The sequence below is a fragment of the Polaromonas sp. C04 genome, assembly GCF_002002705.1.
GTDB lineage: Bacteria > Pseudomonadota > Gammaproteobacteria > Burkholderiales > Burkholderiaceae_C > Rhodoferax_A.
In genome coordinates this window covers 1-55,750 of record NZ_MUNS01000033.1, presented here as the reverse complement: position 1 = coordinate 55,750, position 55,750 = coordinate 1, and the positions used below count along the sequence as shown (strand labels likewise).

Sequence of the window (55,750 nt, the reverse complement as noted above, 5' to 3'; positions counted from 1 at the left end):
GGTCAATTTGTCTTATATCTTATATAAGATATGATTGAGTCCTTCAAACGATCCGCCCCATGTCCCACTCTTCTGTCGATCCCGAAGCCTCCGACGCCGAGCCGGGCAGCTTTGGTGCAACCAGCCCGACACCCGCCTTCAGCCCGCTGTACCAGCAGATCAAGGGCCTGATCCTGCAAAGCCTGCAGTCGGGCGAATGGAAGCCCGGCGCGGCCATTCCGAGCGAGATGGATCTGGCGGTGCGCTACCGCGTGAGCCAGGGGACCGTGCGCAAGGCCATCGACGAACTGGCGGCCGACAACCTGGTGGTGCGGCGCCAGGGCAAGGGCACGTTTGTGGCCACGCATGCCGAACACCAGGTGCAGTACCGCTTCTTGAAACTGATTCCCGACAACGGCGACGTCAACAGCGAGGGGCCGGCCCAGCGCGAGATCATCGATTGCAAACGCCTGCGCGCCAGCGCCGACGTGGCCCGCGCGCTGGCGCTGCGCACGGGCGACGCGGTGCTGCAGGTGCGCCGCGTGCTGTCGTTCTCGGGGGTTCCGACCATTCTGGAGGATCTGTGGCTGCCCGGCGGCCCGTTCAAGGGACTGACCGCGGAGCGCCTGTCGGACTACCACGGCCCGATGTATGCGCTGTTCGAAGTCGAATTCGGGGTGCGCATGGTGCGGGCCGAAGAGCACATCCGCGCCGTGACGCCCGATGCCGCGCAATGCGCGCTGCTCAAGGTCAAGGCGGGCACGCCTTTGCTCAGTGTGGAGCGGATCGCCTGCACCTACAACGACGTCCCCATGGAGCTGCGCCGCGGCCTGTACCGCACGGATACGCACCACTACCGCAACGAGCTGAACTGACGCGCGGGCGATGGCAGAAATCGGGCCAAAATTGCGGTTGCCGCGTCGGCTTGCTGCGTTGCAATAGAATTTTGGGTCGCCAGCCGTTGCACAATTACATAGTCGTTACATTCACGAAAGCCATTTCATGTCCCAGCTAGCCCCCCCTGCACGACCCAAACGGCCCGAGTTCCGGAACATCAATGCCTTCACGGATCTGACCACCTACCGCATGCCGCTGGCCGCCCTGGTGTCGATTCTTCACCGGATCAGCGGCGCGATCATGTTCGTGCTGCTGCCATTCATCATCTGGATGTTCGACACCTCGGTCTCCTCGGAAATCTCGTTCGAGCGCTTCAAGTCGGCCTTCAATATCGGTATCGGCGTTGTACCTGGCTGGTTCATCAAACTCGTCGCCCTGCTGCTAATCTGGGCGTTCTTGCACCACTTCATCGCCGGCCTGCGCCACCTGTGGGCCGATATCCACCACGGCGCCGTGTCGAAAGAATTCGGCCGCAAGTCCGCCGCCAGCACGCTGGTGTTGAGCATCGCCCTGCTGCTGATCCTCGGCGCCAAGCTGTTCGGCCTTTACTAAACCTTTGCGGGCAGGTCCTCCAGGCTGCCCGCCATTGATCAGGAGCTTCCCATGTCTGTAAATTTCGGCACCAAACGTCTCGTAGTGGGTGCGCACTACGGTTTCCGGGACTGGTTGGCGCAGCGCGTCACGGCGGGTTTGATGGCGCTGTTCACGCTGCTGGTGCTGGCGCAAGTGGTTTTCACCCGCGGGCCGATCGGCTACGACACCTGGGCCGGCATCTTCGCGGCCCAGTGGATGAAGGTGCTGACCTTCGTCGTCATCGTCGCCCTGCTGTACCACGTGTGGGTCGGTGTGCGCGACATCTTCATGGACTACATCAAGCCGGTTGCGCTGCGCCTGGTTTTGCAAATCTTCTCCATCGTCTGGCTCGTGGGTTGCGCGGGCTGGGCCATCCAGGTTCTGTGGCGCCTTTGATGCCACGCCACTACCGAGGCTGAAATTCATGACTTATTCCGTTACCAAACGAAAATTCGACGTTGTCATCGTCGGGGCCGGCGGCTCCGGCATGCGCGCATCGCTGCAACTGGCGCGCGCCGGCCTGAACGTGGCCGTGCTCTCCAAGGTGTTTCCCACGCGCTCGCACACGGTGGCGGCGCAGGGCGGCATCGGCGCCTCGCTGGGCAACATGAACGAGGACAACTGGCACTACCACTTCTACGACACCGTCAAGGGTGGCGACTGGCTGGGTGACCAGGATGCGATCGAGTTCATGTGCCGCGAAGCGCCCAACGTGGTGTACGACCTGGAACACATGGGCATGCCGTTCGACCGCAACGCCGACGGCACCATTTACCAGCGCCCGTTTGGCGGCCACACCGCCAACTACGGCGAAAAAGCGGTGGAGCGCGCCTGCGCGGCCGCCGACCGCACCGGCCACGCCATGCTGCACACGCTGTACCAGCAAAACGTCAAGGCCAAGACCAGCTTTTTCGTCGAGTGGATGGCGCTGGACCTGATTCGCGATGCCGACGGCGACGTAATCGGCGTCACCGCGCTGGAGATGGAAACCGGCGACGTCCACATTCTGCAAGCCAAAAGCACCCTGCTGGCCACCGGCGGTGCCGGGCGCATCTTTGCGGCCTCCACCAACGCCTATATCAACACCGGCGACGGCCTGGGCATGGCGGCACGCGCCGGCCTCCCGCTGCAGGACATGGAGTTCTGGCAGTTCCACCCGACCGGTGTGGCCGGTGCCGGCGTGCTGCTCACCGAAGGCTGCCGCGGCGAGGGCGCGATCCTGATCAACGGCAATGGCGAACGCTTCATGGAGCGTTATGCGCCGACCCTGAAAGACCTGGCGCCGCGCGACTTCGTCTCGCGCTCGATGGACCAGGAGATCAAGGAAGGCCGCGGCTGCGGTCCGAACAAGGACTACCTGCTGCTCAAGCTGGACCACCTCGGTGCCGAGACCATCATGAAGCGCCTGCCCTCGGTGCTCGAAATCGGGCACAACTTTGCCAACGTCGACATCACCAAGGAGCCGATTCCGGTGGTGCCGACGATCCACTACCAGATGGGCGGCATCCCGACCAATATCCATGGCCAGGTGGTCACGCAAAACGCAGAGAACAAAAGCGAGGTCGTGAACGGCCTGTACGCGGTGGGCGAATGCTCCTGCGTGAGCGTGCACGGCGCGAACCGCCTGGGCACCAATTCGCTGCTGGACCTGCTGGTATTCGGCCGCGCGGCCGGCAACCACATCGTGGAGTTCAACCAGCAGAGCAAGGCGCACAAGCCGCTGCCCGCCGATGCGGCGGACCTGCCGCTGGCCCGGCTGGCGCGCCTGGACGGCGCCAGCAGCGGCGAATACGCGCAGGACGTGGCCAACGCCCTGCGTGCCTCCATGCAGCACCATGCGGGCGTGTTCCGCACGCAGGCCATCCTGGACGAAGGCGTGGTGCAGATTGCCGAGATGCGCAAACGTGTCGAAGCCATCAACCTCAAGGACAAGTCCAAGGTGTTCAATACCGCGCGCATCGAGGCGCTGGAAGTCGAGAACCTGATCGAGGTCGCGCAGGCCACCATCACCTCCGCCGCGGCACGCCACGAGAGCCGCGGCGCGCACAGCGTGGCCGAGTACGGCGATACACCCGAAAATCCGCTCGGGCGCAACGACACCGAGTGGCTGCGGCACACGCTGTGGCACAAGGAGGGCAGCCGCCTGAGCTACAAGCCGGTCCAGATGAAGCCGCTCACCGTTGACAGCATCCCGCTGAAAACCCGCACCTTCTGACCCGCGCGAACCCGCACCGACCAAGACACCGGAGAACAACCCCATGACCAAGCGCACTTTCCAGATTTACCGCTACGACCCGGACAAGGACGCCCGGCCCTACATGCAGACCCTGGAGGTCGAACTCGACGGCCACGAGCGCATGCTGCTGGACGCCCTGATGAAACTCAAGGCGCAGGATCCCGGCATCGCCTTTCGCCGCTCCTGCCGTGAAGGGGTGTGCGGCTCGGACGCCATGAACATCAATGGCAAGAACGGCCTGGCCTGCCTGACCAATATGCGCACCCTGAAGGACCCGATCGTGCTCAAACCGCTGCCGGGCCTGCCCGTCGTGCGCGACCTGATCGTGGACATGACGCAGTTCTTCAAGCAGTACGACTCGATCAAGCCCTACCTCATCAACGACACCGTGCCGCCCGAGAAGGAGCGCCTGCAAAGTCCCGAAGAGCGCGAAGAACTGAACGGCCTGTACGAGTGCATCCTGTGCGCCAGCTGTTCCACGGCCTGCCCCAGCTTCTGGTGGAATCCCGACAAGTTCGTCGGCCCCGCGGGCCTGCTGCAGGCCTACCGTTTCCTGGCCGACAGCCGTGACCAGGGCACGGAAGAGCGGCTGGACAACCTGGAAGACCCGTACCGCCTGTTCCGCTGCCGCACCATCATGAACTGCGTGGACGTATGTCCCAAGGGCCTGAACCCGTCTCTGGCGATCAACAAGATCAAGGAAATGATGGTCTCTCGGGCCACCTGAGCGGGGCCTGGAATGCAGATGGCGAACGAGCGCCTGGACGAGAGGGCCTTGAGCAAGCTCAAGTGGCGCTGCCGCCGCGGTTTGCTGGAAAATGACATCTTCATCGAACGGTTTTTCAACCGGTATGAGGAAAGCCTGACCATCCGGCAGGCCCAGGGGCTCGGTGCTCTAATGGACCTCAGTGACAACGACCTGCTGGACCTGCACCTGTCGCGCAAAACCCTGGCCCAGGTGAGCCCGGAACTGGATCGCGCCGACGTGCTCGAAGTATTGAATCAATTGCGAGATAACCGCTGAAAGGGTAAAAAATGAAACTAGCTGACAACAAAGCCACCCTGTCGTTTAGCAACGGCAGCCCGAGCGTCGAGTTACCGGTGTACCAGGGCAGCGTGGGGCCGGACGTGGTTGATATCCGCAAGCTGTATGCCCAGACCGGCATGTTTACCTACGATCCGGGCTTTCTGTCCACGGCGGCCTGCCAGTCGGCCATTACCTACATCGATGGCGACAAGGGCGAGTTGCTGTACCGCGGCTACCCGATCGAGCAGCTGGCCGTCAACTGCGATTACATGGAAACCTGCCACCTGCTGCTGTACGGGGAGCTGCCCACCGCCGCCGGCAAGAAGGACTTCTCGCGCCTCGTGACCATGCACACCATGGTCAACGAGCAGATGCAGCTGTTCATGCGCGGCTTCTTCCGCAGCGCCCACCCCATGGCCATCATGACCGGCCTGGTCGGCGCGCTGTCGGCCTTCTACCACGACAGCACGGACATCAACAATCCCCAGCACCGCGAGATCTCCGCGATCCGCCTGATCGCCAAGATGCCCACCCTGGTAGCCATGGCGCACAAGTACACCGTGGGCCAGCCCTACATGTACCCGCGCAACGACCTGAGCTACTCCGCCAACTTCCTGCACATGATGTTTGCCACGCCGTGCGAGGAATACAAGGTCAGCCCGGTGCTCGAGCGCGCCATGGACCGCATCTTCACGCTGCATGCCGATCACGAACAGAACGCCTCCACCTCCACCGTGCGCCTGTGCGGCTCGTCGGGCACCAATCCGTTCGCCGCGATCGCGGCTGGTGTGGCCTGCCTGTGGGGCCCCGCTCACGGCGGCGCCAATGAGGCCGCCCTCAATATGCTGGAAAACATCCAGAAAAACGGCGGCGTCGAGAAAATCGGCGACTTCATCAAGCAGGTCAAGGACAAGGACTCCGGTGTCAAGCTAATGGGTTTTGGCCATCGCGTGTACAAAAACTACGACCCGCGCGCCAAGCTGATGCAGGAAACCTGCAAGGAAGTGCTGAAGGAAATGGGGCTGGAGAACGACCCCCTGTTCAAGCTGGCGATGGCGCTCGAAAAAATCGCCCTGGAAGACGACTATTTCGTCTCGCGCAAGCTCTACCCCAATGTCGACTTCTACTCGGGCATCGTACAGCGCGCCATCGGCATTCCGGTGTCGCTGTTCACCGCGGTCTTCGCACTGGCCCGCACCGTGGGCTGGATTGCCCAGCTCAACGAGATGATCGGCGACCCCGAGTACAAGATTGGCCGCCCGCGCCAGCTGTTTACCGGCTCGGTCAGGCGCGATGTGCAGCCGATTGCCAAGCGCTGAGCCCCCCCGCGCCTGAGCCGGCCGGCACGCATAGCCGGCCGCCCGATTCACCGGCTTGGAGCCCGCTTCGTGCGGGCTTTTTCATGCCTGCCTCTTCAAGCAGGCAGGCATCGCGAATTGCGACGGCAAATCAGCCTGTAAAGGGTGAAAATACAGATCCATCGCCAACCACGATGACAAAGGGCCGAAATCCACCTTCCGGCGCTTATTCATGAAGCCCACCGAACGCAACTTTGCCCGCCGCATTGACCTGACCTCGCTGCAACTCTTTGTGGCGGTGTGCGAGCTCGGCAGCATCGGCCGGGCCGCCGAGCGCGAGTTCATCGCCACCTCGGCCGTGAGCAAGCGGCTCAGCGACCTCGAGGCCACGCTGGATACGCCGCTCCTGTACCGCCACACGCGCGGCGTCGACCTGACCCCGGCCGGCGAGAGCCTGCTGCACCACGCCCGCTCGGTGCTGTTCAGCCTGGAAAAGATGCAGGGCGAACTCAGCGAGTACGCCGACGGCGTGCGCGGCCACGTGCGCGTGCACGCCAATATTTCCGCCATCGTGCAGTTCCTGCCCGAAGACCTGGGTACCTTCGTGCGCGAGCACGAGCAGGTCAAGATCGACCTGGAAGAGCATCTCAGCATGGACGTGATCCGCGCCGTGCAGGAAGGCGCCGCCGATCTGGGCATCTGCAACACCGCCGTGCTGGGTGCCAGCGGCCCGGGCGAGCTGCAAACGCGGCCCTACCGGCACGACCGTTTGGTGCTTATTGTGCCCAAAGCCCATGTGCTGTCTGCACTTTCAGCTATCAATTTTATAGAAACACTGGATTTTGACCATGTCGGCCTGCACGCCACCAGCTCGATCTACCTCGCCATGCGGCAGGCCGCGGCGCAGGCCGGGCGCACCATCCGGCTGCGCATCCGCGTGACCGGGCTGGACGCCATGTGCCGCATGATCCACAACGGCCTGGGCGTCGGCGTGATTCCACGGCGCGCCTTCGAGTTGATGCAGGGCGTCGGCGATCTGGCCTGCGTGCCCTTGAACGACGACTGGGCGCTGCGCCAGATCGACCTGGTGGCGCGCGACTTCGCCACCTTGCCCATCACCGCACGCCTGCTGGTCGAGCACCTCGGCGCACGCGCCGCGCCGCAGCCATAAAATTACTTCAGCCACAAGGAAACCACCTCATGGGACGCACTCTCTACGACAAAATCTGGGACGAACACGTCGTTCACACCGAGGAAGACGGCACCGCCATCCTCTACATCGACCGGCATCTGGTGCACGAAGTCACCAGCCCGCAGGCCTTCGAAGGCCTGCGCCAGGCAGGCCGCAAGGTCTGGCGCGTCAGCTCCATCGTCGCGACGGCCGACCACAACACGCCCACCACCGGCTGGGAACTGGGCTACGACGGCATTACCGACCCGATCAGCCGCGAGCAGGTCACCACGCTGGACCACAACATCGCCGAATCGGGCGCAGCCGCCTACTTTCCCTTCCTCTCCAAACGCCAGGGCATCGTGCATGTGATCGGCCCGGAGAACGGTGCCACCCTGCCCGGCATGACGGTGGTCTGCGGCGACTCGCACACCTCGACCCACGGCGCGTTCGGCGCGCTGGCACACGGCATCGGCACCAGCGAGGTCGAGCACGTGCTGGCCACGCAAACCCTGCTGGCGAAAAAGGCCAAAAATATGCTGGTCAGGGTGAACGGCACGCTGGCGCGCGGCATCACCGCGAAGGACATCGTGCTGGCCATCATCGGCAAGATCGGCACCGCTGGCGGCACCGGCTACACCATCGAATTCGGCGGCGCGGCGATCCGCGCGCTCAGCATGGAAGGCCGCATGACGGTCTGCAACATGGCGATCGAAGCCGGCGCGCGCGCCGGGCTGGTGGCCGTGGACGAAAAAACCATCGCCTACCTGAAGGGCCGCCTGCTCGCGCCCACCGGTGTGGAGTGGGACCAGGCCTGCGCCTACTGGGCGACGCTGCAGTCCGATGCCGACGCCCGCTTCGACATGGTGGTCGAGCTCGACGCCGCCGACGTCGTCCCGCAGGTGACCTGGGGCACCTCGCCCGAAATGGTGCTGGGTATCGACGGCCGCGTGCCCGACCCGGACAAGGAAAAAGACGCCAACAAGCGCGGCGCGATCGAACGCGCGCTGACCTACATGGGCCTGGCACCCAACAAGGCCATCGGCGACGTCTACATCGACAAGGTCTTCATCGGCTCGTGCACCAATTCGCGCATCGAAGACATGCGCGAGGCCGCGGCGATGGTGAAAAAACTGGGGCAAAAGGTAGCAAAAAACGTCAAGCTCGCCATGGTGGTGCCGGGCTCCGGCCTGGTCAAGGAACAGGCCGAGCGCGAGGGGCTCGATGCCATTTTCAAGGCCGCCGGCTTCGAATGGCGCGAACCGGGCTGTTCCATGTGCCTGGCCATGAACGCCGACCGGCTCGAGCCCGGCGAGCGTTGCGCCTCCACCAGCAACCGCAATTTCGAGGGTCGCCAGGGCACCGGCGGGCGCACCCACCTGGTCAGCCCCGCGATGGCCGCTGCCGCCGCGGTGCACGGCCATTTTGTCGACATCCGCCGGTTTTCCTGAAGCTTTGCGGGGCAGACCAAGAATTGCGGAGCAATTTTGCTCTGTCCTCAACTGACTAGAGATAGACAAACATCATGCAAAAATTTATCGTACACAAGGGCCTGGTGGCGCCGATGGATCGCGAAAACGTCGATACCGACGCGATCATCCCCAAGCAGTTCCTCAAATCCATCCGCAAGACCGGCTTCGGCCCGAATCTGTTCGACGCCTGGCGCTACCTGGACCCCGGCTTTCCCGGCCAGGACCCGGCCACACGCCGGCCGAACCCCGACTTTGTGCTGAACCAGCCACGCTACCAGGGCGCGTCCATCCTGCTGGCGCGCAAGAATTTCGGCTGCGGCTCCTCGCGCGAACACGCGCCCTGGGCGCTGGATCAGTACGGCTTTCGCGCCATCATCGCGCCCTCTTACGCCGACATCTTTTTTAACAATTGCTTCAAGAACGGCCTGCTGCCCATCGTGTTGAGCGAGGCGCAGGTCGGCCAGCTGTTCGACGAAGCCGCGGCCTTCCCCGGCTACGCGCTGACGGTGGACCTGGCGCGTCAGGTCGTCATCAAGCCGCAGGGCGAAGAGCTGCCGTTCGACGTGCAGCCGTTTCGCAAGCATTGCCTGCTGGGCGGCCTTGACGACATTGGCCTGACGCTGCTGCAGTCCGACAAGATCCGGTCCTTCGAAGCCCAGCGTTTGGCACAGAAACCATGGCTAGCCCATACCACGCTTGCACAGTAAGCTACCAATTTAATAGTAATCAAAGAAAAACCGGATAAAACCATGAAAATTGCAGTACTGCCGGGTGACGGCATCGGGGTTGAGATCGTGGCCGAAGCCGTCAAGGTGCTGGAAGTCCTCGATCTCCCGTTCGAGATGGAATCCGCACTGGTCGGCGGCGCCGCCTACGAAGCCCATGGCCACCCGCTGCCAGAGTCCACGCTCCGGCTGGCCAAGGCCGCCGACGCGATACTGTTCGGCGCCGTGGGCGACTGGAAATTCGACAAGCTGGAGCGTGCGCTGCGCCCCGAGCAGGCGATTTTGGGCCTGCGCAAAAATCTGGGCCTGTTTGCCAATTTCCGCCCGGCCATTTGCTACGAGCAGTTGGTCGGCGCATCGAGCCTGAAGCCCGAATTGATCGCCGGGCTGGACATCCTGATCATCCGCGAACTGACGGGCGATATTTATTTTGGCCAGCCCCGTGGTCGCCGCACCGCCGTCGATGGCCACTTCCCCGGTACCGAGGAAGCCTTCGACACCATGCGCTATTCGCGCCCGGAAATCGAACGCATCGCGCACGTCGCGTTCCAGGCGGCGCGCAAACGCAGCAAACGCGTCACCAGCGTGGACAAGGCCAATGTGCTGGAAACCTTCCAGTTCTGGAAGGACGTGGTCACCGAGGTTGGCAAGGAATACCCCGACGTGGCGCTCGACCACATGTACGTGGACAACGCGGCCATGCAACTGGTCAAGGCGCCCAAGAAGTTCGACGTGGTGGTCACCGGCAACATGTTCGGCGACATTCTGTCCGACGAGGCGGCGATGCTGACCGGCTCGATCGGCATGCTGCCCTCGGCCTCGCTCAACGCCAGCAATCAGGGCCTGTACGAGCCCAGCCACGGCAGCGCGCCCGACATTGCCGGCCAAGGCATCGCCAATCCATTGGCTACAATATTGTCTGCTGCCATGATGCTCCGCTTTTCACTCAACCAGCCCCAGGCTGCCGACCGTATCGAGTCGGCCGTGAAGGACGTGCTCGCCTCGGGCTTGCGCACGGCGGACATTTATTCCGATGGCACCACCAAGGTGGGAACCCGTGAAATGGGTGACGCGGTAGTGGTTGCCATTACCAAGAAGACAACCAAAGGCTGACTCGGCCCGGTTCGTCACGCCTTCCCGGCTCGACGAGCCGGGCGACCAAAACCGTTGGGAACCCGGCCTGCCGCAAATGGCCGCCGTGAATCCCAAAGTGATTTGAAACGAAAGGGCGATGTGATGAAGGTTGGTAATCTCGTAGGGTTGGTGGGCTGGCGCGGCATGGTCGGCTCCGTGCTGCTGGACCGCATGCAGGCGGAAGGCGACTTCGGTCTGATCGAGCCGGTGTTTTTCTCGACCTCCAACGCGGGCGGCAAGGCCCCGGCACAGGCGAAGAACGAGTCCACATTGAAGGACGCCCACGACATTGCCGCGCTCAAGAAGTGCGACATCATCATCACCGCCCAGGGCGGTGACTACACCACCGAGATTTTCCCCAGGCTACGCGCGGCGGGCTGGAACGGCCACTGGATCGACGCCGCCTCCACCCTGCGCATGAAGGATGACGCCATCATCATCCTGGATCCGGTGAACCTGCCGGTCATCAAGAACGCGCTGGCCAAGGGCGGCCAGAACTGGATCGGCGGCAACTGCACCGTGAGCTGCATGCTGATGGGTGTGGGCGCGCTGTACAAGGCCGGCCTGGTCGAGTGGATGACCGCCATGACCTATCAGGCCGCATCCGGCGGTGGCGCCCAGCACATGCGCGAGCTGCTGACCCAGTTCGGCACGCTGAACCACGAAGTGCGCGCCCTGCTGGACGATCCCAAGTCGGCCATTCTGGAGATCGACCGCAAGATCCTGGCCCGCCAGCAGTCGCTGTCTGCCGCCGAGACCGCCCACTTCGGTGTGCCGCTGGCCGGTTCGCTGATTCCCTGGATCGACAAGGATCTGGGTATCGGGAAAAACTCGGACGATGCCGAGTGGGGCGTGAGCAAGGAAGAATGGAAGGCCGGCGCCGAGACCAACAAGATTCTGGGCCAGGGCGCCGCGTTCGGAACACCGCACACCCCCGTCGACGGCTTTTGCGTGCGCATCGGCGCGATGCGCTGCCACAGCCAGGCGCTGACCTTCAAACTCAGGAAAAACGTCCCGACCGCCGACATCGAGGCCCTGATCGCCGCCGACAACGCCTGGGTCAAGGTGGTGCCGAACACGCGCGAAGCGACCATTCACGACCTGACGCCGGTGGCGGTGACGGGCACGCTGGGCATCCCGGTCGGGCGTATTCGCAAGCTTGCGATGGGCCCCGAGTATCTGGGCGCTTTCACCGTCGGCGACCAGTTGCTCTGGGGCGCCGCCGAGCCGCTGCGGCGCATGCTGCGCATCCTGCTGGACGCCTGAGTCGGGACCGGCCACCGGCAGTAGGCGCGGAGCCCTAACGGCAGCCGTTGTCGTTTGGCAACAACCTCGTGCACGTAAGTGGCGACTAGTTGCGTACGCGCAGAGCTAAAAACCGGTCTCGCCTTGTCAGGCTAAGACATTGATGTTACTGTCAAATTTCAGTATTAAGTACTTAGGCGTTCCTCCCAATGATGCGAAAAAAATTGTCTGCCAGCCCAGCCTTTGTTGCTCAGAAATCAGTGAAAAAACCACGTGGCTGGCAGGCGGGCGCCGTCGCGGCCGCCATCGCCGTGTCTTTTGGTCTTGCCGGCGCCGACGCCCACGCGCTGGCACTGGGCCGCCTGACGGTCCAGTCGGCCCTGGGTGAGCCGCTGCGCGCCGAAATCGACATTCCGGACATCAACGCCGAAGAAGCCGCCAGCCTGCGCGCCACCGTGGCCTCTCCCGACGCCTTCAAGGCGGCCGGCCTCGAATACAACCCCGCCGTTTCCCGTTTGCAGATCAGCCTGCAGCGACGCCCCGATGGACGCTCCTACTTGAGTCTGCGCAGCGATCGCGCCGTCAACGACCCGTTCATCGACGTCATCCTCGAAGCCAACTGGTCGACCGGGCGCATCGTGCGCGACTACACGATGCTGTTCGACCCGAACATGACGCGGCAGCTGGCTCCGGTTCAGCCAACGGCGCCCCAGACTTCTGCCGCAGCTGCCATGCCACCAGCACCTGCCATGGCGGCACCGTCAGCGCGCCGCGCGCCGACCCGCCCCGCGCCGGCGCCAGCGCCGCGCGCTGCGAGTCCGGCGCCGTCGGGTGCCGGCAACCAGGTGACGGTGAACCGGGGCGACACGGCCGGCAGAATTGCGGCCGCCAACAAGCCGGACAATGTGTCGCTGGACCAGATGCTGGTCGCCCTTTTGCGGACCAATCCCCAGGCCTTCATCGACGGCAACGTGAACCGGATCAAGGCCGGTGCGGTGCTAACGCTGCCCGATGCGCAGCAGGCTGGCGCCACGCCGGCGGGTGAGGCGAAAAAGACCATCATCGCGCAGAGCCGGGATTTCAACGAATTCCGCCACAAGCTGGCCGAGAGTGCACCCACCACGCAGATGGCGGCAGCAGACCGCAAGGCCGGTGGGCAGCTGCAGGCCAATGTCGAAGAGAAGGCCCCTGCCGCCACTTCACCGGACAAGCTGACGCTCTCCAAGGGAGCGGTGCAGGGCAAGGCGGCCGAAGAAAGCACGCTCGCCGCCCGCAAGGCCAAGGATGCCGACGCGCGCGTGGCCGAACTGTCAAAAAACATCACCGAGCTGAGCAAGCTGGAAGCAGCCTCGACCGCCGCTGGCTCGGCACCCGCCCTGGCCGCCAGTGCCGCAACGGGTGGTGTGGCGGTCGCCGCCGGCGGGGCCAGCCCGGCCGCTTCGGCCGCAGCAGCCGCGACGGCGGCCTCCGAGGCCGTGGCACCCGTGGCCGCAGCCGCCAGCGCTGCGGTAGCGCCGGCGCCTGCCGTGGTCGCGTCGGCTCCGGCCCCCGCCAAGGTGGCGCCCACACCGGCGCCCGAGACCAGTTTCATGAGCGAACTGCTCGACAACCCCCTGGTTCCAGTGGCGGCCGGCGGCCTGATCGCCCTGTTGGCAGGCTTTGGCTTTTACCGGGCACGCCAGCGCAAGAAGGCGGGCCAGGTGGACAGCTCCTTTCTGGAGAGCCGCCTGCAGCCCGACTCGTTCTTCGGCTCCAGCGGTGGCCAGAGCGTTGACACCACCAAGGCGGCAGTCCCCAGCTCGTCCATGGTGTACTCCGCCAGCCAGCTCGATGCCGCGGGCGACGTCGACCCCGTGGCCGAGGCCGATGTGTACCTGGCCTATGGCCGTGACCTGCAGGCCGAGGAAATCCTCAAGGAAGCCATCCGCACCAATCCGTCGCGCGTCGCGATTCATGTCAAATTGCTGGAAATCTACGCCAAGCGGCGTGATGTCAAGACCTTCGAGGTGGTCGCCACCGAAGCCTACAACCTGACGGCGGGCGAGGGCCCCGAGTGGGAGCAGATCTGCAAACTTGGGCAGGATCTCGACCCGGCGAACCCCCTGTACCAGCCCGGCGGCCATCCGTCCGCGCAAGACGGCGCACCGGCTTTCGGCAAGACGCCTGTCGACGACATGGTCAGCACCATGCCGCGCACCCTGCAGCCCGCGCTGTCCCAGTCACCGGTACCCCTCGATCTTGACCTCGACTTCTCGGCCGACGATGCGCCAGCGCCGCCCACGGCAAGCCGGCCGGGCGTCGGCATGGACGACGTGGCGCCGCACATGCAACCCGCAGAGCCCACGGTCACCATCAATGCCCCCACCTCGGCGGCAGTACCGCTGGACATGGATTTCAGCGCCGCCACGTCCGGCTTTCAGCACTCGGTCGCCGCCGCCGATGCTGCGCCGGTACATAACTCCGGCATGATCGAGTTCGACATGAATTCGCTGTCGCTGGATCTGGACACCGCGCCGACCGATGCAGCCCCGCTCGCATCCCCTGAGTCCGCCCATGAATCCGTCCACGACCCGCTGGTCACCAAACTGGCGCTGGCCGAAGAGTTCCGCGCCATTGGCGATTCGGACGGCGCACGCGCGCTGGCCGAAGAAGTCATCGCCCAGGCATCGGGTAGCCTGAGGGCTAGAGCCCAGCAGTTGATTGCCGAGCTCCGCTGATCGTGGACGCGCCCGCTCTTCTTTCAGCCCCGTCGTGGTGAGGCTGGCGCTAGGCATCAGCTACAACGGACAGGCCTACGAGGGCTGGCAAAGCCAGCTCTCGGGCCGTACGGTTCAGGACAAGCTCGAGACGGCTCTCGCTCGCTTCACCCGGACGCCCGTCTCCACACTCTGCGCGGGGCGCACCGATGCCGGTGTGCACGGTCTGATGCAGGTGGTGCATTTCGACACCACACTGCGGCGCGAACCCTTCTCGTGGGTGCGCGGCACCAACACTTACCTGCCCCCCGACATTGCGGTGCAATGGGCACACAAGGTGCCCGACGCGTTTCATTGCCGCGCCAGCGCGATCGCCCGGCGCTACGCTTACGTGCTGCTTGAGTCGCCGGTTCGGCCCAGCGTGGAGGCGGGACGCGTGGGCTGGACCATGTATCCGCTCGACGGGGATGCGATGCGTCTGGCGGCCCGGCATCTGGTGGGCGAGCATGACTTCACGTCGTTCCGGGCCTCGGCCTGCCAGGCCAGATCGCCCGTTAAAATCATGAACAGCATCGAGATTCAGCGGCGCGGCACGACTCAAGCCGGGTACTGGCGCTTTGAATTCGAAGCCAATGCGTTCTTGCACCACATGATCCGCAACATCATGGGCTGCCTGGTCGCGATCGGCCAGGGCCGCCAGCCACCCGACTGGATACAGACCGTGCTGGCCGCGCGCGACCGCGATGCCGCCGCCCCCACCTTCTCGCCCGACGGTTTGTACTTTCTGGGGCCGGTGTACGAAGACCGCTGGGGCCTGCCGGCCCGTGCGGCTGCGTATGATTGGCTTCCATGACCACCCAGCAGCAAAGGACCAGGATCAAGATCTGCGGCCTGACGCGCGAGCAGGACGTGGATGCGGCCGTGGCCGCCGGGGCCGACGCCGTGGGCTTTGTGCTGTACCCGCCCAGCCCGCGTTATGTCACGCCCGCGCGCGCGCTGGAACTGTCCCGGCGCCTGCCGCCGTTTGTCACGCCCGTGCTGCTGTTCGTCAACGAGGACGCTACTAAAATAATAGCTGCCTGCCAAGACATTCCGGGGGCTACAGTTCAATTTCATGGTGAAGAGACGCCCGGGGACTGCGACCGCATCGCGCGCCCCTACCTCCGTGCCGCGCGGATTCCGCTGGACGCGGCGGCGGCAGGCTTTGACCTCGTAAAATACGCCCAGGACTACTCAAACGCCCAGGCCATCCTGCTCGACGCCCATGTCGACGGCTATGGCGGCGGCGGCAAGGCATTCAATTGGTCACTTCTACCTCCAAGCGTCGACGCTCACCTCGTCTTGAGTGGTGGGTTGAATGCTGCCAACGTGATCGATGGCATCTTGCAGGTCAGGCCGCGTTGCAGGACGCTGGCCGTTGATGTGAGTTCCGGCGTCGAGATCCGCAAGGGGATCAAGAGCGCGGAGAAGATCAACCAGTTCGTTGCCGCCGTGCGCGCGGCCGACGAACAATTTGCAAAGTCAAACCATGTTCCAGTACCAGCAACCTGATCCGACGGGCCACTTCGGGATTTACGGCGGCAGTTTCGTCAGCGAGACACTGACCCACGCCATCAACGAGCTGAAAGACGCCTACGCGAAGTACCAGCACGACCCCGCCTTCATTGACGAATTCAAATACGAGCTCGCGCACTACGTTGGCCGGCCCTCGCCGATTTACCACGCCGCGCGCACCAGCCGCGAGACGGGCGGTGCGCAGATTTATCTCAAGCGCGAGGATCTGAACCACACCGGCGCGCACAAGATCAACAATGTGATCGGGCAGGCCATGCTGGCGCGGCGCATGGGCAAGCCGCGCATCATTGCCGAGACCGGTGCCGGCCAGCACGGCGTGGCCACCGCCACCATCTGCGCGCGCTATGGGCTCGAATGCGTGGTCTACATGGGCTCCGAAGACGTCAAGCGCCAGAGCCCGAACGTGTACCGCATGAACCTGCTGGGCGCTACCGTGGTACCGGTCGAATCGGGCAGCAAAACGCTGAAAGACGCGCTGAACGAAGCCATGCGCGACTGGGTCGCGAACGTGGACAACACCTTCTACATCATCGGCACGGTGGCCGGGCCGCACCCCTACCCGACCATGGTGCGCGACTTCCAGAGCGTGATCGGCGAGGAATGCCTGACGCAGATGCCCGAGATGACGGGCGGCAGGCAGCCCGATGTGGTGGTTGCCTGCGTGGGCGGTGGAAGCAATGCGATGGGCATCTTCTACCCCTATATTGCGCACGAAGCCACGCGCCTGATCGGCGTCGAGGCCGCCGGCGAAGGGCTGGACAGCGGCCGCCATTCGGCCTCGATCCTGCGCGGCAGCCCCGGCGTGCTGCACGGCAACCGCACCTACCTGCTGCAGAACGAGGACGGCCAGGTGACCGAAACGCACAGCATCAGCGCCGGCCTGGACTACCCCGGCGTCGGCCCCGAACATGCCTACCTGGCCGACATCGGGCGTGCCGAGTACGTCGGCATCACCGACGCCGAAGCGCTGGCAGCCTTCCACTACCTGTGCCGCACCGAAGGCATCATCCCGGCCCTCGAATCGAGCCACGCCGTGGCTTACGCCATGAAACTCGCGAAAACCATGACCCCGGACCAGACCATCCTGGTCAACCTCTCGGGTCGCGGCGACAAGGACATCGGCACGGTGGCCGACCTGGCGGGGGTGGACTTCTACGACCGGCCGTCGATGCGCGGCCTGCAAGTGAAAGGAGGCAGGGCATGAACAGCCCCCACGTTCATCACTTCGTGTATTCACTGCCCCCCGAGGGGGCGCGCGCCGCCCTTGAGACGGCTCGTCGGGAGGCGCCATGAGCCGCATTGCCGCCACCTTCGCAGCCCTCCAGAAGGACGGGCGCCGCGCGCTCATTCCCTACGTCACGGCCGGTTTCCCCTATGCCGACATCACGCCGCAGCTGATGCACGGCATGGTGGCCGCCGGCGCCGACGTGATCGAGCTGGGGGTGCCCTTCTCCGACCCGATGGCCGACGGCCCGGTGATCCAGAAAGCCGGCGAAGCGGCACTCGCGTCTGGCGTCGGCATGAAGCAGGTGCTGGCCATGGTCGGCACCTTTCGCGAGAAGGACACCACCACGCCCGTGGTGCTGATGGGCTACGCCAATTCGGTCGAGCACTACGGTCTGGTGCACGGCCCCGATGCCTTCATCCGTGATGCTGCGGCCGCGGGCGTCGATGGCTTGCTGGTCGTCGACTACCCGCCCGAGGAGTGTGAGGACTTCGCGGCCCGGCTGCGCGGCGCCGGCATCGACCTGATCTTCCTGCTGGCACCGACCTCTACCTCCGAGCGCATGGCGCAGGTCGCGCGCATCGCCAGCGGCTACGTCTACTATGTCTCGCTCAAGGGTGTGACGGGCGCCGGCCACCTCGACACCGAAGCGGTCGGCCGCATGATCCCGCGCATCCGCGAGCATGTGGGCATTCCGGTGGGCGTGGGCTTCGGCATCCGCGACGCGCGCACGGCGCAAGCCATCGGCTCGGCCGCCGATGCGGTGGTGATCGGCACGAAGATCATCCAGTTGATCGACGGCCAGCCGCGCGAGCAGGTCGTGCCCGTGGCGCGCGCGTTCCTGGCCGGCATCCGCGAGGCGCTCGATGCCCTGCCCGCCGCCACGGCCAAGAATGCCGCTGGCCGATAATCCCATCCACAGGAGCATTGAACCCATGAGTTGGCTAGAAAAACTTCTTCCCCCCAAAATCCAGCAAACCGACCCGGCGGACCGCCGTAGCGTGCCCGAAGGCCTGTGGATCAAGTGCCCAAGCTGCGAAACGGTGCTCTACAAGACCGATCTGGAGCAGAACCAGAACGTGTGCCCGAGCTGCGGCCACCACCACCGCATCGGTGCGCGCGCGCGGCTCAATGTGTTCCTCGATCCGGAAGGCCGCTACGAGATCGGCCAGGAGGTCCTGCCAGTGGACGCGCTCAAGTTCAAGGACAGCCGCAAATACCCCGAGCGCCTGAAAGAAGCGCTGGAAAACACCGGCGAGACCGATGCGCTGGTGGTCATGGGCGGCGCGGTGCACAGCATCAGCGTGGTGGTGGCGTGCTTCGAGTTTGACTTCATGGGCGGCAGCATGGGCAGCGTGGTGGGCGAGCGCTTTGTGCGCGGCGTGCACGCGGCGATCGAGCAAAAGGTGCCCTTCATCTGCTTTACCGCCACCGGCGGCGCGCGCATGCAGGAAGGCCTGCTGAGCCTGATGCAGATGGCCAAGACGAATGCCTCCTTGACCCGGCTGGCCAAGAAAGGCCTGCCCTACATCAGCGTGCTGACCGACCCGACCATGGGCGGCGTCAGCGCCGGCTTTGCCTTCGTGGGCGACGTGGTGATGGCCGAGCCCAAGGCGCTGATCGGTTTTGCCGGCCCGCGCGTGATCGAGTCCACGGTGCGCGTGACCCTGCCCGAAGGCTTTCAGCGCGCCGAATTCCTGCAGCAAAAAGGCGCGATCGACCTCATTTGCGACCGCCGCGAGCTGCGCAAGACCATCGCCAGCACGCTGGCCATGCTGCTGCGCCAGTCGGCGGACGCGGTGGCTTGACGGCGGCGCCGTTTGTGAGCCCCCACGCTTGCCACTGCGTGTACTGCGCCGGGCTCGCGTAGCGTCCGTGCGCGCAGCTGTACAGTGGAGCGAGCCCATGCCGGGCCTACGCTATGCACGTGCCGAGGCATGACGCTTCGGCCCGGCCCCGAGGGGGCCGAACTTGCTCGGGGCGACCCTTCGCGGCGTTCGGCGTTCCCGGCTCAGTGCAGCACGGCCGCCTGGATAGTCCACCACACCATCGACGCCACCTGCAGCAACACCAGCAGCACCAGCGGTGACAGGTCGATTCCCCCGACCAGCGGAACGATGCGCCGGATCGGGCGCAATAGCGGCTCGCACAAACGCTCGATCACATGGAACAGCGGTGAGCCGCCGGTTTGCACCCAGGACATCACGGCATACACGATCAACAGGCCCGTCAGCCCCGAAATCACCAGCCGTACCAGGCCAAAGGCGGCCAGTACCGGCAGAAAAATCAGCGCACTCTCGGCGCCAGCCAGCAGCCACAGCACGATGTACTGTGCCAGCACCAGCAGGAAAGCGCCCGCCAGGCTCGCCAGATCCCAGCGCCCCGGCGCAGGCACGACGCGCCGCAGCGGCAGCACCAGCCAGTCGGTCAGCGCAAACACAAAGCGCCCCACCGGATTGCCAAAGGGCACGCGCTGGTACTGCATGTACAGGCGCAGCAGGCAGGCGCCGCCCAGCAGGCCGATGGTCACGTCGAGCAGGAAGGAGATGATTTGGTAAGGCATGGGTGCAAGTCGATCAGGTCATGGGATGATAGCGGCCAGAAGTGACTTATCGATGTAGCGATGCCCCCTGCGCTCACCCTCTCCTCTCTGCCGCTGTTTCCGCTGGGCACCGTTCTTTTCCCCGGCGGGGTGCTGCCACTGCGCATTTTCGAGGTGCGCTATCTCGACATGATCGGCAAATGCCACCGGGCCGGCGCCCCGTTTGGCATCGTCAGCCTGACGCAGGGCCCGGAAGTGCGGGTGCCGGGCGTCCAGGAGGCCTTCTGCGACGTGGGCACCCTGGCCACCATCACCGAGCTGGCGACACCGCAAGCGGGGTTGCTGCAAATCCGCTGCACCGGCGCCCAGCGCTTTCGAATCAGCCGCCGCGAGCGGCTCAAACACGGATTGTGGGTCGCCGAAGTGCAGCGAATCGACGACGACATGACGGTACCCATACCCGATGATCTTCAGGGTACAGCCGACGCGCTGCGCCAGCTGATCCAGGCGCTGCAGCTGCGCGAGCCCGCGCCGGCACCAATGCCGCTGCAGGAACCATGGCAGCTCGACAACTGCGGCTGGGTCGCCAATCGCTGGTGCGAACTGCTGCCGCTGCCGTTAGAACTCAGGCAACGCCTGATGGCGCTGGAGAACCCGCTGGTGCGGCTGGAACTGGTGAGCGACCTGCTGACGCGGGCCGGTATCCCGCACTGATTCCAGGCCGCGCACGCCAAAAACCTAAAATAGGCAGTTTTGGCGAAAATTTCTTCGCAAACGCAGCCTTTACTGCGGCATTTCCATAGCGGCCTTCATTCATGTCTGACCACCAAACCCCTTCGGCGCCCGTCGCCGCGCCTGACGAAAACCTGCTGATCCTGGAGCGGCGCGAAAAACTCAAGGCCATCCGCCAGCGCCAGCGCGAGGGCAGGGGCGTCGCCTTCCCCAACGACTTCAAGCCGACCGACCATGCCGCCGCGTTATTCGCCGCGCACGACGGTAAAAGCACGGAAGAACTGGCGGCACTGGGCATCCCCGCCAAGATCGCCGGGCGCATGATGCTCAAGCGCGTCATGGGCAAGGCCAGCTTCGCGACGCTGCAGGACAGCACCGGGCGCATCCAGATCTACGTCACGCGCGATGCCGTCGGCGAAGATCTGTACGCGCGCTTCAAGCATTGGGATCTGGGCGATATCGTGGCCGCCGAGGGCCAGGTCTTCAAGACCAAGACCGGCGAGCTATCGATCCACGCCAGCAACGTGCGACTGCTGACCAAAAGCCTGCGCCCCATGCCCGACAAGTTCCACGGCATGGCCGACCAGGAAACCAAGTACCGCCAGCGCTACGTGGACCTGATGACCGACGAGTCGGCGCGCGAGCGCTTCAAGGCACGCAGCCGGGCCGTCAGCGCGATCCGCGACTTTATGGTGGCGAACGACTTTCTGGAGGTCGAGACGCCCATGCTGCACCCCATTCCCGGGGGCGCCAACGCCAAGCCGTTCAAGACGCACCACAACGCGCTGGATCAGGAAATGTTCCTGCGCATCGCGCCCGAGCTGTACCTCAAGCGCCTGATCGTGGGCGGCTTCGAGCGCGTGTTCGAAATCAACCGCAGCTACCGCAACGAAGGTATCTCGGTGCGCCACAACCCCGAGTTCACCATGATGGAGTTCTACGCGGCGTACTGGAACTACCTGGACTTGATGAGCTTCACCGAAGCCATCATCCGCAATGTGGCGCAGAAAACCCTGGGCACGCTGCAGCTCCAGTACGGCGGCAAGCCGGTGGACCTGTCGCAGCCATTCGAGCGGCTCACCATCGTCGAAGCCATTCTCAAACACACCGACGCCGGCGCCCACGTGAACGATGCCGCCTGGCTGACCAACGCGCTCAAAAAGCTGGGGCTGTCAGAGGCGAAAAACAAACTCTCGAGCCGCTCGCTGCCCAGCCTGCAGGTGCTGTACTTCGAAGAGGCCGTGGAAGAAAAGCTCTGGCAGCCGACCTTCATCATGGAGCACCCGACCGAGATTTCACCGCTGGCGCGCGCCAACGACGAACGCCCCGAAGTCACCGAGCGCTTCGAGCTCTACATCACCGGGCGCGAATTCGGCAATGGCTTTTCCGAGCTCAACGACGCCGAAGACCAGGCGGCGCGCTTTCAGGCGCAGGTGGCGGCCAAGGACAGCGGCGACGACGAAGCCATGTTCTACGACCACGACTTCGTGCGTGCCCTCGAGTACGGCATGCCGCCCACCGGCGGCTGCGGCATCGGCATCGACCGCCTGATGATGCTGCTGACCGACAGCCCCAGCATCCGCGACGTGATTTTGTTCCCTGCCTTGCGACGGGAATCATGAGACCAGTGAATTTGCCAGATCAGCCGGGCGTCGCAGGCGAGGCGCCATTTCTGGCCTCCTGCACCGGCATCCGAAGGTCATCCAGATAGTCGCGCGCGATATTCACGGTGTCCGCCACCCCGAACGACTTGTAGTGCTTGCCCAGCCACTGTTGGGTGCACTGGATGCCGAGGTCGCGCAGGGCAAGGATCAGCTTGCCGTCGGTCGATGACTTGGTGGATGCGTGGTACTCCTCCAGCACCTCGCCGCCGTCGATGCGGTGCATCAGCACATTCTTGTAGCGCGCGGGATCGAGCTTGCCATCGGCCAGCAGGCGCTTGACGAAGGCGATGGCGCGCATCTCGGCGATCAGGGCGCCGTTGAAGGTGATCTCGCTGGTCCGGTCCATGATTTCGGCGGCGGTGGTGGGCAGCTTGTCGCGCTTGATCGGGTTGAGCTGCACCAGCAATACATCGCGGCTCTCGCATTGGTAGATCAGGGGGTGGATCGCGGGGTTGCCCGAGTAGCCGCCGTCCCAGTAGTGGTGGCCCTCGATCTCGACCGCCCGGAACACCATGGGCAGGCAGGCCGAGGCCATGACCGCGCTGGCGGTCAGCCGCTTGCCCGAAAACACCTCGGCCTTGCCGGTCTGCACGCAAGTGGCCACCACGAACACCCGGGTGCCCTTGTGCGCCGCCAGCCGCTCGAAATCGATCTGGCTCTCCAGGAATTTCATCAGGGGATTGATATCGAACGGATTGCTCTGGTAAGGCGACACCGAGCCCGCCCAGAAGCTGGTCATGGCATCGGTCCAGAGTTGGGCGGGGGAGCTGCCGCCGCTCAAGCTGCCCAGCCCGCCAAATAGCAGATCGAACGGCGCACGCTGCGCTTGCGAAATGGACGACGACACGGCGCCCATGTCGACGATGCCGTTCCAGAAGTGGGCCAGCGCGGCACGCGCGGCCTCACGCGGGTCGGCACCGGGCTTGTCGGCGGCCTGGGCCAGGCCATGTGCCAGTGCCACCGCATTCATGGCGCCTGCGCTGGTGCCGCTGATGCCTTCAATGTCGATGCGGCCATCTTCCAGCAGCGCGTCCAGCACGCCCCAGGTGAAGGCGCCGTGGGAGCCGCCGCCCTGCAGGGCCAGGTTGATGCGGCGGGAGTCGGATGTATGGGTCGGGTTCATGCTGCAAGGGTAGCAAGATTCGAAGACGGTGGCAGCGACGCACGTGACGGACAATAGGCGCCTTCACCCCATGCACACCCTGAAATACCTGTCGGGCTACCCGGACGACGTGAAAGCGCAGGTGCACCGGCTCGTCCAGCAAAGCCGCCTGGGCGAGCTCCTGCTCAAAAAATACCGCACGGCCGCGCATGGCATCCGCACCGACCGGGCGCTGTACGACTATGTGATGGCGCTCAAGAACGACTTCCTGCGCAGTTCCGAGCCCCTGAGCAAGGTCGCCTTCGACAGCAAGCTGCACGTCATCCAGCACGCCCTGGGCACGCACAGCACGGTGTCACGGGTGCAGGGCGGCAAGCTCAAGTCCAAGCGCGAAATCCGTGTCGCGACCCTGTTCAGGGACGCGCCGGCCGGGTTCCTGAAGATGATCGCGGTGCACGAGTTGGCGCACCTCAAGGAAAAGCAGCACGACAAGGCCTTCTACCAGCTCTGCACTCACATGGAACCCGACTACCACCAGTTGGAGTTCGACCTGCGCCTGTACCTGACGCACCTCGATCTGGTGGGCACGCTGGCGTGGCCCGGGGCGGCCGGCGCCGAGGCGTCAGGGCAGTAAATCCAGCGCGTGCATGTAGGCCGGCTGCACCATCAGCGCGTCCCAGGCCAGCGGTGGTGCGAGCGGCAGCAGCGCGCGCCGGCGCTCTTCGCTGGCCTCCATCGGATGCCACTGCCCGCGCAGCTGCGCCACGACCAGGCCGTCCAGCAGGCCGTCCACCTCTTTGCCGTCGCCCATGCTCTGGTTGCACAGCAACACCAAATCGCAGCCCGCGGCGAGTGCCGCCACGGCCGCCTCCGTGTAGCTCACGGGCCGGCCATCGAGCAGACGCGCCCCGGCCATGCTGAGGTCGTCGCTGAAAATCGCGCCGCCAAAGCCCAGGCGGCCGCGCAGAATGTCGCCCAGCCATTTGGACGAAAAACCGGCCGGCCGGGCATCGACCTTGGGGTAGATCACGTGGGCCGGCATGACGCTGGACAGCGTGCTACTGAGCCACTGGTACGGCGCCGCATCGTCGGCCAGGATGGCCTTCAGGCTGCGCCGGTCCACGGGCACGTCGGTGTGCGAGTCGGCCCGCACGAAGCCATGGCCCGGGAAGTGTTTGCCGCAGTTGGCCATGCCGCTTTGCAAGAGGCCGTGCATCAGGCTCTTGGCCAGCAACGCCACCACGCGCGGATCGCGCCCAAAGGCACGGTCGCCGATGACGCTGCTCGCGCCAAAGTCCAGATCCAGTACCGGGGTAAAGCTGAAGTCCACGCCGCAGGCGCGCAGCTCGGCGCCGAGCACGTAGCCGCAGGCGGTGGCCGCGTTGGTGGCTTCCATTGGCTGCGTCAGCCACAGCTCGCCCAGCGCACGCATGGGCGGCAGATGGGTGAAGCCGTCGGTCCTGAAGCGCTGCACGCGGCCGCCCTCGTGGTCCACGCAGATCAGCAGGTCCTGGCGGATCTTCTTGATGTCGCGGCACAAGGCCGTGAGCTGCGCGCGGTCTTGCCAGTTGCGCGCGAACAGGATGATGCCGCCGGTCAAGGGATGCTTGAGGCGGCGGCGGTCGGCCTTGCTCAGCGTCAGGCCGGCGATGTCGATGATGAGGGGGGCGTGCTGGGACATGGGGCGTGTTCTGGTAAAAGAGAGATTGCTACTATTTTAATAGCTATATGCGAAGTGCCCATATGGGCTACAGGCACATTTTCTATATTTTTTCAATCACGCAGAAGCTCGCCGCGTAATCGGTCTCGTCGGTCACGCTGACGTGCGCGCTCAGGCCCTGTGCTTCAAACCAGGTTTTCAGGCCGCCGTGCAGCACGATGCAGGGCTTGCCGCTGGCGAGTTTGTCCACCTCGCACAGACGCCAGCTCATCGGCAGGCGCATGCCCAGACCAATCGCCTTACTGAAGGCTTCCTTGGCCGAAAAGCGGGTCGCCAGGTAGCGGATGCCGCGCTCGGGCCAGCGTGCGCTGCGCGCTTGCCAGGTGGCGAACTCGACGTCGCTGAGGATTTTGTGCGCAAAGCGCTCGCCGTGGCGCTCCACGCTGGCGCGGATGCGGCGCACGTCGCAGATGTCGGTACCGATGCCGTAGATCACGCGCGCCTCACGCGAAGGCCTGGGCTATGCAGCGCAGGTACTCCTTCACCGTGGCGGCATAGCCCAGCTCCAGCGCGTCGGCCATCAGCGCATGGCCAATCGAGACTTCGCGCACGCCGTGTACCTGCTTCAAAAAGGCGGTGAGGTTGTCGCGGTTCAGGTCGTGGCCGGCGTTGACCTCCAGACCCGCGTCAAGCGCGGCCTGCGCCGCGCGGGCGAACCGCTCCAGCTGCGCGGCTTGCCCGGGCGTGCCCCACGCCGCGGCATAGGGCTCGGTGTACAGCTCGACTCGGTCGGCGCCCACGGCCCGGGCGGCGGCCATGGCTTGCGGCTCGGCGTCCATGAACAGGCTGACGCGCACGCCCAGCGCATGGGCCTCGGCAATCAGCGGGTGCAGCCGCTCGCCGTCGCGCGCCAGATCCCAGCCGTGGTCGCTGGTGGGCTGGTCCTCGGAATCCGGGACCAAGGTGCACTGCTGCGGCCGCTGCGCGCGCACGAAGCCCATCAGGTTCTGGAACGGGTTGCCTTCGATGTTGAATTCGCGATCCGGCCAGGCTTTCAGCAGCTCGGCCAGCTCCCGCACGTCGTGCGGCCGGATATGCCGCTCATCGGGCCGCGGATGCACCGTGATGCCCTGCGCCCCGGCCTGCAGGCACAGCTGGGCCGCGCGCGTGACGCTGGGAAAGCCCAGGTTGCGCCGGTTGCGCACCTGCGCCACGAGGTTGACATTGACTGACAGCGCCGTTTTTTTCATAGCGATTGGATATCCAGCATCATCTGCCGCGTCTTGAGGGTGGCGACACCGCAATGGTAGTGCAGCAGCGTGCGCAATTGGGGTTTGAGCTCCGCCATCACCTCGGCACAGGCGCGCAGCGTGGCGGTAAACGGCGCCTCGTTGTCCAGCGAATGCTGCAGCGCGGCCCACTGCGCACCGCTCAGGCTGGCCCGATCCTGCGCGTTGCTCTGGCGCAGGCCGCCCTCCGGCACCAGAACATAGCGCGTGTCCGCCTCAAGCGCGCCCAGCGTCATGGTCTGCGCATCGAGCAGCGGCAGCAGGCCGATCTCGCGCAGCAGCAGCAGCTCGAAGGCGCGCAGCGCGGGTTGCAGCGCCTCGCCATGCTCGGACGCCAGCACCTGCACCACGGCGCCATAGCTGTCGAACAGCCTCTGGTGCGGGTCGTCGCGGGCCAGCAGGCGCAGCAGCAGCTCGTTGAGGTAGTAGCCCGACAGAAGCGCGTCGCCGGTGGGCATCACATGGCCGCCGACCCATTCCGCGCCCTTGAGGGTGTGAATTTCGGCGTCGCCGCCTGCGCCAAGCGAATACGTGACGCGCAGCGGCTGCAGCGGCAGCAGCACCGGTCGAAAGCTGGAACTGGGCCGCTTGGCCCCCTTGGCCACCAGCGCGACCCGGCCCTGCTGGCGCGTGAACACTTCGAGAATCAGGCTCGACTCGCTCCAGTCGTAGCGGTGCAGCACATAGGCCGGCTCGTCGGAGATGCGCTTCGCCGCGACCATTCACCCACCCTTTCCAGCGAACGCCGCGGAACCGGCTTTGCCGGGCCGCTGGCGTTGCCCCCTGCAAGGGGGGGGGAGGCTACGCGAAGCGAGCAAGCCTGGGGGTGTGCTCATTCATACCCAAAAGAGCGTACGCGCGCCTCGTCATCGGCCCAGCCCGAGCGCACCTTGACCCAGAGTTCGAGAAACACCTTGGCTTCCATCAGTTTTTCGAGCTCCTGGCGCGCCTCGGTGCCGATGCGCTTGAGGCGCTCGCCCTTCTCGCCAATCACCATGGCCTTGTGGCCTTCGCGCTCGACCACGATGGTGGCCGCGATCTTCACCAGCCGGCTGTGGTTCTTGCCCATTTCCTCTTCGAACTTGTCGATGATGACCGTGGAGGTGTAGGGCAGCTCGTCGCCGGTGAAACGGAACAGCTTCTCGCGCACGGTCTCGGAGGCCAGGAACTTCTCGCTGCGGTCGGTCAGCTCGTCCTCGGCGTACATCCAGGCTTGCTCGGGCAGGTATTTCTCGCAGATGCCGAACAGCCGCTCGACATCCTTGGCGCTCTTGGCCGACATCGGCACGAACTCGGTGAACGGATGGCGCTCCTGCATGCTCTTGAGCCAGGGCGCGATTTCGGCGCGCCGGTGAATGTTGTCGAGCTTGTTGGCGATCAAGAGGGTCGGGATGTCCTGTTTGAGCAGCGACAGCACCTTGGCATCGGCCAGCGTGAAGCTGCCGGCCTCGACCACGAACAAAATCAGATCGACATCGCTGACCGCGCCCAGCACGGTCTTGTTGAGCGACTTGTTCAGCGCCGTGTTGTGCCGCGTCTGGAAACCCGGCGTATCGGCGAACACGAACTGCGTGGCGCCGCGTGTGCGGATGCCCGTGATGCGGTGGCGCGTGGTTTGCGCCTTGTTCGAGGTGATGCTGATCTTCTGGCCCACCAGCGCGTTGAGCAGCGTGGATTTGCCCACATTGGGCTTGCCCACGATGGCGATCAGGCCGCAGTGCTGGCCCGCCGCGCCGGCACTGGCCACCCCCAGATTTTTAGCGTCAATCGAGCTCGTAGCCCTTGTGGAGTCTTCACTGGAAGCTACAGTTTTCGTAGCATTTTTCATTTGATCTTCGCTTTCAGGTGGGCCAGCATCGCCGCTGCGGCGGCCTGTTCACCGGCGCGCCGCGAGCCGCCAATGCCGCGCTCGGTGGCGCCCAGTTCGGTGATTTCGCATTCCACGTCAAAGGTCTGCTTGTGGGCCGCGCCCAAGGTACCCACCACGCGGTAGCTTGGCAGCTTCATCTTGCGCCCCTGCAGCCATTCCTGCAACTCGGTCTTGGGGTCCTTGCCGATGGCCTGCATCGTGGGGTTGATCTCGACCGCCTGGAACAGGCGGTGTACCAGTGCCTCGGCCGTGCCGTAGCCCGCATCCAGGTAAACGGCCCCGATCAGGGCCTCGAGCACATCGGCCAGGATCGAGGGGCGCTTTTGGCCGCCGGAGCGGGCCTCACCCTCCCCGAGACGGATCACACTGGACAGGCCCAGTTCCAGCGCCAGCCGGTGCAAGGTGTCCTGCTTGACCAGGTTGGCGCGGATGCGCGACAGATCGCCCTCGGGCAGGTCGCGCAGCCTGTCGTACAGCAGGCTGGAAACCGCCAGGCTCAGAACGGAGTCGCCCAGAAATTCGAGACGCTCGTTATGGTCGGAAGAAAAGCTGCGGTGCGTGACGGCACGCTCAAGCAAGCGGGAATCGGAAAAGCTGTGCTGCAAGCGTGCTTGCAGGCTGGCGAGGCCGCCCGTCACGCTTACTTGGAGCGCCCGCTGTATTTCAGCAGCAGGTACGCGGGGCCGACCATGTGGATTTCCTTGTTGTAGGCAAAGTTGACGACCACCTTGTCGCCGTCCTTGGTAACGTCCAGGTCTTTTCCAGTGATGGCGGTGATGTAGTCAATGTCGGCGGCCTTGTCAAAAATCGTGCGCACTTCGACGACTGAATTGCCCTCGCGGGCCGCCTTGTCGACGGCTTTGGAGATCGACTGGTATTCGATGACGGTGGGCGCGACCTGTGCCAGCATCACGCCGATACAGGCCAGGATGCCGCCGAAGAAAATCAGCCCGATGAAGGAAAGACCGCGCTGCCTCGATTTGAATTGACGTTGCATACCCTGCCTTTTAAACCACTATTAATTGAACGAGCCAATGCGCTTGAGGTCGCTGAAGTTCATCCAGACGAAGAACGCCTTGCCGACAATGTTGTTATCGGGCACGAACCCCCAGTAGCGCGAATCGAGTGAATTATCGCGGTTGTCACCCATCATGAAATACTGGCCCGGCGGCACCTTGCAAACGACGCCCTCGATACTGTAGCGGCAATTCTGGCGGTTGGGGAAATCCTCCACACCAGGCACAAAGGCGGGCCGGTCGTCATCATTGAGCAGCCGGTGCGTATGCGTGCCCAGCACTTCCTGGTACTGCTTGTAATAGCGCATCGTATCGTCGTCGAAAAATTCGGGCAGGGGCGTGGTGACCACTGGCTTGCCGTTGATGGTGAGCCGCTTGTTGAGATAGGCCACCTCGTCGCCCGGCAGACCCACCACGCGCTTGATGTAGTCCAGGCTCGGCTGCGGCGGGTAGCGAAACACCATCACGTCGCCGCGCTGGGGAGGACTGCCTTCGGTAATTTTGGTGTTGAGCACCGGCAGGCGAATGCCGTAGATGAATTTGTTGACCAGGATCAGGTCGCCCACCCGCAGCGTGGGGATCATCGAGCCTGACGGGATCTTGAACGGCTCGAACAGAAACGAGCGCAGCAGGAACACGGCGGCGATCACCGGGAACAAACCCGCGGTCCAGTCCAGCCACCAGGGCTGCATGATGATCCGGCTCCTGGCCTGGGCGATGTCGCCATCGACCTTGTCGATGCCCATTTTGGCGAGTTCGCTGCGGCGCTGGGTCGCCTGCAGCTCGAGCGCGGCAGCGGCCTTTTTGCGCTGGGGCAGGAAGTAGAACCGCTCCGCCAGCCAGTACAGGCCGGTCACCACGGTGGCCATGAACAGCAGCAAGGCAAAGTTGCCCTCGAACGCGCCGAAGTACCAGGCACCGGCATAGGCGGCAAAGGCCGCCAGAATCAGGGAGGTCAGAATTTGCATCATTGAGCCCCCACGCTCGTCACTGCGCGTATTTCGCTGCCCCCCAGGGGGGCCTTCGCGCCTTCGGGGGGCCGTGCGGCGCTCATCAATCCTCCACCTGCAAAATGGCCAGAAAGGCCTCCTGGGGGACTTCGACCGATCCAATCTGCTTCATGCGCTTCTTGCCTGCTTTTTGTTTTTCAAGGAGTTTGCGTTTGCGCGAAATATCGCCGCCATAACACTTGGCGAGCACGTTCTTGCGCAGCGCCTTGATTGTCTCACGCGCAATGATGTTGGCCCCGATGGCCGCCTGGATCGCGACGTCGTACATCTGGCGCGAGATGATCTCGCGCATCTTGGCCACCACGGCGCGGCCACGGTATTGCGACTGCGAGCGGTGCACGATGATGGACAGCGCATCGACCTTCTCGCCGTTGAGCAAGATATCGACCTTGACCACGTCCGCCGCGCGGTACTCCTTGAACTCGTAGTCCATCGAGGCGTAGCCCCGGCTCACCGATTTGAGCTTGTCGAAGAAGTCGAGCACGATCTCGCCCAGCGGCAGCTCGTAGGTCAGCATCACCTGGCGCCCGTGGTAGGCCATGTTCATCTGCACGCCGCGCTTCTGGTTGGCCAGCGTCATGACTGCGCCCACATATTCCTGCGGCATGTATAGGTGCACCGTGACAATCGGCTCGCGGATTTCTTCCATGCGCCCCTGGTCCGGCATCTTGGCCGGGTTCTCCACCATCACGACTTCGCCGTCCGCCTTGACCACCTGGTACACCACGCTCGGGGCCGTGGTGATCAGGTCCTGGTCGAACTCGCGCTCGAGCCGCTCCTGCACGATCTCCATGTGCAGCAGGCCCAGAAAGCCGCAGCGAAAACCAAAGCCCAGCGCCTGCGAGACCTCGGGCTCGTAGTACAGCGAGGAGTCGTTCAGCTTGAGTTTTTCCAGGCTGTCGCGCAATCCTTCGTACTGGTTTGCCTCGGTTGGATACAGCCCGGCAAACACCTGCGGCTGGATTTCCTTGAAGCCCGGCAGTGCCTCGGTCGCGGTGAAGGCCGCGCCGCCGGTGCCGGGCCGGATCAAGGTGATGGTGTCACCCACCTTGGCGGCCTGCAATTCGCGAATGCCGGCGATGATGTAGCCGACCTCGCCCGCCTCCAGCGCCGCGCGCGCCTCGTTGGCGGGGGTGAAGACACCCAGGTTGTCGGCGTTGTACATGGCCCCGGTGGCCATCATCTTGATACGCTCGCCGCGCGCCAGCCGGCCATCGACCACGCGCACCAGCATCACCACGCCGACGTAGCTGTCGAACCAGCTGTCGATGATCATGGCGCGCAGCGGGCCCGCCGGATTGCCTCTGGGCGGCGGAATTCTGGCCACCACGGCCTCGAGGATTTCGTCGATGCCCATGCCGGTCTTGGCCGAACACGGAATCGCGTCGGTCGCGTCGATGCCGATCACGTCCTCTATCTCTGCGCGGGCGTTGTCGGGATCGGCGTTCGGCAGGTCCATCTTGTTGAGCACCGGCACGACTTCAACACCGAGGTCGAGTGCGGTGTAGCAGTTGGCCACCGTCTGCGCCTCGACACCTTGTGATGCATCGACCACCAGCAACGCACCTTCGCAGGCGGAGAGCGAGCGGCTCACTTCATAAGAGAAGTCCACGTGGCCCGGTGTGTCGATCAAATTGAGGTTGTAGATCTGTCCATCGAGTGCCTTGTAATGCAGCGCAGCGGTCTGCGCCTTGATGGTTATCCCACGCTCTTTTTCGATGTCCATCGAGTCGAGCACCTGCGCCTGCATCTCGCGATCGGCAAGGCCACCACAGCGCTGGATCAAGCGATCCGCGAGCGTCGACTTGCCGTGATCAATGTGCGCAATGATCGAGAAATTTCTGATGTGATTCATCAACGAAGAGCTTCAAGTGATTGAATTGAATGGGGTACGGAAATAAAAAAGGGCGCGTCGAGTTGTGACGCGCCCTAAACCAACAATCTATGGCAACTGCGATTAGTTGGAGCTTCATTGTAGGCAAAAAGTCCGGCGCGTACAGGCCCGACACCCGCCAAATCGGGTCGTTGCAACCTAACAACAAGAATTTTATTCACAGCTTATCAACAATTACCGTGGGTAAGACTCTGGACAACTTGTGGGTGATCTGTGGACCGACGGTGCACAGCCTGATTTCATCCCGCATCGTGGGTTTAGGCATTTTCAATATGCCGCTAATCACTGCTTTAGGCTGCAGATTCTATCCAAATTTGTAATTAACCCTCAGAAAAGTTAGTGGTTACAAACAAAAATCGACCTCTCAGCTTCAAAAAAATATTTTTTGCAGGCAGTCGTTTTAAGTCCACCACCCCCAAAAAACCCCAAACCCGAGTCCGGGCTGGGGCTTTCCGAGCCCCCACATTTGCCACTGCGTGTGCTGCATTGCCCCCCAAGGGGGCCAACTTGCTCGGGGTGGCCCCTCACCGCGTTTGGAGATGGCCCGGCCCGATCAACGCGCCTGCCGGATCAGGGCGTATTGCGCCCAGTCACCACGGCGGAACAGCACATTCACCGGCTTGCTCTTGTCGGCCTTGGAGAGAGCCTCGTCGAATTCCTTGACGTTGCTGACCGGCGTGTTGGCAACCGCCATGATCACATCGCCTTCACGCAGGCCCGCGCGCTGTGCCGCGTCGGTCACTGCATCGACCTTCACGCCGCCCTTGAGCTTGAGCTCTTTTTTCTGATCCGCCGACAGGTCACTGACCGACAGGCCCAGCGACTGGGCTGCGCTGGCGGCCTTGGGTTTTTCATTGCGGGCGGTGGTCTTGACGGTCTTGTCGGGTTCGATCTCCGCGACGGTGATACCCAGATCCTTGGAGGCGCCGCGGCGGAATACGGTAAGCAGGCTGCGCGTGCCGGGCTTGGTGTTGCCCACCAGGCGCGGCAGGTCACTCGCCTTGTCGATCGCCTTGCCGTCGAAGCGCGTGATGACGTCGCCCGGCTGCACGCCCGCCTTGTCGGCCGGCGAGCCGCTCTCGACGCCGCGCACCAGCGCGCCCACCGGCTTACCCAAGCCGATCGAGTCGGCCACGTCTTTCGTGACCTCGTCGATCTGCACGCCGATGCGCCCGCGCGATACGCGCCCGGTAGCACGCAACTGGTCGCTCACGCGAATGGCCTCGTCCACGGGGATCGCAAACGAAATCCCCATGAAGCCGCCCGAGCGCGAGTAAATCTGGCTGTTGATGCCCACCACTTCGCCGCGCATATTGATCAGGGGGCCGCCCGAGTTGCCCGGGTTGATGGCCACATCGGTCTGGATGAACGGCAGATAGTCGCCGGTGTCGCGCTGCTTGGCGCTCACGATGCCGGCGGTCACGGTGTTTTCCAGGCCGAACGGCGAGCCGATCGCCATCACCCACTCGCCGACCTTGAGTTTGCCCACGTCGCCGATTTTCACGGCCGGCAGGCCGGTGGCGTCAATTTTCACCACGGCGATATCGCTGCGCTTGTCGGCACCGATGATTTTGGCCTTGAACTCGCGCTTGTCGGTCAGCGTCACCATGACTTCGTCGGCGCCGTCGACCACGTGCGCATTGGTCATGATGTAGCCGTCCGGGGTGAGGATGAAGCCGGAACCGACGCCGCGCGGCTGCTCTTCTTGCGGCTGAGACCGGCTCGAGGGCGGCGCCTGGCGCGGCGTGCCGGGCAGCGGCACGCCGAAAAAGCGCCGGAAGAATTCCTGCATGTCGGCGTCCGGATTGCTGCCCGCGTCGGCGTCGGCCGGCGCTTTCTCCAGCGTGCGGATATTCACCACTGACGGCCCCACCTGCTCCACCAGATCGGTAAAGTCGGGCAGCGTGCGCGTTTGCGCCGCCACGGGCCCGGTCGGCACCAGGGTCGCCGTGCCGGCCACCAGCGCAAGCGCGCCGGCGGCCGCGAACGAGCCGGCCCTGACACGCATTTTTTTCCAGTCGATATGAAGCATTACCGGCCTTTCATTGAAATAAGTCCATCGAGTCGGGGGTCTATTTTGTACGCTCAAGATTCTGCGCGAACACCTTGAGCGTGGGCAGCGGCACTTCGCCCACCACCGTGATCCACCAGTCACCCGACGGGTCGCTCAAATGCCGTGTCAGCATCTGGGTGGCGCCCATGGTCAGATGAACTTCCTGCGTATGACGTTTGGGGTCATAGGCTTCGACAAAGACGGAAACCGACGCCAGCCCATCCGAAAACACCCACTGCAGGGTATTGTCGGAGGCATCGTGGGCGCCGCCCTCGGCCGCCATCGGGCGCTTGTAGCAGTTCATCGGCTTGAATCCGGCCACCGGGCTTTTCAGGGCCCAGCCCTCGGCCGCCGCGGTGGTCTTGACCAGCTCGGTCGCGATGACCTTGTAGCCCGCGGTATCACCCATCATCTGGGCCAGCGCGCTCATCTTGACCGGTGCATCAATTTGCAGATCGGAAAAGGCGGCCTGTTCGAGCACCCGGCCATCGGTGTCGAGCGTTTGCAGCTTGACCACCAGGCCGGACTTTTTTTCGCTCCAGATGCGATAGCCAAAGCGCAGTTTGTCTTTCGGTTTGAGTTGCACCACGCTGGCGTCGAAACCGGCCACGCGGCCACTGCCGGCCTGCTGCGCGGCGTAAAACTCGTCAATCGCCGAGTTGCTGGACTTGAGCAGGTTGGGAAACAGCCCGAGTGACTCGCGCCGTTCGGTCTTGACGACCCGCGCCTGCGGGAAAAACGTGACAACCTGGTCGTTGCGCCGGAAGGTGGAGCGCGGCACGCCGGTCAACGCCTCGACGCGCTCCATCTGCTGATCGCCTTCGCACACATGCCAGATGCGTGCACTGGACAGGTTGCCCGACGAAGAAGACACCACGAACGTGCCGGTGTAGGCGCGCTTGCGCGAAGCCTCGTGCATGCGCATCAGCCAATCGCCCACGCTGCGATCGGCCAATGGGCTGTCAGGCTGGGCCGCAGGCGCGACGGTCGCAGGTGTCTGCGCGGCTACAAGATTCATAGCGCCCAGTGCAGACAGCACAAGGGCGTAACGCCAAAAAGGCTTGAAAATCATGACAAAGGCTTTCTCACGCAGGCACCGACGCCCCTAACGGGCCTGCCCCTCGAAAGTGGCATTGCGCAGAAATCCGGCCGGCATCTGCAGCGCCGAGGTCCCGCCAAACTGCTCATGGGCCGCCAGAAAGGCATCCAGGCGCGGGTCGCGGATCATGACAGGCGAGTCGCTGTCGGCAACGGCCACGGCAGGCTGCGCTGCCTGCGGCTGCACGGGCACCACCGCCTGAGCCAGTTGGGGCTGGCCGGCGGGTTGACCCGATCCGGCGAGCCCGTTCCAGCCGATCGCCGCCACGGCGGCCAGCGAGGCAAAGCCAGCGACCAGCTTCCAGCGCAAGCTCGACTCGTTGGCCGCCCGCCTTTTTTCACCGCTTTGGCCGCCCGTTCCCGCGGAATAGGCACTGGCTGCCATAGGCCCCATGGCGCTCCTGGACGGCACCTGGATCTGCTCCTGCTGCAGGCGGGTCTTCAGGCGCGCGATGAAGGCGACGTCCTGGCGGCAGGCGGCCAGCTCGCCGGAGCGCAGCACATCGCCCACCACGTGGTAGGCGTGCCAGGTGGCCAGCGCCTGCGCGTTGGCGCTGACGGCTTCCACCGCGCGCGCGAATTCTTCGCCACGCAGCTGCCCATCCGCGAGGGCGGAAATCACTTCGTGTTCATTCACCATGTCATTCATGTTTGTCACCTGCCAGCCTGTCACCATCCACCATGAAAGGGATCACCACCGCTTGCCTGTCTGGTTTTCCAGCAGGGGCCGGACCTTGGCCGATATTGCCTCGCGGGCCCGGAAAATACGCGAGCGCACGGTGCCGATCGGGCAATTCATCGCGTCAGCAATCTCTTCGTAACTCAGCCCTTCAATCTCGCGCAGCGTCACGGCCTGGCGCAAATCCTCGGGCAACGCCTGCATGGCGGCGTTCACAACGGCCGCAATCTCTTTGGCGGCCAGTACGGTTTCCGGTGTTTCTTGGGTAGTTAGTTCGTGCCCGGCCTGGGAAGTTTCATCGTCCTCGTCGGGCGCCCTGAAGGCGTTCTCGGAGATCACCGGGTTGCGCTTCATGTCGAGCAGGGACTTCTTGGCAGTGTTCACCGCGATGCGGTACAGCCAGGTGTAGAACTGCGCCTCGCCCCGGAACTGGTGCAGGGCGCGGTAGGCCCGGATGAAGGTTTCCTGCGCAATGTCCTCCACCAGGTCGACGTCGCGCACCATGCGCCCGATCAGGCGCTCGATGCGGCGCTGGTACTTGATCACCAGCAGCTCGAACGCCCGCTGGTCACCGGCCACGGTGCGTTCGACCAGCAGCAGATCGCTGTCGGCGGGCGCCGGCGCTGCGGCAGGCAGGATCGGCGCAGGGGTGGAAGGTGGAATCTTGGCGCTCATCGGTTCACGGTCTCAGCCGGGCAACGGCGCTCGCGCCTCGTCGGGCGCGGCTCTGGCGCGCGAATATACCGCACGGCGCAGGTCGTCCCAGCGCGCCGGCTGACGACGCTGCTCCAGCCACAGCCAGCGCCGCCCACCGCCAGCGCCGCACAGACGTATCAGCAGGCACTGCTGCAAGTCCAGATGCACCGTCAACAATCCCGCGACCTGTTCGCCGGCGGCCCCTCGCGCCAGCCAGCACCAGCCCACGCCATCCCATTGCAATTCGCCAAGAGGCGACGCCAGCCAGCCCGCCAGCGCGACACCGGCGCCGGCCAGCACGCAGGCCACGGCCAGCCACTGGCGCCAACCCACGCTGTCCGCCTGGGCACACCACGCGCCCGTGAGGAGCGCCCCCCCCAGCCAGGCCAGGCCCAGGGCCAGAGCCCAGACGCGCGAACGCCCCACCGGATAGGAGACCGATGGGGCGCTGTGCATCAGGTGATTCTGGAAAATTCAGAGAAGCTTGAGCGTCAGGGGGCGCGTTTGAAGACGAGCGTCCCGTTCGTGCCGCCAAAGCCGAAATTGTTCTTCACCGCCACGTCGATCTTCATGTCCCGCGCCGTGTTGGCGCAGAAGTCCAGATCGCATTCGGGGTCCTGGTTGAAGATATTCGTGGTCGGCGGGCTTATTTGATGGTGCAGGGCGAGCACGGTGAACACGCTCTCGATGCCGCCGGCGCCGCCCAGCAGATGGCCGGTCATGGACTTGGTGGAGTTGACCACCATTTTCTTCGCATGGTCTCCGAGCGCGGCCTTGATGGCGTTGCACTCGTTGATGTCGCCCAGCGGCGTGGAGGTGCCGTGCGCATTCAGGTAGTTCACCTGGTCGGCGTTGACACCCGCGTTGCGCAGCGCGTTGAGCATGGCGCGGCGCGGGCCGTCCATGTTCGGCGCCGTCATGTGGCCGGCGTCGGCGCTCATGCCAAAGCCCGCCAGTTCGGCGTAGATTTTGGCGCCACGCGCCTTGGCATGCTCGTATTCTTCAAGCACCAGCATGCCCGCACCCTCGCCCAGCACAAAGCCGTCGCGGTCCTTGTCCCAGGGGCGCGATGCCGTCTTGGGGTCGTCGTTACGCGTGGACAGCGCCCGCATGGCGGCAAACCCGCCCACGCCGAGCGGTGAGATGGTGGCTTCCGAGCCACCCGCCACGATGATGTCGGCATCGCCGTATTCGATCATGCGGCCGGCCTCGCCAATGCAGTGCAGGCCCGTGGTGCAGGCCGTGGCGATCGCAATGTTGGGCCCCTTGAAGCCAAAGCGTATCGACACATGGCCCGCCACCATATTGACGATGGACGCCGGCACAAAGAACGGGGTGATGCGGCGCGGGCCGCGGTTGGTCAGTTCTGTGTGGGTGGCCTCGATCATCGGCAGGCCGCCGATGCCCGAGCCGATCACGCAGCCGATGCGCGTCGCCAGTTCTTCGCTCAGGGCGCTTCCGGTCGGCAGGCCCGCATCGGCCACGGCCTGGGCCGCAGCCGCAATCCCGAAATGGATGAAAGCGTCCATCCCGCGCGCATCCTTGACGCTGAGATAAGCCTCCAGATCAAGTCCCTTGACCTCGCCCGCGATCTTGCAGGCGAAGTTCGAGGCATCGAACTTCGTGATGAGGTCGATGCCGGACTGTCCGGCGAGCAGGTTGGCCCAGGCCTCGGCCACCGTGTTGCCCACGGGGCTGATGCAACCCAGGCCGGTCACGACGACGCGGCGACGGCTCATGCGCTTGAATCCTGTGGAAGTTAAGCTTTCTGGTGGCTGGTGGCGTAATCAATCGCGTTTTGAACGGTGGTGATCTTCTCGGCGTCTTCGTCCGGAATTTCAATGCCGAACTCGTCTTCCAGTGCCATCACCAGTTCCACCGTGTCCAGGGAGTCGGCGCCGAGGTCGGCCACAAAGGCTTTTTCGCTGACGACTTGAGATTCTTCCACGCCAAGTTGCTCGGCGATGATTTTTTTGACACGTGCTTCGATATCGCTCATGGGTTCCCTCTTAGGGTTGTAAATAATCCGTGATTCTAGCCGGGCCACAGGCAATTCCCTGGCCCGGCTGCCGAACGGATGAACGGCTGGTTTTCGCTGCTGTTTCAGTTCATGTACATGCCGCCGTTGACGTGCAGTTCCTGTCCCGTCACATAGGCGGCTTGCGGCGACGCGAGATAGGCCACGGCGTGCGCGATGTCCGACGGCTGGCCCAGGTGGCCCAGCGGAATCTGGCCCAGCAGCGCCTGGTGCTGCTCGGGTGGCAGGCCGGCCGTCATGTCGGTCTCGATAAAGCCGGGCGCCACGCAGTTCACGGTGATGCTGCGGCTGCCGAGCTCGCGTGCCAACGCGCGCGTCATGCCGGCGACACCGGCCTTGGCCGCGGCGTAGTTGGCCTGGCCCGGATTGCCCGAGGCGCCCACCACGCTGGTGATGCTGATGATGCGGCCATAGCGCTGCTTCATCATGGTGCGCATCACGGCGCGGCTCATGCGAAACACCGCCTTCAGGTTGGTGTCGAGCACGGCATCCCAGTCTTCGTCTTTCAGGCGCATGGCCAGCATGTCGCGCGTGATGCCGGCGTTGTTCACCAGCACCTGCAGGCCGCCATGTTCCTTCACGATGGCGTCGATGAGCGCCTCGGCCGCTGCCGCGTCATTCACGTTGAGGGTTTTGCCGGCGCAGCCGGGAAACGCCGCCAGCGCCTGACTGATATGGGCGGCACCGGCATCGGTGGTGGCGGTGCCGATGACCTTCAGGCCCCGCTGCGCCAGCTCCAGCGCAATCGCGGCGCCAATGCCGCGCGAGGCACCTGTCACCAGGGCCACCTGGCCTTCGAATGGAATGGCGCTCATTGCAGAATCCCCCGGGCTTCGGCCAGCGTGGCCGGATCGAACAGGGCCAGGCCCGTGAGCTCGGCGTCGATGCGCCGTACCAGGCCGGCCAGCACCTTGCCGGGTCCGCACTCGACCAGCGTGGTCACGCCGCGCGCCTTGATGGCGGTCACGCACTCGACCCAGCGCACCGGGCCGAAGGCCTGGCGCACCAGCGCGTCGCGGATGCGGTCGGCATCGACCTCGACCGCCACGTCGATGTTGTTGATCACCGGGATTTGCGGCGCGGCCAGCACCGTCGCGGCCAACGCGGCCTTGAGTTTTTCGGCGGCCGGCTTCATCAGGCTGGAATGGAACGGGGCCGACACCGGCAGCGGCAGCGCGCGCTTGGCGCCGGCCGCCTTCAACACTTCGCAAGCCTTGTCCACCGCGGCCTTGCTGCCGGCGATCACGGTTTGCGCCGGGTCATTGAAATTCACCGCTTCCACCACTTCGGCAGAGTTTGGGCCGAAAGCCCGCGTCACTTCTGCGCACCCCGCTATCACTTTCGAAGCATCGAGACCCAGGATCGCCGCCATCGCACCGACGCCCACCGGCACCGCATCCTGCATGGCCTGCGCGCGCAGACGCACCAGCGGCGCCGCCTGCGCCAGGCTCAGCACGCCGGCGGCGACCAGCGCCGAATACTCGCCCAGCGAGTGGCCCGCGACCACGGCCGGGGCCGCGCCGGTCTCGGCCATCCAGGCGCGGTAGGCAGCGACGCCGGCGACCAGCATCACGGGCTGGGTGTTGGTGGTCAGCGCCAGCGCTTCTTTCGGGCCTTCCTGGATCAGGCGGGCCACGTCTTCATGCAGCGCGTCGGACGCTTCCTGGAGCGTCTGCGCGACCACCGGATGGTCGCCCCACGCACCCAGCATACCCACCGACTGGGAACCCTGACCGGGAAAGACAAAGGCAAAAGATTTCATGAATTTATTGAATCAAAACAGGCACGAGCCCTTAAACAGGCTGCACTTGCAGCTACAACTCTAATAGCACCGAACCCCAGGTGAAGCCGCCGCCAACGCCTTCGAGCAGGATCGTCTCGCCCTTTTTGACCTTGCTGGCGCGCACCGCCGAATCGAGCGCCAGCGGAATCGAGGCGGCCGAAGTGTTGCCGTGCTCGTCGACCGTGACGATGACCTTGTCCATCGACATCTTCAGCCGGCGCGCCGTGCTTTGCATGATGCGGATGTTGGCCTGGTGCGGAATCAGCCAATCGATATCGGCCTCGGTCTTGCCGGCCTTGGCCAGGACGGCGCGGGCCGACTGGTCGAGCACCCCGACCGCCAGCTTGAACACGGCCTGGCCATCCATCGTGAGCAGCGGGTGGCCCAGCACCTCGCCGCCCGAGACGCTGCCGGGCACGCACAAAATGCTGGCGTATTTGCCGTCGGCATGCAGATCGGTGGCCAGAATCCCGGGCGTGTCGGAGGCCTCCAGCAGCACGGCGCCGGCGCCATCGCCAAACAGCACGCAGGTGGTGCGGTCGTTGAAGTCGAGGATGCGCGAAAACACTTCGGCGCCGATCACCAGCGCGCGGCTGGCGGTGCCGTTCTGGATCATCGCATCGGCCACGGCCAGCGCATAGACAAAGCCGCTGCACACCGCCTGCACGTCGAACGCGGGGCAGCCCGCGATGCCCAGCTTGTGCTGCAGGATGCAGGCGCTGGACGGAAACACCATGTCGGGCGTGGACGTGGCCACGATGATCAGGTCGACGTCTTTGGCGTCAACGCCGGCGGCCTGCAGGGCATTTTGGGCGGCTACCAGTGCCAGGTCGCTGCAGGTCACGCCGGGCGCGCAAAAATACCGGGCCCGGATGCCGGTGCGCTCGACAATCCATTGGTCCGAGGTTTCAATGCCCCTGGTGGCCAGTTCGGCCACCAGGTCGGCATTGCTGAGCCGGCGGGGAGGCAGATAGCTGCCGGTGCCCGTGATGCGGGAATATCGTTTCATTGCGCTTTAGAGTATCGGTGCCGCCATGACAGGCTCTGCGATCGGTTCGGCAGACACCAAGAGGGGCGCCGCATGAGCAATTCGGGCCTGGACACGGTCGAGCAAATTGTGTTTAGCGGCATCATACGCGCGGCTCAGCGCCTGCCCGAAGGCAAAGGCATCGGCTGAGCCATGGCTCTTGAACACCAGGCCGCGCAGGCCCAGCAGCGCCGCGCCGTTGTAGCGCCGGTGATCCATGCGGCTTTTAAATGCTTTTAAAACGGGGTAGGCCGCAACCGCCGCGATTTTCGTCAGGAAATTGCGTGAAAACTCCAGCTTGATGAAGTTGCCCATCATCGTCGCCAGGCCTTCGCTGGTCTTCAGCGCCACGTTGCCGACAAAACCGTCGCACACCACGATGTCGGTGGTGCCCTTGAAAATGTCGTTGCCCTCGACATTGCCATAAAAATTCAAATCACCCAGGCCGGCCGCCGTTCGCAGCAATTCACCGGCCTGCTTGATGATGTCGTTGCCTTTGATCGCTTCTTCGCCAATATTGAGCAGACCGACCGTCGGACTCTCGTTGTCGCTCAGCACTGACACCAGGGCCGAGCCCATCACGGCAAACTGCAGCAGGTGCTCCGCCGTGCAGTCCACATTGGCGCCCAGATCCAGCACCGTCGTGGCCGCACCCTTGGCATTCGGGATTTGCCCGGCAATGGCCGGACGGTCGATGCCGTCCAGCGTCTTGAGCAGGTAACGCGCGATCGCCATCAGCGCGCCGGTATTGCCGGCCGACACCGCCGCCTGCGCCGCGCCGTTCTTCACCTGGGCAATCGCCACGCGCATGGAGGAGTCTTTTTTGCGGCGCAGCGCCACTTCGATCGAATCGTCCATGCTGACCACCTCGGTGGCCGCCACCATGCGGGCGCGCTCGTGCGTGAACGCGGCCAGGCTCGCGGGCAGGCCCACCAGCAGGAGCTCGGCGTCGGGATGGTTTTCAAGGAAGCTCCGGCACGCCGGCAGCGTGACGCCGGGGCCGTGATCACCCCCCATGCAGTCGACTGCAAGGGTGATCACGAGCGGCTCACCCTGCCAGCAGGGCGGCTCTGCGCGGGACAACCGGAGACGGCAGGCATCAAAACAAAGGCCCGTTGCTACTCAAACTGTAGCGCCGGGCCCTGGCACTGAAACGCAATCAGGCTTCAGACTTGTTCTTGAGCACCTGGCGGCCACGGTAGAAGCCGTTCGGGCTGATGTGGTGACGCAAATGCGTCTCGCCGGTGGTGGGTTCCACCGCGATGCCCGGCACATTCAGGGCGTTGTGCGAACGGTGCATGCCGCGCTTGGAAGGTGACTTTTTGTTCTGCTGGACGGCCATGGTTGGCTCCTGGAATTAATGCGGTTGACTAAAAGGATCGTATCCATGCGCAAACAGGATGACGCCCCTGATCCGCGCTGAGCCTGCGATTATAGCCCAACTCCTTGATTTAACTGGCTTTATCCCCTTTGAGCCTGGCCAGTACGGCAAACGGATTGGGCTTGGCCACCATCTCCGCCTCGAACGCCTCGTCAGCGACCGCTAACTTCACGTCTACCGGGCACACCTCATGGCGCGGCAGATGAGGCAGCTCCATCAGTACCTCGTCCTCGATCAGCGCGCGCAAGTCGAGATCGTGACTGAGCACCAGCAGGTCTTCCTCACAATCGTCATCCTGCGCGGCCGCGGTTTCTTCGTCGGCCACGAAGCGGAAAGCGCGATCCACCGCCACGCTCACATCGACCGGGCCGAGGCAGCGCTGGCAGGTCAGCGGCAGGGTCGCGTCAACCTTCAGGTGCAGCCAGACCTGGTCCGCCTCGCCCGGCACTGCACGCAACTCGCCCGTGGCCGCCCAGTTGAGAGGCAAATCGGCTCCCAGTCCCTGCGTCTCCTGCAGAAGGCGCTCATATTTCTGTAGCGTGTCCTGCGCCGCCAACTGCCCTGCCGCTTGCGCGAAGGCCTTGACGTCGAGACGGCTGGCAACAAAACCGGTTTTCATGGCTGTCAGTGTAAGAGAATCCCCGCATGCCTCAAGTTTTTGCTCAATCGCCCCCTGCAGCACCACGTGCACTGGTGCTCGGTTCGACCTCGCGCTACCGGCGCGAACTGCTGCAGCGCCTGCGCATCCCCTTTGAAGTGGCCGCACCCCAAGTCGATGAAACGCCGCGGCCGGGCGAGGCGCCCGCCGGCCTGGCGTGCCGCCTCGCGCTGGCCAAGGCGCAGGCCGTCGCCAGTCAGTTCCCCGACGCCGTGGTGATCGGCTCGGACCAGGTCGCGGACCTGGCCGGCGAACCGCTGGGCAAGCCCGGCACGCACGAGCGCGCCACCCAGCAACTGCGCCGCATGCGCGGCCGGACGGTCATTTTCCAGACGGCGGTGGCCGTGGTGTGCGCGCAGACCGGCTTTGCGCAGACGGAACTGGCCCCGGTCCACGTGAAGTTTCGTGACTTGAGCGATACGGAGATCGAGGCGTATCTGCAAGCCGAGCAGCCCTACGACTGCGCCGGCAGCGCCAAAAGCGAGGGGCTCGGCATCGCGCTGCTCGACGCCATCGAGAGCGACGACCCGACCGCGCTGGTCGGCCTGCCGCTGATCCGCACCTGCCGCATGATTCGCGCGGCCGGCGTGAAGGTGTTGTGATGGCGCAGCCCGGCAGCGCGCCTCGCCTCGGCAAGCTCTACCTCGTGCCCGCGCCGCTGGACTTTGGCTGCGAGCAGCAAACCCCGCTTGCCGACGTGATGCCGCTGGCCACGCTGCAGGTCGCGGCGCGGCTGGAGCACTGGGTGTGCGAGAACGCGAAAACCCTGCGCGCCTGCCTTAAACGCGTAAACGAGCTGCAGCCCTTGTCACACCAGCTGCAGGCGCTACAAATTCAGGAGTTGCCGCGCGAGGTGCACAAGAAGGGCGATCACAGCGGCAACTTCGACGCACGGCCCTTGCTGGCGCCGGCCCTGCAGGGGCATGACATGGGCCTGGTCAGCGAGGCCGGCATGCCGGCCGTGGCCGATCCGGGCTCCTCGGTGGTGCGGGCGGCGCACGATCTGGGGCTGGCCGTGCTGCCGCTGGTGGGCCCCGTGTCGCTGCTGCTGGCGCTGGCCGCCAGCGGCCTGAACGGACAGAACTTTGCTTTTGTTGGTTACCTGCCGCAAGACGCGGCGCAGCGCACCAGCCGAATCCGCGAACTGGAGTCGCTGGCGTTGAAAACGGGCCAGACCCAGCTCTTCATCGAAACCCCGTACCGCAATGCCGTGCTGCTGCAGGCGCTGCTGCAAGCGCTGCAGCCGGGCACCCGGCTGGCCGTCAGCAGTGGACTCACGCTGGCCAGCGCCGCCACGCGCAGCCAGTCGGTGAAGCAATGGCGCCAGCACGGGGGCGGGCCCGACAACCAGACGCCGGCTGTGTTTGCCATCGGGCGCTGATCAGTGCAGCGCCGGAATCGCCTCCAGGGCCCGCACCGCGCCTTCGCCGACCGAAGCGCCAAACTTCTTGGCCAGCCGCTCGGCCACGTTGGCGCGCTGCGTGTAGTCGACGATGTCTTCGGCCTTGACGACCTCGCGCGCCACGTAGTCGAGGCTGCCTAGCTGATCGGCCAGCCCCAGGTCAATGGCTTGCTGGCCGGTCCAGAACAGGCCGCTGAAGGTTTCGGGCGTTTCGTGCAGGCGCTCGCCGCGCCCCTTCTTCACCACGTCGATGAACTGCTGGTGGATCTGGTCGAGCATGACCTGGGCGTAGGCGCGCTGCCTGTCGGTCTGCGGGCTGAACGGGTCCAGAAAGCCTTTGTTTTCGCCAGCGGTCAGGAGCCGGCGCTCGATGCCCAGCTTGTCCATCAGCCCGGTAAAGCCAAAACCGTCCATCAGCACGCCAATGCTGCCCACGATGCTGGCCTTGTCGACAAAGATCTTGTCGGCCGCCACCACGGTATAGTAGGCCGCCGAGGCGCAGGACTCCTCCACCACCGCATATACGGGCTTCTTGTATTTGGCTTTCAGGCGGTAGATTTCGTCGTTCATGATGCCGGCCTGCACCGGGCTGCCGCCCGGCGAATTGCACAACAGCACCACCGCCTTGGAGCCGTCGTCGTCAAACGCGCTGCGCAGCGCCTCCACCACGGCGTCGGCGCTGGTCTCGCCACCCGAGGCAATTTCGCCCTTGATGTCGACCACGGCGGTATGCGCCGTGCTCTTGTCGGTGCTGGCGCTGCCCCGGTGCATGACGGCCCACACGATAAAGACAAAAAACGCCAGCCAGGCCAGCCGGGTGAAGGTTTTCCAGCGGCGCGAGGACTTTTGCTCGTTGAGCGCGGCAAAGGCCAATTTTTCCAGCGCGGCGCGCTCCCAGCCGGGGGCATTCGTCGCGCTGCTGTTTGCTACCGACTTTGTAGCAGCCTGTGTAAATTCTTCGGGGCCTTGCGGGCTATTGGAGTCAGTCATGTCAAAACTCGACAGGTAAAAGATTGTGTGCAGTATGCCAGTGCACCACACCGTCCTGCTCGGACAGCGGTATCTTGACCAGACCACCGCGGCAGGGGCCGCCGCCGCATGCGCCCGTGTCGGGGCGGTACACCGCGCCATGGATGGCGCAGATCAGCCATTGGCCCGTGTCGTCAAAAAACCGGTTCGGCCGGTAGTCGAGTTCCATCGCCACATGGGCGCAGCGATTCAGGTAGGCGTGCGCCCGGCCCTCGAAGCGGATGGCGAAGGCGCGGCAGGTCTGGCCGCCAAAGATCACGTCAAACGGAACCGCCTCGCCGCCCTCCTTCAGGTCCGAGGCGTTGCACAGTGCAATCAGGGGGTTCATGCGTCGCGCTCAGGCGTTTTGCAGCAACCAGTCGTGCAACGCGCGCACCGAATGCGCGACCACGCGCGGGCCGAGCGCCTCGAAGTCACCGGGCTCGTGCGCGCCGTAGCTCACGCCCACGCTGGCGCAGCCAGCGCTCAAAGCCATCTGCAGGTCGTGTGTGGTGTCGCCGATCATCAGCGTGCGTTCGGGCGGCACGCCAAATTCGGCCATCAATTCGTGCAGCATGCGCGGATCGGGCTTGCCGGCCGTCTCATCGGCGGTGCGCGAGCCGTCGAAGCGGCCCGCGAGCTGTGAGCTTCGCAGCGCCTCGTCGAGCCCGCGCCGGCTCTTGCCGGTGGCGACCGCCAGCAAATAATGGCGCGCCTTCAGGTCGGCCAGCAGCGGCAGCACGCCCTCGAACAGGACTATATCGCTCTGGCGAGCCATATAGTGAAAACGGTAGCGCGCGCCAAGTTCCGGATATTTGAACGCAGGTACGTCGGGCGCGGCGTGCGCCAGCGCCTGCATCAGCCCCATGCCGATCACGTAGGCGGCCTCCTTGTCGCTGGGCACCGTGCCGCCGACATCGCGCACGGCCAGCTGGATGCAGCGCGTGATGATGGCCGTGGAATCGAACAGCGTGCCGTCCCAGTCAAAGGCGATCAGGTCAAATTGCCGCGCACGCATGGCGTCAGGGTTTTGGAGCTGGGACATGGTCGACAAATCTCTGAAGTTCCGGGGGCAGTGCGGCCAGCAGCTCGATGCGCTCGCCACTGGACGGGTGGTTGAACTGTAACCGCCACGCATGCAAAAACATGCGCTTCAGGCCCGAATTCCCCTGCTGCTTTTGCAGGGACTTGTTCAACTCGAAATCGCCGTACTTGTCATCCCCGACGATGGCGTGCCCCTGGGACGCCAGATGCACCCGGATCTGGTGCGTGCGCCCTGTCTTGATGGTCACCTCCAGCAGCGTGAAACCCGCCAGCCGGCGCGCCACCTTGACCAGCGTGACCGAGCGCATGCCGTCCGGGTCGCCTTTGGCCACCACCTTGACGCGGCGCTCCCCCTCCCCGTCCTGGCCCGCCGGCAGCAGGTATTTGTGCAGCGGCGCGTCGATCACCTTTTTATTCGCCGGCCAGTCGCCCGCGACCAGCGCCAGGTAAGTCTTGCCGGTCTCGCGCTCGCGAAACTGGTCTTGCAGGGTCGTGAGGGCGCTGCGCTTCTTGGCCACCAGCAGGATGCCGCTGGTATCGCGGTCCAGCCGGTGCACCAGTTCCAGGAACCGGGCCTGCGGCCGGGCCCGGCGCAATTGCTCGATCACGCCAAAGCTCACGCCGCTGCCGCCGTGCACCGCCACGCCGGCCGGTTTATCGATGGCGAGCAGCCAGTCGTCCTCCAGCAGGATCGGGAATTCACGGGCCGGCGCCGGATTCGCCGCTTTTTCCTGCTGGCGCTCGGACACCCGCACGGGCGGCAACCGCAGCACGTCGCCGACCTGCACCCGGGCGTCGGCGGCGGCCCGACCCTTGTTGATCCGGACTTCGCCGCTGCGGATGATGCGGTACACATGCGTTTTGGGCACCCCTTTGAGGTGCCGCATCAGGAAGTTGTCCAGCCGCTGGCCGGCGGACTCGTCATCGACCGTGATGAATTTGACTTCCGGCGCGGCCGCGGACGGCGCAAGGGGCTTGTGAACGCCTATAATGTTTTTCACCAGCGATATGTTGTAAGTGCTTGATTAACTACAAGTTTAGGGCACCGAACAAAATGCACTGGCAGGTCGATGCCACTCATGGCCATTGTCTGCAAACCGGGCGCCCGAGCGCCAGGTGGCACACAACCCCATGGGTCGAGACGACGCAATTGAAACACTGATACGGAATACCCAAATCCGGCAACCTCGCGCGCTGCGCACCGGGTTGCCGGCGGACTAAAGCGAGAACTCTTGTGTTGATGGTGCTGATTCAAACCTTGTGGCGGTGGCTGTTGTCCCCGCCCTTTGGCGTGGAAAAGCCCCTGGCCCCCGTCTTTCGGGCGCGTCCAGCTACTAATTTTGTGGCTGATCCATATCCGCACCCTCTCGCCCGCGTCCAAGCGCCTACGCCCCGACAACCGAGCCCCGGCCCGGCATAGTCGCAGGCTCTCCGGCAATTCCCTTCGTTTCAAAGCGTCCGATCAGGCATCGTTGGCCCGCGAGAGGCCTGTGAATGTTTTAGATTGAAGGAAACGCATCATGAAACGGATGCTGATTAACGCCACCCAGACCGAAGAACGCCGGCTGGCGATCGTGGACGGGCAAAAGCTGCTCGACTACGAAATTGAAATTGAAGGGCGCGAACAGCGCAAGGGCAACATCTACAAGGCCGTCGTCACCCGCGTCGAGCCCTCGCTGGAGGCCTGCTTTGTCGATTACGGCGAAGACCGCCACGGTTTTCTACCGTTCAAGGAAATCTCCAAACAGTACTTCGCCCAGGGCGTGCCGGTCAGCCAGGCGCGCATCCAGGACGTGATCAAGGAGGGCCAGGAGCTGCTGGTCCAGGTCGAGAAGGAAGAGCGCGGCAACAAGGGCGCGGCCCTGACCACCTTTGTCTCGCTGGCCGGCCGCTACGTGGTGCTGATGCCCAACAACCCGCGCGGCGGCGGCGTGAGCCGGCGCATCGAGGGCGATGACCGGGCCGAGCTCAAGGAGGCCATGGACCAGCTGGAATACCCTGCCGGCGCCAGCATCATCGCGCGCACCGCCGGCATCGGGCGCAGCGCCCCCGAACTGCAGTGGGACCTGAATTACCTGCTCAAGCTGTGGAGCGCGATCGACGGTGCCGGCAAAAGTGGCAAGGGTGCGTTCCTGATTTACCAGGAATCGAGCCTGGTGATCCGCGCCATCCGCGACTACTTCAACAACGATATCGGCGACATCCTGATCGACACCGACGACGTGTACGACCAGGCCCAGCAGTTCATGGCACACGTGATGCCCGAGCACGCCGCGCGCGTCAAGCGCTACCGCGATGACGCCCCGCTGTTCAGCCGGTTCCAGATCGAGCACCAGATCGAGTCGGCCTACGCGCGCACCGTGCAGCTGCCCAGCGGCGGTGCCATCGTGATCGACCACACCGAGGCGCTGGTCTCGGTGGACGTGAACTCGGCGCGCGCGATCCGCGGCGGCGACATCGAGGAAACCGCGACCCGCACCAACCTGGAGGCCGCCGACGAAGTGGCGCGCCAGATGCGCCTGCGCGACCTGGGCGGCCTGATCGTGATCGACTTCATCGACATGGAGGAGTCGCGCAACCGCCGCGACGTGGAAAACCGCCTGCGCGATGCGCTGCGGCAGGACCGCGCGCGCGTGCAGTTCGGCACCATCAGCAAGTTCGGCCTGATGGAAATGAGCCGCCAGCGCCTGAAACCCGCGCTGAGCGAGGGCGCCTCCATCCCCTGCCCGCGCTGCGGCGGCTCCGGCCATATCCGCGACACCGAAAGTTCGGCGCTGCAGATCCTGCGCATCATCCAGGAAGAGTCCATGAAGGACAACACGGCCTCGGTGATGTGCCAGGTGCCGGTGGAAGTGGCCTCGTTCCTGCTCAACGAGAAGCGCACCGAGATCGCCAAGATCGAGTTCAAGCAGCGCATCAACGTGCTGATGGTGCCCAACAAGACGCTGGAAACACCGAACTACCGGCTCGAGCGCCTGAAGCACGACGACCCGCGTCTGGACGGTATGGAAGTCAGCTACAAGATGGCCGAGGAAATCGAAGATCCGACCACGGTCACGCGCCGTTCGCAGGAGCGCAGCAACAAGCAGGAGCCCGTCATCAAGGGTGTGCTGCCTGACGCCCCCGCCCCGGTGGCCGCGCCCAAGCCTGCGCCCGTGCCGGCTCCGGTGGCGAAAGCGCCCGCCGTCGTGGCGGCGCCGGTGCCTGCGGAAAGCGGCTTCTTTGGCTGGATCAAGGGCCTGTTTGGCAGCAAACCCGCTGCCGCGCCGGTGGTGGTGGCCGCAGAACCGAAAAAAGACGACAAACGCGAAGGCCGCACGGGACGCGACGGCGAAGGCCGTGGTGGTCGCGACGGTGAACGCCGCGATGGTCGCCGTGGTGAAGGCCGGGGCGAAGGCCGCGGTGGCCGCCGGGGCGAAGGCCGTGGCGAGGGTCGTGGCGGCCGCGACGGTGAGCGCCGCGGTGAAGAGCGCGCCGAAGGTCGCGCAGAAGGCGCCGAGGCAGAAGGTCAGGGCCCGCGCGGCGAAGGTCGCGGTGGCCGCGGTGGCCGTGGCGGTGAACGCCGCAACGACCGCCAGGGACCGCGCGAACGCCGTGACGGCGAAGGCCGCCCGCTGGCGCCCGACAACGCGACAGCAACCAGCCCCGTGACGGGTACGCCGGAGGCCATGGAAGGCGCCGGCAACGAGCAGCCCAGGCAGGAGCGTGCGCCGCGCAGCGGTGAGCGCGGTGAGCGGCGCGAACGTGGAGGCCGCGGCGAACGCGGTGAACGCACCGAGGGCCGTGGTGAACGCGGTGAGCGCAGCGATCGTGGCGACAAACAGCCCGAGAGCCGCGGCGAGCGTCGCAATGACCGCGCCGGCGACCGCGCACCGGGCACGGACGAGGCCACCAATCGCAGTGAACCGCTGTCTGCCGGCGCCGAGGTGGCAGCAGCAGCCATGGCAACGGTCGGCGTTGCAGCCGAGGCCGGCGAAGGTCAGGCCGGTGATGTGTCGGCCGAGCGCACGGATGGCCAGCGTGAACCGCGCGAGCGCCGCTCGCGTGACCGCTATGGCCGCGACCGCCGCGAACGCGCGCCGCGCGATGCCTCTGAGGCCGCTGAAACAGCGCCGTCCGGCGTGCCGGAGGCCGGCCAGCCTGCAGCCCAGGATGAACCGGTGCAGCGCAGGTCGTATTTCGATACGGCCGCGCCGGCAGCCAGCGAACCGGCCGCCGTTGAACCTGCAGCCAGTCAGGCACCCCTGAGCGCCATCCCGGTGCAGGCACCGACTCCTGTTGCGACCGCACCCGTTGCGCCCGTGCACGTTGCGGCCGCGCCTGCCGTCGCCTCGTCGGCGCCCGCGCTGCCCAAGGTTGCCTCCTTCGAACTGCCGCTGGCCGAGCTCGCGCAGGTCGCCACGGGCTCGGGCCTGCAATGGGTGAATTCCGACGCCGGCAAGATCGCCGCCGCGCGCGCCGCCATGGCGGCGGAGCCGCGCGCCGTGCATGTGCCGCGCGAGCGCGCACCGGTCGTGGTGCAGGACGACGGCCCCTTGATCCTGGTGGAAACGAAACGCGATCTGCGCGACATGACGCTGCCGTTCGAGCAGGCCTCGCACGAAGCGACGCCGTAAGACGGCTGGGCGGGAAAAACCGCTCAGCGTGACGTTGCTGCCCCGCAGCAACCTCAAAAAAGCCGCCGGGTCAGCCAAGCCCCGGCGGCTTTTTTATGGGGCCCTTACAACTGTGCGGCGCGCTTCCAGGCCTGGGCGGCTGCGGCATCGTCACCGCGCTGCTCGGCCAATTGGGCCAGTGCGCACCAGGCGTTGCGATGCAGCCCCGCGTCCTGCAGGCCCATCACGGCCTGGGCCAGCAACAGCTGCGCCTTGCCCCACAGCTGGCGCTTCATGCAGGCCATGCCCGCCAGGTATTGCAACCGGGCGTCGCGCGGATTGCGTTGCTGGGCCGCCTCGATGCGGGCCAGCCATGGCGCATCCAGCGACTCCAGTCCCAGCTCCAGCGCGCGCACCAGCTTGATGCTCTGGTAATCGCCGAGACCGGCCGATGGATCACTGTGGGGCGCGACCATACGCTCCCATACCGGCAGCAGCCAGGCGCGCGCGATGTGGGCGTCCCCCTGCAGGGCCGCCATGCGCTGGGCCGCCCCGATCGCCAGCTCGGGCGTCACGCGCTCACCGTTCTCCAGCGAGTTCCAGACGCGCAGCAGCTGGGCGGTGTCATAGGCACCGTTGATCAGTTCGGTGGCCAGTCCGCGCACGATGCTTTGCGCCGCGTCGCCCGGGAAGGCCCGGTGCTTGGCCAGCAGCCGCGCCGTCTCCAGCGCATCGACCGTCCGGCGCGCCAGACGCGCGGCCTTGAGCTTGACGCGCAGCGCCAGCGTGCGGCGCGCCACGCCCTGCGGCAGCTCGTCGAGCCAGGCCAGCGCGGCGGCCGCATCGCGGTCGTCCAGCGCCCAGCGCGCCGCGCGCAGCTGCGCCCCTTCGCGCGTTTCCTGCCCCAGCGCCGTGTGCCGCTGTGACGGGTCTTCCAGCGCCTGCCGCAGGTGTTCATCGCGCCCGGCCTTGTCCTGCAAGGCCTGTGCACTTTCTGCGGCGACCAGATGCGACAGGGCCCGCAGCTGCACCGCATTCACCAGTTTCACGCCGGAGGCGCTCAGCGCTTTTTCCTGACTCAGGGCCGCTTGCGCCGACTTGCGCGCGCGGATGAAGCGTCCGGCCAGCAGATACGACAGCGCATCCATCAGTGCCGCGTGCATGGTCCGCTCTTTTTGCTGCATGCGCCAGCGTTTCGCCTGCCGGGGCAAATCAAACAATGCCGCGAGCGCGCGCAACGCCGCATGGATCAGCACAAAGGCGGCCAGCAACAGCAACACCACCAGGTTGAGCGAGAGATCGACCCGGTACGGCGGCCAGAACACCGTGATCAGGCCCTGGTTGTTGCCCGCAAACAGGGCGACGGCCACGGCCACGCCAAACAGGGCGACCAGCCACAAAGCGGCACGCATTTACCGGCCCGCCGCCGCGGTGGCCAACGCCGCCAGCGTGTCATCGACGCGCGGCAGCTCCACCGTCTTCATCTGGCCCTGCACCTGCTGCAGCAAGCCCGCCACGACCTGTGTCTTGCGCGCGGCCGGGTCGAAATACTTGTTCAGCGCCAGGCTGGCGGCGGCCAGATCGGAACGCGCCGAGTCGATCTGCCGCGCGAGCAGGCCAAGCCGTGCGTTGAGCAGCTTGAGCTTGAGGTTTTCGCGCAGGAAGAAAGATTGCTCGGGCGACAGCAGCATCGCCTCGGGCTGCTCGATGCGGCTTACGCGCAGCAGGCTGCGCGCCTCGATGTGCAGCACCTCGAGGGCACGCTGCCACCAGGCCGGTGCCGCGACCGGGGTCTTCGATGCGACGCCGCGGGCAGCGGCGGGACTCGCGGCGGCATTCAGCACCGGCAGCTCGTCGACCAGTCGCACCAGCTCGTCGAGCTTGTCCAGCAGGCCCGGCGTGTCCGTGACACGCGCCGCCGTCACGCGGTCGATGTCGTGTTCAATGGCGCGCTGCACGGGCGCCAGGCGCGGCTGGGCGGCGCGGATGACACGCTGGTCAGCGCTCTTCAGGGCGGCCAGCAAGGGCGCCACGCTGCCCGTGAGCTGGGCCTGCTGCTGCGCGAGACGAATGGCCGAGTCCAGATCGACCACCAGGTTGTCGTCGCGCGTGCGCGACAGGCTTTGCATCAGGTCTTCGAGCTGCGTGCGCTGCAGCGTCACTTCGCTGAGCCGCTCGTCCGCCATGGCCTGGCGCGCCGCGGTTTCGCGGGCCAGATCCAGCGCCTGTTTCGCCATACCGTTTGCCTCGACCGCCCGGGCTCCCGAGTCGGCGCTCTGGCGCGCCAGCTGGCCCTGGATGGTGGAGAGTTTTTGCCACAGCAGCACACTGAGCAGCAGCGCCAATGCCGCGACCACCGCCACGACAATCACCAGGGTGCGCGACACGGCATGCCCCGGTGCGCCGGTGAGGGAGGGAATGGAACGGGACGGCTCGACAGCGGGTCCGGCCAGCGGGCTGGCAGCGTCGGCAGGAGGCTCGGTCGCGTTCATGGCACAGATTCTATCGAGGCCACCACGTCATCCAGCGTGGGGCGTGACTCGCAAACAACACCAAAACCGGCCTGCCGCGCGGTTTGCGCGATGCGCGGATGGGTCGCCACGGCGCGGGCGCGGCCCCAATGTTGCGCCGGCAACAGTTGCGCCAGATGGCGGATGGCCTGCGAACTGCTAAACAGCCAGACCGAGCCATCCTGCGCGGCCTGCTGCGCCAGAGCCAGTTGCTGCGCTTCGAGAACCGGCACACGGCGCTCGTAGGCCGCCACGGTCTCGACCTGCGCTGCGGCGGCGGCCAATTGATGGGCCAGCCAGTCGCGCCCCGCGTTGGTACCCTCATCGGCACCGCGCACGATCAGCACGCGCGCACCGGGCGGCACGCGCGCGTGCACCTGCTGCCACAGCGCCTCGGAGTCGAACTGGCCGGATTGCGCATCCGGCGCATCGATGGCGTGCGCCGCCACACCGGCGTGCTGCAAGGCCCGGACCGTGCCCGGCCCCGGCGCCCAGCAGCGCGGCAGGAAATTCTTCTGAATTCCTGAATTGATAGCTGACCATGCCCGTGGAATATGGGCTGAAGACGGTTTTGATGCAAAAAAATGCATGACGGCATTGCCGCTGACAAACATGATGGCAAAGTACCCGTCCAGCCGCTGCCAGGCCGAATCCAGGGCCTGGCGCGCCAGCGGGTCCGTCACCGGGCCGATCTCGATCAGCGGCAGCGCCAGCACGTCGAATCCCCGCGCCGACAGCTGCTGGCTCCAGCCCCTGGCCTCGCGCTCGGGGCGGGACACGATGACACGCATGGCCGCAGGCGGTTGTGACACGAATCGGCGTGCGTGCGCTAGCCCGGCAGATAGCGGGCACCGCCGCCCTGCAGCTTTGCCGCGACTTGCTCGCCGAGCGCCTGCGCGGCCGCCAGATCGGCACAGGCGGCGCCGCCGCGCGCCTTGACCAGCGGGCCGCTGCCGTCCGGGTCGCCCCAGGCGGCGCCGAGCTGCAGGTATTCGCCGTCGAAGCGGGCGAACGCCGCCAGTGGCATGGAGCAGCTGCCGCCCATGGCGCGGCTGACGGCGCGCTCGGCCGCGGTGGCCAGCCAGGTGGCCTGGTGCGCCAGCGGGGCCAGCGCCTCGATCAAATCCTGACGCTGCGCGCGCACCTCGATGGCGAGCGCACCCTGGCCGGCGGCCGGCAGCATGTCGCCGGGCTCGAAGACGCCGCGGATGCGCGCGCCCAGGCCCAGGCGCTTCAAGCCGGCCGCGGCCAGCACGATCGCATCGAACTGGCCCTCGTCGAGCTTGCGCAAGCGCGTGTCGAGGTTGCCGCGCAGCGGCTCGATGCGCAGGTCGGGGCGCAGCGCGCGCAGCAGCGCGATGCGGCGCAGGCTGGAGGTGCCGACCACGGCGCCCTGCGGCAGGTCCGCCAGCGCGGCATGGCGGCTGGACACGAAGGCATCGCGCGGATCTTCGCGCTCCAGCACGCAGGCCAGCGCAAAGCCTGCGGGCAGATCCATCGGCACGTCCTTGAGCGAGTGCACGGCAATGTCGGCGCGCCCCTCTTCAAGGGCCGCTTCCAGCTCCTTCACGAACAGGCCCTTGCCGCCCACCTTGCTCAAGGATCGGTCGAGGATCTGGTCGCCCTTGGTGGTGATGCCCAGCAGCGTGATGCGGTGGCCGCGCTGCTCCAGCAGGGTCTGCACGTGCCCGGCCTGCCACAACGCCAGGCGGCTTTCTCGGGTGGCGATAACGATGGGGGGGCGGG

At 65.2% G+C, this 55,750-nt stretch carries 56 protein-coding genes; 24 read left to right on the top strand and 32 right to left on the bottom strand.

The window, feature by feature from the left end; translation table 11 throughout:
* Nucleotides 1-59 precede the first annotated feature (59 nt).
* From B0E49_RS12945 to accD, 18 genes are all read left to right on the top strand, one after another.
* Nucleotides 60-854 carry a GntR family transcriptional regulator gene (locus tag B0E49_RS12945; protein WP_077562616.1) on the top strand — a complete coding sequence of 265 codons (795 nt, stop codon included), beginning with the start codon at nucleotides 60-62 and terminating at the stop codon, nucleotides 852-854.
* A 127-nt stretch (nucleotides 855-981) separates the two neighbouring features.
* Complete coding sequence (gene sdhC / locus B0E49_RS12940; protein ID WP_077562615.1) at nucleotides 982-1,428, top strand: succinate dehydrogenase, cytochrome b556 subunit; 447 nt, start codon at nucleotides 982-984, stop codon at nucleotides 1,426-1,428.
* 51 nt (nucleotides 1,429-1,479) lie between these two features.
* Complete coding sequence (sdhD, locus tag B0E49_RS12935; protein WP_077562614.1) at nucleotides 1,480-1,845, top strand: succinate dehydrogenase, hydrophobic membrane anchor protein; 366 nt, start codon at nucleotides 1,480-1,482, stop codon at nucleotides 1,843-1,845.
* Nucleotides 1,846-1,873: 28 nt separating this feature from the next.
* Nucleotides 1,874-3,664, top strand: a complete 1,791-nt coding sequence (gene sdhA / locus B0E49_RS12930; RefSeq protein WP_077562613.1) for a succinate dehydrogenase flavoprotein subunit — start codon at nucleotides 1,874-1,876, stop codon at nucleotides 3,662-3,664.
* A 43-nt stretch (nucleotides 3,665-3,707) separates the two neighbouring features.
* Nucleotides 3,708-4,412, top strand: a complete 705-nt coding sequence (locus tag B0E49_RS12925; protein WP_077562612.1) for a succinate dehydrogenase iron-sulfur subunit — start codon at nucleotides 3,708-3,710, stop codon at nucleotides 4,410-4,412.
* Between the two features lie 12 nt (nucleotides 4,413-4,424).
* Nucleotides 4,425-4,709 carry an FAD assembly factor SdhE gene (locus B0E49_RS12920; protein ID WP_077562611.1) on the top strand — a complete coding sequence of 95 codons (285 nt, stop codon included), beginning with the start codon at nucleotides 4,425-4,427 and terminating at the stop codon, nucleotides 4,707-4,709.
* 11 nt (nucleotides 4,710-4,720) lie between these two features.
* Entirely contained in the window at nucleotides 4,721-6,031 is a 1,311-nt protein-coding gene (locus tag B0E49_RS12915; RefSeq protein WP_077562610.1) for a citrate synthase, read from the top strand.
* A gap of 211 nt (nucleotides 6,032-6,242) precedes the next feature.
* Nucleotides 6,243-7,181 (top strand): LysR family transcriptional regulator, encoded by a 939-nt coding sequence (locus B0E49_RS12910; protein WP_077562609.1) that lies wholly within the window; start codon nucleotides 6,243-6,245, stop codon nucleotides 7,179-7,181.
* Nucleotides 7,182-7,210: 29 nt separating this feature from the next.
* Nucleotides 7,211-8,632 carry a 3-isopropylmalate dehydratase large subunit gene (gene leuC / locus B0E49_RS12905; RefSeq protein ID WP_077562608.1) on the top strand — a complete coding sequence of 474 codons (1,422 nt, stop codon included), beginning with the start codon at nucleotides 7,211-7,213 and terminating at the stop codon, nucleotides 8,630-8,632.
* Nucleotides 8,633-8,706: 74 nt separating this feature from the next.
* Entirely contained in the window at nucleotides 8,707-9,360 is a 654-nt protein-coding gene (leuD, locus tag B0E49_RS12900) for a 3-isopropylmalate dehydratase small subunit (protein ID WP_077562607.1), read from the top strand.
* 42 nt (nucleotides 9,361-9,402) lie between these two features.
* On the top strand, nucleotides 9,403-10,491 hold the full coding sequence (gene leuB / locus B0E49_RS12895) for a 3-isopropylmalate dehydrogenase (protein WP_077562606.1): 1,089 nt from the start codon (nucleotides 9,403-9,405) through the stop codon (nucleotides 10,489-10,491).
* 123 nt (nucleotides 10,492-10,614) lie between these two features.
* The gene (asd, locus tag B0E49_RS12890) at nucleotides 10,615-11,778 is read left to right on the top strand and encodes an aspartate-semialdehyde dehydrogenase (protein ID WP_077562605.1); all 1,164 of its coding nucleotides are present in this window, start codon (nucleotides 10,615-10,617) and stop codon (nucleotides 11,776-11,778) included.
* A 239-nt stretch (nucleotides 11,779-12,017) separates the two neighbouring features.
* Nucleotides 12,018-14,474: a motility hub landmark protein FimV gene (locus B0E49_RS12885; RefSeq protein ID WP_353647355.1), complete on the top strand. Its 2,457-nt coding sequence runs from the start codon at nucleotides 12,018-12,020 to the stop codon at nucleotides 14,472-14,474.
* Between the two features lie 37 nt (nucleotides 14,475-14,511).
* Entirely contained in the window at nucleotides 14,512-15,306 is a 795-nt protein-coding gene (truA, locus tag B0E49_RS12880; protein WP_077562682.1) for a tRNA pseudouridine(38-40) synthase TruA, read from the top strand.
* Entirely contained in the window at nucleotides 15,303-16,004 is a 702-nt protein-coding gene (locus tag B0E49_RS12875) for a phosphoribosylanthranilate isomerase (RefSeq protein ID WP_077562603.1), read from the top strand. Before truA ends, B0E49_RS12875 begins: the two co-directional genes overlap by 4 nt.
* The gene (gene trpB / locus B0E49_RS12870) at nucleotides 15,982-17,232 is read left to right on the top strand and encodes a tryptophan synthase subunit beta (protein WP_077562602.1); all 1,251 of its coding nucleotides are present in this window, start codon (nucleotides 15,982-15,984) and stop codon (nucleotides 17,230-17,232) included. Before B0E49_RS12875 ends, trpB begins: the two co-directional genes overlap by 23 nt.
* Nucleotides 17,233-17,317: 85 nt before the next feature.
* Complete coding sequence (gene trpA / locus B0E49_RS12865; RefSeq protein ID WP_077562601.1) at nucleotides 17,318-18,163, top strand: tryptophan synthase subunit alpha; 846 nt, start codon at nucleotides 17,318-17,320, stop codon at nucleotides 18,161-18,163.
* Nucleotides 18,164-18,188: 25 nt separating this feature from the next.
* A complete protein-coding gene (gene accD / locus B0E49_RS12860) occupies nucleotides 18,189-19,061 on the top strand; it encodes an acetyl-CoA carboxylase, carboxyltransferase subunit beta (protein WP_077562600.1) in 873 nt (290 codons plus the stop codon).
* Nucleotides 19,062-19,264: 203 nt separating this feature from the next.
* On the opposite strand, the gene B0E49_RS12855 is transcribed toward accD, so the two are convergent.
* Nucleotides 19,265-19,816 carry a YggT family protein gene (locus B0E49_RS12855; RefSeq protein ID WP_077562599.1) on the bottom strand — a complete coding sequence of 184 codons (552 nt, stop codon included), beginning with the start codon at nucleotides 19,814-19,816 and terminating at the stop codon, nucleotides 19,265-19,267.
* Between the two features lie 60 nt (nucleotides 19,817-19,876).
* On the opposite strand from B0E49_RS12855, the gene B0E49_RS12850 reads away from it, so the two are divergent.
* Nucleotides 19,877-20,509, top strand: coding sequence for an LON peptidase substrate-binding domain-containing protein (locus B0E49_RS12850; protein ID WP_077562598.1), 633 nt, complete (start codon nucleotides 19,877-19,879; stop codon nucleotides 20,507-20,509).
* A gap of 101 nt (nucleotides 20,510-20,610) precedes the next feature.
* Nucleotides 20,611-22,149, top strand: coding sequence for a lysine--tRNA ligase (gene lysS, locus B0E49_RS12845; protein WP_077562597.1), 1,539 nt, complete (start codon nucleotides 20,611-20,613; stop codon nucleotides 22,147-22,149).
* Between the two features lie 19 nt (nucleotides 22,150-22,168).
* Here the strand turns inward: lysS and B0E49_RS12840 are convergent, their stop codons facing one another.
* Nucleotides 22,169-23,314 (bottom strand): patatin-like phospholipase family protein, encoded by a 1,146-nt coding sequence (locus B0E49_RS12840; protein ID WP_077562596.1) that lies wholly within the window; start codon nucleotides 23,312-23,314, stop codon nucleotides 22,169-22,171.
* Between the two features lie 70 nt (nucleotides 23,315-23,384).
* Here B0E49_RS12840 and B0E49_RS12835 point away from each other — a divergent pair, with 70 nt between their 5' ends.
* The gene (locus tag B0E49_RS12835) at nucleotides 23,385-23,927 is read left to right on the top strand and encodes a YgjP-like metallopeptidase domain-containing protein (RefSeq protein ID WP_077562595.1); all 543 of its coding nucleotides are present in this window, start codon (nucleotides 23,385-23,387) and stop codon (nucleotides 23,925-23,927) included.
* On the opposite strand, the gene nagZ is transcribed toward B0E49_RS12835, so the two are convergent.
* The 22 genes from nagZ to B0E49_RS12725 form a co-directional block, all read right to left on the bottom strand.
* On the bottom strand, nucleotides 23,916-24,974 hold the full coding sequence (gene nagZ / locus B0E49_RS12830; RefSeq protein ID WP_077562594.1) for a beta-N-acetylhexosaminidase: 1,059 nt from the start codon (nucleotides 24,972-24,974) through the stop codon (nucleotides 23,916-23,918). The genes B0E49_RS12835 and nagZ overlap by 12 nt on opposite strands.
* An 82-nt stretch (nucleotides 24,975-25,056) precedes the next feature.
* On the bottom strand, nucleotides 25,057-25,449 hold the full coding sequence (gene acpS, locus B0E49_RS12825; RefSeq protein ID WP_077562593.1) for a holo-ACP synthase: 393 nt from the start codon (nucleotides 25,447-25,449) through the stop codon (nucleotides 25,057-25,059).
* Nucleotides 25,450-25,456: 7 nt separating this feature from the next.
* Complete coding sequence (locus tag B0E49_RS12820; protein ID WP_077562592.1) at nucleotides 25,457-26,203, bottom strand: pyridoxine 5'-phosphate synthase; 747 nt, start codon at nucleotides 26,201-26,203, stop codon at nucleotides 25,457-25,459.
* A complete protein-coding gene (gene recO, locus B0E49_RS12815; RefSeq protein WP_077562591.1) occupies nucleotides 26,200-26,964 on the bottom strand; it encodes a DNA repair protein RecO in 765 nt (254 codons plus the stop codon). The genes B0E49_RS12820 and recO overlap by 4 nt, the downstream gene beginning before the upstream one ends.
* A 110-nt stretch (nucleotides 26,965-27,074) precedes the next feature.
* Entirely contained in the window at nucleotides 27,075-28,070 is a 996-nt protein-coding gene (era, locus tag B0E49_RS12810; RefSeq protein WP_077562590.1) for a GTPase Era, read from the bottom strand.
* Complete coding sequence (gene rnc, locus B0E49_RS12805; protein WP_077562589.1) at nucleotides 28,067-28,750, bottom strand: ribonuclease III; 684 nt, start codon at nucleotides 28,748-28,750, stop codon at nucleotides 28,067-28,069. Before rnc ends, era begins: the two co-directional genes overlap by 4 nt.
* A 2-nt stretch (nucleotides 28,751-28,752) precedes the next feature.
* A complete protein-coding gene (locus B0E49_RS12800; protein ID WP_077562588.1) occupies nucleotides 28,753-29,109 on the bottom strand; it encodes a DUF4845 domain-containing protein in 357 nt (118 codons plus the stop codon).
* A 21-nt stretch (nucleotides 29,110-29,130) separates the two neighbouring features.
* On the bottom strand, nucleotides 29,131-30,096 hold the full coding sequence (gene lepB / locus B0E49_RS12795) for a signal peptidase I (RefSeq protein ID WP_077562587.1): 966 nt from the start codon (nucleotides 30,094-30,096) through the stop codon (nucleotides 29,131-29,133).
* A gap of 85 nt (nucleotides 30,097-30,181) precedes the next feature.
* A complete protein-coding gene (gene lepA / locus B0E49_RS12790) occupies nucleotides 30,182-31,993 on the bottom strand; it encodes a translation elongation factor 4 (RefSeq protein WP_077562586.1) in 1,812 nt (603 codons plus the stop codon).
* Nucleotides 31,994-32,585: 592 nt separating this feature from the next.
* Nucleotides 32,586-34,064 carry a DegQ family serine endoprotease gene (locus B0E49_RS12785; RefSeq protein WP_077562585.1) on the bottom strand — a complete coding sequence of 493 codons (1,479 nt, stop codon included), beginning with the start codon at nucleotides 34,062-34,064 and terminating at the stop codon, nucleotides 32,586-32,588.
* 40 nt (nucleotides 34,065-34,104) lie between these two features.
* On the bottom strand, nucleotides 34,105-35,103 hold the full coding sequence (locus B0E49_RS12780; protein ID WP_286137991.1) for a MucB/RseB C-terminal domain-containing protein: 999 nt from the start codon (nucleotides 35,101-35,103) through the stop codon (nucleotides 34,105-34,107).
* A gap of 87 nt (nucleotides 35,104-35,190) precedes the next feature.
* Nucleotides 35,191-35,832 (bottom strand): sigma-E factor negative regulatory protein, encoded by a 642-nt coding sequence (locus tag B0E49_RS12775; RefSeq protein WP_077562681.1) that lies wholly within the window; start codon nucleotides 35,830-35,832, stop codon nucleotides 35,191-35,193.
* A gap of 42 nt (nucleotides 35,833-35,874) precedes the next feature.
* Nucleotides 35,875-36,537: an RNA polymerase sigma factor RpoE gene (rpoE, locus tag B0E49_RS12770; protein ID WP_077562583.1), complete on the bottom strand. Its 663-nt coding sequence runs from the start codon at nucleotides 36,535-36,537 to the stop codon at nucleotides 35,875-35,877.
* A 12-nt stretch (nucleotides 36,538-36,549) separates the two neighbouring features.
* Nucleotides 36,550-37,014 (bottom strand): hypothetical protein, encoded by a 465-nt coding sequence (locus tag B0E49_RS12765; RefSeq protein ID WP_077562582.1) that lies wholly within the window; start codon nucleotides 37,012-37,014, stop codon nucleotides 36,550-36,552.
* Between the two features lie 35 nt (nucleotides 37,015-37,049).
* Nucleotides 37,050-38,297, bottom strand: coding sequence for a beta-ketoacyl-ACP synthase II (fabF, locus tag B0E49_RS12760; RefSeq protein WP_077562581.1), 1,248 nt, complete (start codon nucleotides 38,295-38,297; stop codon nucleotides 37,050-37,052).
* Nucleotides 38,298-38,317: 20 nt separating this feature from the next.
* Nucleotides 38,318-38,557 (bottom strand): acyl carrier protein, encoded by a 240-nt coding sequence (gene acpP / locus B0E49_RS12755; RefSeq protein WP_077562580.1) that lies wholly within the window; start codon nucleotides 38,555-38,557, stop codon nucleotides 38,318-38,320.
* A gap of 104 nt (nucleotides 38,558-38,661) precedes the next feature.
* Nucleotides 38,662-39,411: a 3-oxoacyl-ACP reductase FabG gene (fabG, locus tag B0E49_RS12750; RefSeq protein WP_077562579.1), complete on the bottom strand. Its 750-nt coding sequence runs from the start codon at nucleotides 39,409-39,411 to the stop codon at nucleotides 38,662-38,664.
* Nucleotides 39,408-40,358, bottom strand: a complete 951-nt coding sequence (gene fabD, locus B0E49_RS12745) for an ACP S-malonyltransferase (RefSeq protein ID WP_077562578.1) — start codon at nucleotides 40,356-40,358, stop codon at nucleotides 39,408-39,410. The genes fabG and fabD overlap by 4 nt, the downstream gene beginning before the upstream one ends.
* A 52-nt stretch (nucleotides 40,359-40,410) precedes the next feature.
* Complete coding sequence (locus tag B0E49_RS12740; protein WP_077562577.1) at nucleotides 40,411-41,388, bottom strand: beta-ketoacyl-ACP synthase III; 978 nt, start codon at nucleotides 41,386-41,388, stop codon at nucleotides 40,411-40,413.
* 6 nt (nucleotides 41,389-41,394) lie between these two features.
* Nucleotides 41,395-42,447 (bottom strand): phosphate acyltransferase PlsX, encoded by a 1,053-nt coding sequence (gene plsX, locus B0E49_RS12735; protein ID WP_077562680.1) that lies wholly within the window; start codon nucleotides 42,445-42,447, stop codon nucleotides 41,395-41,397.
* A 118-nt stretch (nucleotides 42,448-42,565) separates the two neighbouring features.
* The gene (rpmF, locus tag B0E49_RS12730; protein WP_005794249.1) at nucleotides 42,566-42,748 is read right to left on the bottom strand and encodes a 50S ribosomal protein L32; all 183 of its coding nucleotides are present in this window, start codon (nucleotides 42,746-42,748) and stop codon (nucleotides 42,566-42,568) included.
* A 109-nt stretch (nucleotides 42,749-42,857) separates the two neighbouring features.
* Nucleotides 42,858-43,406, bottom strand: a complete 549-nt coding sequence (locus B0E49_RS12725; RefSeq protein WP_077562576.1) for a YceD family protein — start codon at nucleotides 43,404-43,406, stop codon at nucleotides 42,858-42,860.
* Nucleotides 43,407-43,432: 26 nt separating this feature from the next.
* Here B0E49_RS12725 and B0E49_RS12720 point away from each other — a divergent pair, with 26 nt between their 5' ends.
* Both B0E49_RS12720 and B0E49_RS12715 read left to right on the top strand, forming a co-directional pair.
* On the top strand, nucleotides 43,433-44,047 hold the full coding sequence (locus tag B0E49_RS12720) for a Maf family nucleotide pyrophosphatase (protein WP_077562575.1): 615 nt from the start codon (nucleotides 43,433-43,435) through the stop codon (nucleotides 44,045-44,047).
* Nucleotides 44,047-44,826, top strand: a complete 780-nt coding sequence (locus tag B0E49_RS12715; RefSeq protein WP_077562574.1) for an SAM-dependent methyltransferase — start codon at nucleotides 44,047-44,049, stop codon at nucleotides 44,824-44,826. Before B0E49_RS12720 ends, B0E49_RS12715 begins: the two co-directional genes overlap by 1 nt.
* Here the strand turns inward: B0E49_RS12715 and B0E49_RS12710 are convergent, their stop codons facing one another.
* The 4 genes from B0E49_RS12710 to B0E49_RS12695 are packed head-to-tail and all read right to left on the bottom strand — an operon-like array spanning nucleotide 44,827 to nucleotide 47,900.
* Nucleotides 44,827-45,837 carry a S49 family peptidase gene (locus tag B0E49_RS12710; protein WP_077562573.1) on the bottom strand — a complete coding sequence of 337 codons (1,011 nt, stop codon included), beginning with the start codon at nucleotides 45,835-45,837 and terminating at the stop codon, nucleotides 44,827-44,829.
* Between the two features lies 1 nt (nucleotide 45,838).
* Nucleotides 45,839-46,204, bottom strand: a complete 366-nt coding sequence (locus B0E49_RS12705; RefSeq protein WP_077562572.1) for a Rieske (2Fe-2S) protein — start codon at nucleotides 46,202-46,204, stop codon at nucleotides 45,839-45,841.
* Nucleotides 46,205-46,213: 9 nt separating this feature from the next.
* Entirely contained in the window at nucleotides 46,214-46,873 is a 660-nt protein-coding gene (locus B0E49_RS12700; protein WP_077562679.1) for an HAD family hydrolase, read from the bottom strand.
* 4 nt (nucleotides 46,874-46,877) lie between these two features.
* A complete protein-coding gene (locus B0E49_RS12695) occupies nucleotides 46,878-47,900 on the bottom strand; it encodes an RluA family pseudouridine synthase (protein ID WP_077562571.1) in 1,023 nt (340 codons plus the stop codon).
* 519 nt (nucleotides 47,901-48,419) lie between these two features.
* On the opposite strand from B0E49_RS12695, the gene B0E49_RS12690 reads away from it, so the two are divergent.
* Complete coding sequence (locus tag B0E49_RS12690; RefSeq protein WP_077562570.1) at nucleotides 48,420-51,515, top strand: Rne/Rng family ribonuclease; 3,096 nt, start codon at nucleotides 48,420-48,422, stop codon at nucleotides 51,513-51,515.
* Nucleotides 51,516-51,619: 104 nt separating this feature from the next.
* On the opposite strand, the gene B0E49_RS12685 is transcribed toward B0E49_RS12690, so the two are convergent.
* The 4 genes from B0E49_RS12685 to hemC are packed head-to-tail and all read right to left on the bottom strand — an operon-like array spanning nucleotide 51,620 to nucleotide 55,739.
* Entirely contained in the window at nucleotides 51,620-52,906 is a 1,287-nt protein-coding gene (locus B0E49_RS12685; protein WP_077562569.1) for a heme biosynthesis protein HemY, read from the bottom strand.
* Nucleotides 52,907-53,986, bottom strand: coding sequence for a uroporphyrinogen-III C-methyltransferase (locus B0E49_RS12680; RefSeq protein WP_077562568.1), 1,080 nt, complete (start codon nucleotides 53,984-53,986; stop codon nucleotides 52,907-52,909).
* The gene (locus tag B0E49_RS12675) at nucleotides 53,983-54,795 is read right to left on the bottom strand and encodes a uroporphyrinogen-III synthase (RefSeq protein ID WP_077562567.1); all 813 of its coding nucleotides are present in this window, start codon (nucleotides 54,793-54,795) and stop codon (nucleotides 53,983-53,985) included. Before B0E49_RS12675 ends, B0E49_RS12680 begins: the two co-directional genes overlap by 4 nt.
* A gap of 38 nt (nucleotides 54,796-54,833) precedes the next feature.
* Nucleotides 54,834-55,739, bottom strand: coding sequence for a hydroxymethylbilane synthase (hemC, locus tag B0E49_RS12670; RefSeq protein ID WP_077562678.1), 906 nt, complete (start codon nucleotides 55,737-55,739; stop codon nucleotides 54,834-54,836).
* Between the last annotated feature and the right edge of the window lie 11 nt (nucleotides 55,740-55,750).

What these genes read in the sequence shown, in the direction of transcription:
- rpmF (WP_005794249.1), bottom strand. Translation starts at nt 42,748, where the DNA reads ATGGCCGTCCAGCAGAACAAAAAGTCACCTTCCAAGCGCGGCATGCAC.
- B0E49_RS12920 (WP_077562611.1), top strand. Translation starts at nt 4,425, where the DNA reads ATGCAGATGGCGAACGAGCGCCTGGACGAGAGGGCCTTGAGCAAGCTC.
- fabD (WP_077562578.1), bottom strand. Translation starts at nt 40,358, where the DNA reads ATGAAATCTTTTGCCTTTGTCTTTCCCGGTCAGGGTTCCCAGTCGGTG.
- trpA (WP_077562601.1), top strand. Translation starts at nt 17,318, where the DNA reads ATGAGCCGCATTGCCGCCACCTTCGCAGCCCTCCAGAAGGACGGGCGC.
- B0E49_RS12680 (WP_077562568.1), bottom strand. Translation starts at nt 53,986, where the DNA reads ATGAACGCGACCGAGCCTCCTGCCGACGCTGCCAGCCCGCTGGCCGGA.
- B0E49_RS12915 (WP_077562610.1), top strand. Translation starts at nt 4,721, where the DNA reads ATGAAACTAGCTGACAACAAAGCCACCCTGTCGTTTAGCAACGGCAGC.
- B0E49_RS12800 (WP_077562588.1), bottom strand. Translation starts at nt 29,109, where the DNA reads ATGCAACGTCAATTCAAATCGAGGCAGCGCGGTCTTTCCTTCATCGGG.
- sdhC (WP_077562615.1), top strand. Translation starts at nt 982, where the DNA reads ATGTCCCAGCTAGCCCCCCCTGCACGACCCAAACGGCCCGAGTTCCGG.
- B0E49_RS12720 (WP_077562575.1), top strand. Translation starts at nt 43,433, where the DNA reads ATGCCTCAAGTTTTTGCTCAATCGCCCCCTGCAGCACCACGTGCACTG.
- accD (WP_077562600.1), top strand. Translation starts at nt 18,189, where the DNA reads ATGAGTTGGCTAGAAAAACTTCTTCCCCCCAAAATCCAGCAAACCGAC.
- B0E49_RS12820 (WP_077562592.1), bottom strand. Translation starts at nt 26,203, where the DNA reads ATGAAAAAAACGGCGCTGTCAGTCAATGTCAACCTCGTGGCGCAGGTG.
- B0E49_RS12775 (WP_077562681.1), bottom strand. Translation starts at nt 35,832, where the DNA reads ATGAATGACATGGTGAATGAACACGAAGTGATTTCCGCCCTCGCGGAT.
- B0E49_RS12780 (WP_286137991.1), bottom strand. Translation starts at nt 35,103, where the DNA reads ATGAATCTTGTAGCCGCGCAGACACCTGCGACCGTCGCGCCTGCGGCC.
- B0E49_RS12850 (WP_077562598.1), top strand. Translation starts at nt 19,877, where the DNA reads ATGCCCCCTGCGCTCACCCTCTCCTCTCTGCCGCTGTTTCCGCTGGGC.
- B0E49_RS12740 (WP_077562577.1), bottom strand. Translation starts at nt 41,388, where the DNA reads ATGAAACGATATTCCCGCATCACGGGCACCGGCAGCTATCTGCCTCCC.
- acpP (WP_077562580.1), bottom strand. Translation starts at nt 38,557, where the DNA reads ATGAGCGATATCGAAGCACGTGTCAAAAAAATCATCGCCGAGCAACTT.
- B0E49_RS12685 (WP_077562569.1), bottom strand. Translation starts at nt 52,906, where the DNA reads ATGCGTGCCGCTTTGTGGCTGGTCGCCCTGTTTGGCGTGGCCGTGGCC.
- fabF (WP_077562581.1), bottom strand. Translation starts at nt 38,297, where the DNA reads ATGAGCCGTCGCCGCGTCGTCGTGACCGGCCTGGGTTGCATCAGCCCC.
- B0E49_RS12925 (WP_077562612.1), top strand. Translation starts at nt 3,708, where the DNA reads ATGACCAAGCGCACTTTCCAGATTTACCGCTACGACCCGGACAAGGAC.
- rpoE (WP_077562583.1), bottom strand. Translation starts at nt 36,537, where the DNA reads ATGAGCGCCAAGATTCCACCTTCCACCCCTGCGCCGATCCTGCCTGCC.
- B0E49_RS12840 (WP_077562596.1), bottom strand. Translation starts at nt 23,314, where the DNA reads ATGAACCCGACCCATACATCCGACTCCCGCCGCATCAACCTGGCCCTG.
- lysS (WP_077562597.1), top strand. Translation starts at nt 20,611, where the DNA reads ATGTCTGACCACCAAACCCCTTCGGCGCCCGTCGCCGCGCCTGACGAA.
- B0E49_RS12675 (WP_077562567.1), bottom strand. Translation starts at nt 54,795, where the DNA reads ATGCGTGTCATCGTGTCCCGCCCCGAGCGCGAGGCCAGGGGCTGGAGC.
- B0E49_RS12785 (WP_077562585.1), bottom strand. Translation starts at nt 34,064, where the DNA reads ATGCTTCATATCGACTGGAAAAAAATGCGTGTCAGGGCCGGCTCGTTC.
- trpB (WP_077562602.1), top strand. Translation starts at nt 15,982, where the DNA reads ATGTTCCAGTACCAGCAACCTGATCCGACGGGCCACTTCGGGATTTAC.
- B0E49_RS12855 (WP_077562599.1), bottom strand. Translation starts at nt 19,816, where the DNA reads ATGCCTTACCAAATCATCTCCTTCCTGCTCGACGTGACCATCGGCCTG.
- leuD (WP_077562607.1), top strand. Translation starts at nt 8,707, where the DNA reads ATGCAAAAATTTATCGTACACAAGGGCCTGGTGGCGCCGATGGATCGC.
- sdhD (WP_077562614.1), top strand. Translation starts at nt 1,480, where the DNA reads ATGTCTGTAAATTTCGGCACCAAACGTCTCGTAGTGGGTGCGCACTAC.
- B0E49_RS12765 (WP_077562582.1), bottom strand. Translation starts at nt 37,014, where the DNA reads ATGCACAGCGCCCCATCGGTCTCCTATCCGGTGGGGCGTTCGCGCGTC.
- B0E49_RS12875 (WP_077562603.1), top strand. Translation starts at nt 15,303, where the DNA reads ATGACCACCCAGCAGCAAAGGACCAGGATCAAGATCTGCGGCCTGACG.
- B0E49_RS12710 (WP_077562573.1), bottom strand. Translation starts at nt 45,837, where the DNA reads ATGACTGACTCCAATAGCCCGCAAGGCCCCGAAGAATTTACACAGGCT.
- fabG (WP_077562579.1), bottom strand. Translation starts at nt 39,411, where the DNA reads ATGAGCGCCATTCCATTCGAAGGCCAGGTGGCCCTGGTGACAGGTGCC.
- B0E49_RS12725 (WP_077562576.1), bottom strand. Translation starts at nt 43,406, where the DNA reads ATGAAAACCGGTTTTGTTGCCAGCCGTCTCGACGTCAAGGCCTTCGCG.
- B0E49_RS12835 (WP_077562595.1), top strand. Translation starts at nt 23,385, where the DNA reads ATGCACACCCTGAAATACCTGTCGGGCTACCCGGACGACGTGAAAGCG.
- asd (WP_077562605.1), top strand. Translation starts at nt 10,615, where the DNA reads ATGAAGGTTGGTAATCTCGTAGGGTTGGTGGGCTGGCGCGGCATGGTC.
- nagZ (WP_077562594.1), bottom strand. Translation starts at nt 24,974, where the DNA reads ATGTCCCAGCACGCCCCCCTCATCATCGACATCGCCGGCCTGACGCTG.
- B0E49_RS12715 (WP_077562574.1), top strand. Translation starts at nt 44,047, where the DNA reads ATGGCGCAGCCCGGCAGCGCGCCTCGCCTCGGCAAGCTCTACCTCGTG.
- leuC (WP_077562608.1), top strand. Translation starts at nt 7,211, where the DNA reads ATGGGACGCACTCTCTACGACAAAATCTGGGACGAACACGTCGTTCAC.
- sdhA (WP_077562613.1), top strand. Translation starts at nt 1,874, where the DNA reads ATGACTTATTCCGTTACCAAACGAAAATTCGACGTTGTCATCGTCGGG.
- B0E49_RS12700 (WP_077562679.1), bottom strand. Translation starts at nt 46,873, where the DNA reads ATGCGTGCGCGGCAATTTGACCTGATCGCCTTTGACTGGGACGGCACG.
- lepB (WP_077562587.1), bottom strand. Translation starts at nt 30,096, where the DNA reads ATGCAAATTCTGACCTCCCTGATTCTGGCGGCCTTTGCCGCCTATGCC.
- lepA (WP_077562586.1), bottom strand. Translation starts at nt 31,993, where the DNA reads ATGAATCACATCAGAAATTTCTCGATCATTGCGCACATTGATCACGGC.
- leuB (WP_077562606.1), top strand. Translation starts at nt 9,403, where the DNA reads ATGAAAATTGCAGTACTGCCGGGTGACGGCATCGGGGTTGAGATCGTG.
- B0E49_RS12945 (WP_077562616.1), top strand. Translation starts at nt 60, where the DNA reads ATGTCCCACTCTTCTGTCGATCCCGAAGCCTCCGACGCCGAGCCGGGC.
- B0E49_RS12705 (WP_077562572.1), bottom strand. Translation starts at nt 46,204, where the DNA reads ATGAACCCCCTGATTGCACTGTGCAACGCCTCGGACCTGAAGGAGGGC.
- era (WP_077562590.1), bottom strand. Translation starts at nt 28,070, where the DNA reads ATGAAAAATGCTACGAAAACTGTAGCTTCCAGTGAAGACTCCACAAGG.
- B0E49_RS12910 (WP_077562609.1), top strand. Translation starts at nt 6,243, where the DNA reads ATGAAGCCCACCGAACGCAACTTTGCCCGCCGCATTGACCTGACCTCG.
- B0E49_RS12690 (WP_077562570.1), top strand. Translation starts at nt 48,420, where the DNA reads ATGAAACGGATGCTGATTAACGCCACCCAGACCGAAGAACGCCGGCTG.
- recO (WP_077562591.1), bottom strand. Translation starts at nt 26,964, where the DNA reads ATGGTCGCGGCGAAGCGCATCTCCGACGAGCCGGCCTATGTGCTGCAC.